Source organism: Shewanella putrefaciens, assembly GCF_016406305.1.
GTDB classification, from domain to species: domain Bacteria; phylum Pseudomonadota; class Gammaproteobacteria; order Enterobacterales; family Shewanellaceae; genus Shewanella; species Shewanella putrefaciens_C.
In genome coordinates this window covers 403,700-447,500 of the sequence record NZ_CP066369.1, presented here as the reverse complement: position 1 = coordinate 447,500, position 43,801 = coordinate 403,700, and the positions used below count along the sequence as shown (strand labels likewise).

Below are 43,801 nucleotides of genomic sequence, written 5' to 3'. Positions count from 1 at the left end.
TAGATGCTTTCAGCGGTTATCGATTCCGAACGTAGCTACCGGGCAATGCCATTGGCATGACAACCCGAACACCAGCGGTTCGTTCACTCCGGTCCTCTCGTACTAGGAGCAACTCCCCTCAATCATCCAACGCCCACGGCAGATAGGGACCGAACTGTCTCACGACGTTCTGAACCCAGCTCGCGTACCACTTTAAATGGCGAACAGCCATACCCTTGGGACCGACTTCAGCCCCAGGATGTGATGAGCCGACATCGAGGTGCCAAACACCGCCGTCGATATGAACTCTTGGGCGGTATCAGCCTGTTATCCCCGGAGTACCTTTTATCCGTTGAGCGATGGCCCTTCCATTCAGAACCACCGGATCACTATGACCTACTTTCGTACCTGCTCGACGTGTCTGTCTCGCAGTTAAGCTGGCTTATGCCATTGCACTAACCGTACGATGTCCGACCGTACTTAGCCAACCTTCGTGCTCCTCCGTTACTCTTTGGGAGGAGACCGCCCCAGTCAAACTACCCACCAGGCACTGTCCCTAACCCCGATTAGGGGTCTAGGTTAGAACATCAAAACTACAAGGGTGGTATTTCAAGGACGACTCCATCAGAACTAGCGTTCCAACTTCAAAGTCTCCCACCTATCCTACACATGTAGGTTCAATGTTCAGTGCCAAGCTATAGTAAAGGTTCACGGGGTCTTTCCGTCTAGCCGCGGGTATACGGCATCTTCACCGCAATTTCAACTTCACTGAGTCTCGGCTGGAGACAGCGTGGCCATCATTACGCCATTCGTGCAGGTCGGAACTTACCCGACAAGGAATTTCGCTACCTTAGGACCGTTATAGTTACGGCCGCCGTTTACCGGGGCTTCGATCATGAGCTTCTCTTGCGATAACCCAATCAATTAACCTTCCGGCACCGGGCAGGCGTCACACCGTATACTTCCTCTTGCGAGTTTGCACAGTGCTGTGTTTTTGATAAACAGTTGCAGCCACCTGGTATCTGCGACTCCCGTCAGCTTAGAGAGCAAGTCTCATCACCAACAAGAGCGTACCTTCTCCCGAAGTTACGGTACCATTTTGCCTAGTTCCTTCAGCCGAGTTCTCTCAAGCGCCTTGGTATTCTCTACCCGACCACCTGTGTCGGTTTGGGGTACGATTCCCGCTAACCTGAAGCTTAGAAGATTTTCCTGGAAGCATGGCATCAACTACTTCAGTCCCGTAGGACCTCGTCATCAGCTCTCGGCCTTAAGATTTCCCGGATTTGCCTAAGAAATCAGCCTACCACCTTAAACGCGGACTACCAACGCCGCGCTAGCCTAGCCTTCTCCGTCTCTCCATCGCAGTTAGCGGAAGTACAGAAATATTAATCTGTTTCCCATCGATTACGCCTTTCGGCCTCACCTTAGGGGTCGACTCACCCTGCCCCGATTAACGTTGGACAGGAACCCTTGGTCTTTCGGCGAGGGGGTTTTTCACCCCCTTTATCGTTACTCATGTCAGCATTCGCACTTCTGATACCTCCAGCGTGGGTTACCCCTTCACCTTCATCGGCTTACAGAACGCTCCTCTACCGCGCAACCCTAATGGGCTGCACCCGTAGCTTCGGTGGTATGTTTAGCCCCGTTACATCTTCCGCGCAGGCCGACTCGACTAGTGAGCTATTACGCTTTCTTTAAATGATGGCTGCTTCTAAGCCAACATCCTAGCTGTCTAAGCCTTCCCACATCGTTTCCCACTTAACATACACTTTGGGACCTTAGCTGACGGTCTGGGTTGTTTCCCTTTTGACGACGGACGTTAGCACCCGCCGTCTGTCTCCCGAGTAGTACTCATTGGTATTCGGAGTTTGCAAAGGGTTGGTAAGTCGGGATGACCCCCTAGCCTTAACAGTGCTCTACCCCCAATGGTATTCGCTCGAGGCGCTACCTAAATAGCTTTCGAGGAGAACCAGATATCTCCCGGTTTGATTGGCCTTTCACCCCCAGCCACAAGTCATCCGCTAATTTTTCAACATTAGTCGGTTCGGTCCTCCAGTTGATGTTACTCAACCTTCAACCTGCCCATGGCTAGATCACCGGGTTTCGGGTCTACACCTTGCAACTCAACGCGCAGTTAACACTCGGTTTCCCTACGGCTCCGCTATTCGCTTAACCTTGCTACAAAATGTAAGTCGCTGACCCATTATACAAAAGGTACGCAGTCACGGTCTCAAGAACCGCTCCCACTGCTTGTACGTATACGGTTTCAGGTTCTATTTCACTCCCCTCACAGGGGTTCTTTTCGCCTTTCCCTCACGGTACTGGTTCACTATCGGTCAGTCAGGAGTATTTAGCCTTGGAGGATGGTCCCCCCATATTCAAACAGGATGTCACGTGTCCCGCCTTACTCGTTTTCATCAATGGTTAGTTTTCGTGTACGGGGCTATCACCCTGTGCCGCTGCGCTTCCCAACGCATTCCACTAACACCCCACTGACTTAAGGGCTAATCCCCGTTCGCTCGCCGCTACTAGGGGAATCTCGGTTGATTTCTTTTCCTAAGGGTACTTAGATGTTTCAGTTCCCCTCGTTCGCCTCATGTAGCTATGTATTCACCACATGATGACCGCTTATGCGGCCGGGTTCCCCCATTCGGACATCGTTAGCTCAAATGCTTGTTACTAGCTCGCCAACGCTTTTCGCAAGTTACTACGTCCTTCATCGCCTCTGACTGCCAAGGCATCCACCGTATACGCTTAGTCGCTTAACCATACAACCCAAATGAGTTTCACATCACTTGAGTCGTTGCGACCAGCTGGTTTTACTTGTCTCACTTCTGACCAAAGAAGTGGACGCGCCTTAGACTTGAATATTCAAGACACTTAATAAAGTGTTTGAGAACTCAATGTTCAATGCTTTCGCATTAAACTTTTTTCGTATCAACACAACGAACTCTCGAATAAAGAGATGCATTGTGTTTAATACTATCAGCTTTCCAAATTGTTAAAGAGCGGGCTTAAAAAAGCCAAAGATAATTTTTCAGTTTATCTTTGGCATCTCTATCCATAATGCATGTTACTTGTAACTTAAAACAAGCTGTAAATGGTGGAGCTATGCGGGATCGAACCGCAGACCTCCTGCGTGCAAGGCAGGCGCTCTCCCAGCTGAGCTATAGCCCCATTTACATGCAGTGCGAGTAAGTAAGATGTTCCAAACCTCTAAAAGGATTGGTTTGCCAAATCGAGTTATCCGCGACAAATTAACGCGACGTTTAGTTCACTAAACGAGTATTAATTCAACAAAGGAGAACGAAGATTTGGTGGGTCAGAGTGGACTTGAACCACCGACCTCACCCTTATCAGGGGTGCGCTCTAACCAGCTGAGCTACAGACCCATCTTTGATAAACCTATTTAACTAGGTCCATCTTTTACTCTTTCTTCTATCAAGCAAATCTGTGTGAACACTCAAAAGGTACACGGATGTACCGAATGTCGAAAATGCAGGAGCATTTTTCGACCAAGCATCGAGTTAGTCGTATAGGTAAGGAGGTGATCCAGCCCCAGGTTCCCCTAGGGCTACCTTGTTACGACTTCACCCCAGTCATGAACCACAAAGTGGTGAGCGCCCCCCCGAAGGTTAAGCTACCCACTTCTTTTGCAGCCCACTCCCATGGTGTGACGGGCGGTGTGTACAAGGCCCGGGAACGTATTCACCGTGGCATTCTGATCCACGATTACTAGCGATTCCGACTTCATGGAGTCGAGTTGCAGACTCCAATCCGGACTACGACGAGCTTTGTGAGATTAGCTCCACCTCGCGGCTTTGCAACCCTCTGTACTCGCCATTGTAGCACGTGTGTAGCCCTACTCGTAAGGGCCATGATGACTTGACGTCGTCCCCACCTTCCTCCGGTTTATCACCGGCAGTCTCCCTAGAGTTCCCACCATTACGTGCTGGCAAATAAGGATAGGGGTTGCGCTCGTTGCGGGACTTAACCCAACATTTCACAACACGAGCTGACGACAGCCATGCAGCACCTGTCTCACGGTTCCCGAAGGCACAACCGCATCTCTGCAGTCTTCCGTGGATGTCAAGAGTAGGTAAGGTTCTTCGCGTTGCATCGAATTAAACCACATGCTCCACCGCTTGTGCGGGCCCCCGTCAATTCATTTGAGTTTTAACCTTGCGGCCGTACTCCCCAGGCGGTCTACTTAATGCGTTAGCTTGAGAGCCCAGTGTTCAAGACACCAAACTCCGAGTAGACATCGTTTACGGCGTGGACTACCAGGGTATCTAATCCTGTTTGCTCCCCACGCTTTCGTGCATGAGCGTCAGTCTTTGTCCAGGGGGCCGCCTTCGCCACCGGTATTCCTCCAGATCTCTACGCATTTCACCGCTACACCTGGAATTCTACCCCCCTCTACAAGACTCTAGTTCGCCAGTTCGAAATGCTATTCCTAGGTTGAGCCCAGGGCTTTCACATCTCGCTTAACAAACCGCCTGCGCACGCTTTACGCCCAGTAATTCCGATTAACGCTCGGACCCTCCGTATTACCGCGGCTGCTGGCACGGAGTTAGCCGGTCCTTCTTCTGTAGGTAACGTCACAGCTACAGTTTATTAAACTGCAACCTTTCCTCCCTACTGAAAGTGCTTTACAACCCGAAGGCCTTCTTCACACACGCGGCATGGCTGCATCAGGGTTTCCCCCATTGTGCAATATTCCCCACTGCTGCCTCCCGTAGGAGTCTGGGCCGTGTCTCAGTCCCAGTGTGGCTGATCATCCTCTCAGAACAGCTAGGGATCGTCGCCTTGGTGAGCCATTACCTCACCAACTAGCTAATCCCACCTAGGTTCATCCAATCGCGGAAGGCCCGAAGGTCCCCTCCTTTCCCCCGTAGGGCGTATGCGGTATTAGCAGTCGTTTCCAACTGTTATCCCCCTCGACTGGGCAGATCCCTAGGCATTACTCACCCGTCCGCCGCTCGCCACCTCAGGAGTAAACTCCCTTGTGCTGCCGCTCGACTTGCATGTGTTAGGCCTGCCGCCAGCGTTCAATCTGAGCCATGATCAAACTCTTCAATTAAAGTTTTGTTGTTTCCGAAGAAACGGCTCAATGAATTCTGTCATTTGTTTCCACCATCTCTTCATAAAGAGAAGAAAGTGAAATCAAAATTATGTACATATTGCTATGAACACTCTTCATCATTGATTTAATTCTTTGACTGCCAACCCTAAGGCTAAGCAGTTTCGATTAACTCAACACCTGTGAGTGTCCACACAGATTTGCTTGATATATTGTTAAAGAGCGTTGACCATTCGCTTACACACTCAGTGTTTTCAGCGGGTCAGGGCTGCGTATTCTACGCATTCCCATTAGTGCGTCAAGTAGTTTTTTCAACTTTCTTAACTCTCATCGTTTAGCTCGCTAACCGATGAACTGCTTGGCTTTCTTGGCTTAACTTGCGTTTCGCTGTCTGCCCTGTCAGTGGATGCGCATTATAGGGAGCTGCGGATTTTGTGCAAGGGCTTTTTTGAGAAATTTTGATCTTTTTTCAATGGTTTCAGTTAGTCACACAATACCCACTATTTATCCTCAGACTTATCCACATAAAGGTGCGTAACGCTTAAATTTCAAACTATTTATTGCGTAATCCGCTTCAAGGCCAATTTAAGATCCCGGAGGATAGAGCCACTTTAAACTTAGATGGGCGTGATGCTAGAGAAAAACGAAAAAGGATAGACATGAAAAAGGCGACTTAGTTAAGTCGCCTTTTGCTTTAGTGTATTTACGGTCATCAATGACAGTGAATTAACTCAATTTACCATGACACTGTTTATATTTACGGCCTGAGCCACAAGGGCAAGGGTCATTACGACCAACCTTCTCGCCATCACGGACCATTGGAGTATGACCAGCTACTACTTCAGGCTCGGCATCACCACCGACGAGTGACTCAGCTGCAGCATGTTGGTAATCCCGTTGGATCTTGGCATCTTCTTCACGGCGACGGGCTTCCATCTCTTCGACATCGGATTGAGCCTGCACTTGTACTTTTGACAGCACACTGATGACATCGTGCTTTAAGGTTGTGAGCAATTGTTGGAATAGCTCAAACGACTCGCGCTTATATTCTTGCTTTGGATTCTTCTGTGCGTAACCACGTAGGTGGATACCTTGACGCAGATGGTCCATCGCCGCTAAGTGTTCTTTCCACAGGCCATCGAGGGTTTGTAGCATCACGGCTTTCTCGAACTGACGTAATACTTGCGCGCCAACCATTTCTTCTTTTGCCTTATAGGCATCTGACCAAGAGGTGATAATACGCTCACGTAGACTCTCTTCGTGCAGATCGTCTTCTTTATCTAGCCATTCTTGGATAGGTAATTTGAGCATAAATTCTTGGTATAGACGTTGCTCTAGACCAGGAACATCCCATAACTCTTCGACTGATTGTGGTGGAATATACTGGTCGATTACCGCACCTATCACATCGTCTTGGATGTTTTGAATCGTATCTTCAATACTTTGTGCATCCATCAGCTCGTTACGTTGGGCATATACAACCTGGCGTTGGTCGTTGGCCACATCGTCAAACTCGAGTAATTGCTTACGGATATCGAAGTTACGCGCTTCAACTTTACGCTGGGCATTTTCGATAGCACGGGACACCCATGGATGTTCGATCGCTTCGCCTTCTTCCATCCCCAATTTTTTCATCATGCCAGAGACACGATCCGAGGCGAAGATGCGCATCAAGCTATCTTCCATCGATAGGTAGAAACGTGAAGATCCCGCATCACCTTGGCGACCTGCACGACCACGTAACTGGTTATCGATACGACGAGATTCATGGCGCTCGGTACCTAAAATATGTAAACCACCGGCGGCAACTACGGCATCATGGCGCACTTGCCAATCGGCTTTGATCTTGGCTTTTTGCTCTGGGGTTGGATTATCGAGGGCATCGATTTCCATATTCCAGTTGCCACCTAACACTATGTCAGTACCACGGCCGGCCATGTTAGTGGCAATCGTCACGGCACCAGTACGACCTGCCTGTGCCACAATTTCCGCTTCTTTTTCGTGGAACTTAGCGTTGAGCACTTGGTGTGGGATCTTTTCCTGCACCATCAAACGAGCTAATAACTCAGATTGCTCAATGGATACTGTACCTACCAACACTGGCTGGCCACGTTCACGACAATCTTTGATGTCTTTGATAATCGCTTGATATTTTTCATTGGCGGTTAAGTAAACCAAGTCCGCCATATCCTTACGCACCATTGGACGGTTTGTCGGCACTACGACAGTGTCTAATCCGTAGATGTGTTGGAATTCGAACGCTTCAGTATCTGCAGTACCTGTCATACCCGCCAGCTTCTCGTATTGACGGAAGTAGTTCTGGAAGGTGATAGAAGCCAATGTTTGGTTTTCGTTTTGAATGTGTACGCCTTCTTTGGCTTCAACGGCTTGATGTAAGCCTTCTGACCAACGACGACCCGGCATAGTACGGCCAGTATGCTCATCGACTATGATCACTTCGCCATCTTGGACTATATAGTCAACATCGCGCTCGAATAACGTATGAGCACGCAGGGCCGCATTGACATGGTGCAATAACGAAATATTGGCAGCCGAATAGAGTGAATCGCCTTCGGCTAACATGCCACGCTCGATCAGCAGATTTTCGACTTTTTCTTGGCCGCGCTCGGTAAAATGCACTTGTTTGGCTTTTTCATCGATGCTGTAGTCACCTTCACCCACATACTCTTCGGAGTCTTCTTTATCTTGGCGAATCAGATTTGGGATCAGTGTGTTGATTTTGATGTATAGCTCAGAGCTATCTTCAGCGGCGCCAGAGATAATCAACGGCGTACGCGCTTCGTCGATTAAGATTGAGTCGACTTCGTCGATCAGGGCGTAATGCAATGGACGTTGAACACGCTCTTGTGGCGAAAACGCCATATTATCGCGCAGATAGTCAAAGCCGAATTCGTTGTTGGTACCATAGGTGATATCGGCATTATAGGCGGCTTTCTTTTCATGCTGGCCAAGACCAGCCACGTTGATGCCGACGGTCAAACCGAGGAATTCAAATAGTGGACGGTTATTCTCGGCATCACGGCGTGCCAAATAATCGTTTACGGTAATGACGTGCACACCTTTGCCCGTCAATGCGTTTAAGTATGCGGGCAAAGTTGCAGTTAATGTTTTACCTTCACCGGTACGCATCTCGGCAATACGGTTACTATCGAGCACCATGCCACCGAGCAACTGCACATCGAAGTGACGCATTTCGAACACACGCTTCGATGCTTCACGAACGGTGGCAAATGCCTCGGCCATGATCGCTTCGAGGGTTTCACCTGCGGCTAAACGCTCACGAAACTCGGCGGTTTTGGCCTTTAACTCGTCATCGGTTAATTTTTCATAATCGGCTTCAAGCGCATTAATCTGATTAACGACTTTTTGTAAACCTTTAAGGGTACGGTCGTTACGACTACCAAATACTTTTGTCAGTAATTTACCAAACATCTGAATCACTTATTCTCTGTAGGCCAAGTCCATGATGGAACCTAGAAGCCAATGTTTCAATTAACTTGCTTTGCGGTAGACAAACTTCTGTGGATCTATCTGCTGTCCGCCACGCAACACTTCATAATGTACATGGGCCCCAGTTGAGCGCCCAGTACTTCCCATACTGGCGATGGTATCGCCTTTTGCGACCACATCACCTACAGTCACTGACAAAGCTTTATTATGGCCATAGCGAGTACGTAACCCATTACCATGGTCAATTTCGACCAACTCACCATAACCGAACATATTTCCAGCCCAAGTCACCACGCCTGCGGCAGTCGCGACAACTTTCGCCCCTTCTCGGCCGGTAAAATCTATGCCTTTATGCATGGTTCTGCGACCGTTGAAAGGGTCATTACGTAATCCGTAGGGCGATGAAAGCCAACCTTTATCGAGTGGCAGCCCAGATACATAACGCTCTTCATCTATATGGAGGTTAGATGACACTGTTTCAAGTAGTGACAGTTGAACATTATTGTTATCAATTCGTGAGGCGAGCTTATCCATATCATCGATAAGCTGTCCGAGCTCGATGTTAGTGCCTAGTTCACTCAAGCCACCGACACCCACCTCGGATGAAAAATCGAAATCATCTTCGAGTTTATTTCGTTCGGCAACTTGTTGACCTAAGGCTTCGAGGCGAGTGACTTTTGCCTGCATACGGGCAACGTGAGTCACTAGCATGGCCAGTTGCGACTCAGTAGCACTCTTGAGTTCTAAGACTTGTTTTTTCTGTTGTTCGCGTTGGATACGGTCATTATCGACACTGGCTTGCTGATCTTCAAATCGAGCAGTGTTGTATTGATAAATACCGGCACCTGTAGCCAACAATAACATGGGCAGGAGCAACCAGCGTTTACTGGGTTGCCAGCGCGTGACGCCATTCCGACCTTGAATAAATACTGTTACACTCATAGCCTAATTCAGCCATCTTATTATCATATGAAAAAGCCCCCTCAAGATCTCAGCCAATTACTACACCAGTCAGGCAAATTACCCGACATTGCTGAGAAAGCGGAACTACTTTTGTATCTGGATCAGCATGTGAAGCAGATTGTCGCAGGTACTATTGCGGAACAGCTGAAAGTCGCTAACTTCCGCCAGGGTGTTCTTGTAGTTGAAACCACTTCGGCAGCCTGGGCCGCACGAATTAATTTCCAAAAGTCGAAGCTACTCGCGCAACTTCAAGCAGAAACGCTCCCAATCCTTACCGCAATTGAAGTCAAAGTCAACCCGAGATTAGCAATGTATGATGCAAAGCCTAAACAAGCTCACAAAGAAATGAGCCCTGTTGCGGCGGAACATATTGCCGCGCTGGCAGAAAATGTGAGTGGTACACTGGGCGAAAAACTAAAACGGCTGGCCTCATTGGCCAGCCGTAATAAATAAACTCACACTTTTTTAAGCAAATACGGCGCCACCTGGCACAGTAAAGCTGACGGGTACATCTGCTTCTTTTTCAAAGCTGACCAACTCCCACGCATCCTGTTGCGCCAGCAGTGCTCGCACTAATTGGTTATTCAGTGCATGACCCGTTTTATAGGCTGTGAACTCGCCTAAAATGGCATGTCCGGCTACGTAGAGATCACCAAATGCGTCTAAAATCTTGTGCTTAACAAACTCGTCCTCATAACGCAGGCCGTCGGGGTTGAGGACGCGGTATTCATCAAGCACAACCGCATTTTCCATGCTGCCACCTAATGCAAGGTTGTTCGCACGCAGATACTCAATATCACGCATAAAACCAAAAGTACGGGCACGGCTGATATCTTTCACAAAAGCAGATGTTGAGAAGTCCATCACCACATGCTGTTGGCTACGGGCGATCTCTGGGTGAGCAAAGTCAATTTTAAAATTAACTCTAAAACCTTTAAAAGGTTTTAACTCGGCCCACTTATCGCCATCTTCAACACGCACAGGGCGCTTAATCTTTAAGTACTTCTTAGGTGCAGCCTGCTCTTTAATACCGGCAGACTGTAATAAGAAGACGAATGGGCTCGCACTGCCATCCATAATAGGGATTTCAGGTGCGTCCACTTCGATTACGGCGTTGTCTATGCCTAAACCTGCGAGTGCAGCAAACAAATGCTCAATAGTCGAAATTCGAATACCTTCGTCATTGACAAGAGCCGTGCACATAGTGGTTTCACGAACTTGTTCCGCCTTCGCAGGAATTGCGACAGCAGGACTCATATCGGTACGCACAAGTACGATCCCTGTATTAACTGGTGCGGGCATAATGCTCAAGGTGACCTTATTGCCGGAGTGTAATCCGACGCCGGTAGTTTTCACCATTTTTTGAACAGTTCTTTGAAATATCATTCAGTTACCCGTTTAAATTCGAATTGCAAAGCCTAATATTTGTACACCCAGCGGCGGCAAAACAGCCACAGAGATATGACATGGTAACATAACTTAACCATGTCATACAAATGCAGCTATCCTGTGGTATCGCTCGACAACGAGTGTCACCACAGAATACACGCTGGACTCAAATGCCCTTATTAATCAGCTTGCTTACGCAAAAACGCTGGAATATCAAGGTAATCCAATTCATGCTTCGTTGAAGGTGCAGGTGCCGGAGCGGGTTGAGCCGCCGTTGGCAATACATTGCCCTTTGGTGCAGCATAGCTCACGTGGGCAACTTCTTCGACATAGGCTTCAACTTTTGGTTCCACAACGACAGGCTCTGGGCGAGGCGCAGGCTTAGAAACCAATTGGATATCAGGACGCTTTTCAGCACCGATACCGGTTGCAACCACAGTAACACGCAGCTCATCGCTCATTTCTGGGTCGATAACCGCACCCACGACCACAGTCGCGTTGTCAGAGGCGTAAGCCTTAACATGGTTACCCACGGTTTCGAATTCTTCGATACTCATATCCATACCTGCGGTAATGTTAACTAACACACCACGGGCACCGGCTAAGTCGATATCTTCTAATAATGGGCTGGCAACGGCAGCTTCCGCCGCTTCTTCTGCACGGTCTTCACCGCGAGCGACGCCTGTCCCCATCATGGCATTACCCATTTCAGACATCACAGTCTTCACGTCGGCGAAGTCGACGTTAATCAGACCTGGACGAGTGATAAGCTCGGCAATACCTTGTACCGCACCGAGTAACACGTTATTCGCTGCAGCAAATGCATCGAGTAATGAAGTGCCACGGCCCAATACTTTTAATAATTTTTCGTTCGGGATCGTGATTAACGAATCCACGTGCTTAGCGAGCTCGGCGATACCTTGCTCGGCATAAGCCATACGCTTTTTGCCTTCGAATGGGAAAGGCTTAGTCACAACCGCAACGGTTAAGATGCCTTCTTCACGGGCGATTTGCGCCACAACTGGCGCAGCACCTGTACCTGTACCACCGCCCATACCGGCGGCGATAAAGATCATATCCGAGCCTTTGATTGCGGCGCGAATGTTCTCGCGATCTTCTTCGGCGGCTGCACGACCCACATCCGGGTTCGCACCTGCACCTAGGCCTTTAGTAACATCACGGCCTAATTGAATTGTTGAGCCGGCACTGGATTTACGTAGTGCCTGCGCGTCTGTGTTGGTAACGACAAACTCAACACCTTCAATGTTGTGTTTGACCATATGTTCGACAGCATTACCGCCGCCGCCGCCAACGCCGATGACTTTAATCACCGCGTCATCTGAGTGAGTGTCCATGATCTCAAACATTGTCTGATCTCCGTGTTGCCTGCGTTATGAAAATTAAAATTCGCCCTTAAACCAGCTTTGGACCCGATTCCAAGCACTGGTTACCCCTTGACGCTCAGGACGCTCGAATTGACGTTCGATCACCCGTCTTGCGCCGTAGTGAAGCAGCCCAACTCCAGTGGAGTAAATAGACTGATCCACGTATTCATATAACCCTTTGATCGGTAGCGGTGACGCTACTCGAACTGGCATGCCGAAGGTTGCTTCCGCAATATCGACGACGCCTTGAATCGACGCTGTGCCACCCGTGAGCACAATACCTGCGGCGATTTGATCTTCTAAACCACTGTCTTTCAACTCTTTGAGCACAAGCTCAAACAGCTCTTGGTATCTTGGTTCAACCACTTCGGCGAGCGTGTGACGTGACATGCTCCGCGATGGACGACCACCTACCGAGGGCACTTCAATACTGTCTTCGCGGCTCACCATAGAACTGCGAGCACAGGCGAACTGCACTTTAATTTGTTCAGCATGTGACGATGGCGTGCGGAAAATCTTCGCAATGTCGTTCGTCACTTGGTTACCCGCAACCGGTACAACCGCACAATGACGCAAGGCGCCATTGGTATATACCGCGATATCCGTAGTGCCACCGCCGATATCGACGATACACACACCTAAATCTTTCTCATCGAAGGTCAACACAGCATCGGCTGAAGCAATCCCCGAGAACACTAAGTCGTCAACCTTAAGGCCACAACGCTCAACGCTCTTAGTAATATTCTTCGCCATATCATTAGCGCAGGTCACTATGTGCACCTTGGCCTCCATACGCATACCGGACATACCGATTGGGCTGCGAATACCGTCTTGAACGTCGATTGCATATTCCTGCGGCAGCACGTGTAAAATGCGACGTTCCGTCGGGATCTTCACCGAGCGAGCCGTATGGATCACGTTATCAACATCTTCCTGTGTCACTTCTTCATCGTTGATCGATACCATGCCGTTTTCATTTTGGCAGGCGATGTGTTTACCCGAAATACTCAAGTAAACCGATGACACTTGGCAATCCGCCATTAATTCCGCTTGATCGAGCGCACGTTGCACACTGCGAACTATCGAATCTAAATCGTTCACGCCACCTTTATCCATGCCCCTTGAGGGATGGTTACCAAGGCCAACTATGCTAATTTCGCCATCGGGCAGAACTTCGCCTATGATCACTGCGACCTTAGAGGTTCCTATGTCCAATCCGACGATAAGGTTTCTATCTTGGTTTTTGATCATTAATTATCGGCTCTCTTGTTTGTGCATCGCCCCAGCCTACGGCCAACCCTGTGTCGTAGCGCAAATCCACTCTGGCAATCGGTTTATCTTGTTTAGCCAATAGCGGGTAAACGGTAATAAACCTTTGTATTCTTGCCATTTTATCTTCTCGACCTAGGTCTAAAACAATACCGTTACCTAGGGTCGCGTGCCACGCATGGCGCGGCGTTAAATTTAAGTAGGCTAAGGTAAAGCCATTAATCTTCAGCAACGAATTAACCTGCGCGTAGGCGGTTAATACCTCAGTGCCCATATCGTCCGGTCCAGATAACTGCGGCAGATATTCAAGCTCAGGACGAGATGGCGCCTCAAACACTTCGCCATGCACATTTAACCATGAGCTACCGTTCCAATGGGCAACGGGTTGCTGTTCTTGTAAATAGACCCTGAGTTTCGCAGGCCACTCACGTCTGACCGATGCGCGATACACCCAAGGTAAGGCTTCTAGCGCCTGTTGCACTAAGGTAATGTCTGCGCTAAAAAAACTCCGCTGCATTAAATCCTGTAGTGCAATTTGTATATCTCTATCTGTGGTGTAAGTCCGTTCACCTTTGATGGCAACCGCCTCAATCGGCAAGGTGCTGGCATCATTTAAAAACTTATGTAACTGGTAGCCACCAAAGACGAAGCTACCAATGACTAGCCATAAAAAACCAATCCCACTCCACAGGTACCAATTAACCCGGGACATCCTCGCCCGCCAGTGTCGCCTCTTATCACTCCAAGACACGTTTGTTTCCACCTTTCAACGACACTACTAAAAACCACAGAAAATCGGCCATTATATAGAGCTAAATCTTTTGGTCAAAATTTCCTTTAACCCGAGATCCCGCGCGATGCATCAAGGTTTTGCTGCGTTAGCCACAACCGTTGCAAAGCCTAATTCTGATACTGCTAACTGGCGCGACAGGGCGCCTATATTACCCGCACCTTGAGTCAACAATAAATCCCCTTCCTGCAACACATCGGGTAGCACTTCGGCTAGCTGATCTGGGCTGGCAATGAAGATAGGATCAAGCTGGCCACGCAGGCGAATTGAGCGACACAGTGCCCGACCATCGGCCCCAGTAATGGGCGCCTCGCCTGCACTGTAGACATCGAGCAACAGCAGGCAATCCACCTGGGATAACACCTCAATAAAGTCTTCGTACAAATCTCGGGTACGTGTATATCTATGGGGCTGATAGGCCATCACTAAACGCTTTTCAGGCCAGCCTGCACGCGCCGCTTTTATGGTCGCCGCCACTTCACTCGGATGGTGACCATAATCATCGACTAACATGACCTCGCCCTTAGGCGTAGCAAACTTGCCTAAATGCTGGAAACGACGGCCAATACCTTGGAATTCAGCCAAGGCTTGAATGATGGCACTGTCATCGATTTCATCTTCGGTTGCCACGGCAATGGCGGCCAGCGCATTAAGCACATTGTGCTGACCTGGCAGGTTGAGCAGCAGATCTAAATCGTCTTTACCTTTACGTCTTACGGTGAAACGGCATTGATGCCCTTGCTGGCTGAAATTCAGCGCCTGCACATCGGCATCATAACTAAAGCCATAGGTCACTAAATGGCGACCAATACGTGGCATAATTTCCCGCACGACAGGGTCGTCGATACAGACTACGGCCACGCCATAGAAGGGTAAGTTATGCAGAAAATCGACGAAGGTGGATTTGAGTTTCTCAAAGTCGCCACCGTAGGTATCCATATGATCTGCTTCGATATTGGTCACGACACTGACCATAGGCTGCAAATGCAGGAAACTCGCATCGCTCTCGTCCGCCTCGGCGATCAAATAACGACTGGTGCCTAATCTGGCATTCGTACCTGCGCTATTCAGCAAACCGCCGATCACAAAGGTGGGATCACGCCCCGCCTGGCCATAAACACTGGCGATAAGGCTAGTGGTTGTCGTTTTACCATGGGTGCCCGCAATCGCCACACCATGACGATAACGCATTAACTCGGCTAACATTTCAGCGCGGCGAACGATAGGGATCCGCAGCTCCTTTGCCGCAATAATCTCTGGATTTTCAGGGTTGATCGCGGTTGACACTACGACCACATCCACCTGCTGCACATTGTCTGCCCCGTGGCCGATGTAGATCTTAGCGCCGAGTAAACACAGTCTGTCGGTCACCGCATTTTGCGCTATGTCCGAACCACTGACGTGATAACCTTCGTTTACTAATACCTCAGCGATCCCGCCCATGCCCGCGCCGCCAATGCCGACGAAATGAATACGCTTAATTCGGCGCATTTCTGGGATCATACTTCTGAGTTGTATGTATCTTTCTGTCTTAGTCATACTTATCCTTTCTCGGCGAGGGTGATACACACTTGGGCGACCTGCTCGGTTGCATCCAACACGGCAACGTCCCTCGCTCTTTGGCCCATATGGGCTAATTCTGCTCTATCATTGGCAAGTAACTGTAATTTACCCACCAGTTTGTTCACGTCCAAGATGGCCTGCGGCAATAGGAAAGCGGCGCCAGCCTCAACCAAAACCTGGGCATTACGGGTTTGGTGATCATCTACCGCATGGGGATAAGGCACCAAAATGCTTGGCAGCCCTACCGCCGCTAACTCAGATACCGTCAGCGCGCCGGCACGGCACAATACCACATCCGCCCAGCGATAGGCGGCCTCCATATCGTCAATAAATTCGGCGACATTCACTCCGCCATCTTGCCCCTGCTGCTGGTAAGCCGCTTTTACACTGGCAAGATTATCTTTACCCACTTGATGCCACACAGTAATCGATTGCTGTTTACTCAGCGCCGCAACCACCTCTGGCATTAAATCGTTAAAAACTTTCGCACCCAGACTACCACCCACGACGAGCACTTTTAGGGCATCATCGGCAACTTGCTTAGGCTCGGCGCCTAGGGCAATCAGCTCACGGCGAATGGGATTGCCCACGACTTTTGCCTTCACCTTGGTAAAAGTGTTTTGAAAAGCACATAGCACTTGGCTCGCAATCCGCGATAACAACTTATTGGTCATTCCGGGAATGGCGTTTTGCTCATGCAGCACTAAGGGCACGCCCGCCAATTTTGCCGCCACACCGCCTGGGCCACTGGCGAAGCCGCCCATGCCCAGTACCACATCTGGCTTAAACTCGGCGATGACGGCCTTAGCTTGCAAAATGGAACGCACCACTTTAAAGGGCGCCGCCAATTTACGCACTAAGCCATTACCACGAACGCCTTTGATATCGATAAAATCAATATCAAAGCCATACTGGGGCACGAGTCGCGCCTCCATACGATCGGCCGTGCCTAACCAACGCACCTGCCAACCCTGTTGTGCTAAATATTTAGCCACGGCCAATGCCGGGAATACATGCCCTCCCGTGCCACCTGCCATAACTAAAATACGTTTACCCGCTGGGGTCATCACTTTAATCTCCCTTGTACGGCCTGAACTAAACTCATGCGCCGTTCGTAATCGATGCGTAGCAGTGTCATTGCCGCTACCGTCATGACCCATAAACTACTGCCACCGTAGCTCACAAAGGGCAGTGTTAGCCCTTTAGTGGGTAACATGCCGATACTGGCGCCCACATTCACTACGGTTTGGAAACAAATAGAAATACCAATGGCATAGGCTAAGTAACCTTCGAAGGCTTTATCCATCACTAGGCAAAGATTGCCTAATCGAATCGCCCTCAATGCCACAAACAACAACACGGATAACACGGCAATAATGCCGATAAAACCTAACTCTTCCCCAATCACGGCGAAGATAAAGTCGGTATGGGCTTCGGGTAAGTATTCCAATTTTTGAATACTGTTACCTAGCCCTTGACCAAACCAATCTCCGCGACCATAGGCCATCAAAGATTGAGTTAACTGATAGCCACTACCGAAGGGATCTTGCCAAGGATCCATAAATGAAGTAACCCGGCGCATACGGTAAGGTTCTAATAACACTAAGGCAACGAAGGCTAGGACTCCGGCAAAGATCAGGGCGAAGAAGTCGAGCAAACGCGCCCCCGCCAAAAACAGCAGCCCAACCGTACCGACGAACAACACCACCACAGTCCCTAAGTCTGGTTGCATCAAAATCAAGATGGCGTAGATTGCAAATACCGCGATCGGTTTATAGAAGCCCTTCGCATTTTCACGCACTTCCTGGTGACGACGCACCAAATAACCCGCCATATACACAGAGAAGGCAAACTTTGCCACTTCCGCGACTTGGATACGGATCGGGCCAATGGATAACCAACGCGTCGCCCCGTTGACTGTGGTCCCGACCACTAATACCGCCACTAGCATCAGCCCCACGACAAGCAACATAATGGGACTCATACGCTGCCAAGTTTGCATTTCAATCCGCAACACGAACGCCGCAATGATGAGGCAACCGAGTAAATAGCCCACATGGCGCGTCATAAAGTAAAACGGATTACCCGTTAACGTCTGGGCCTCAGGCATAGACGCCGACATCACCATCACAAAACCAAAGCCAATCAAAGACAACACGGCCGTGAGCAAAGCCCGGTCGTACAACTGCACGCCCGGGACTTCGGTATCACGTTGCCAGTTGGGGAGTGCATTCAACACCCGCCCAAACAGGCTAAGTTGTCTTGCATCACTCGCCATCGAGTTGCTCCACTTGGCTTCTAAAATCATCACCACGGGCCATAAAGTTACTGTACATATCTAGGCTGGCACAGGCGGGCGACAGCAAAACGATATCACCGGATGTGGCTAATTCTGCCGCCTTGGTCACTGCTGCAGCCATAGAGTCGACTTTAATCGCCCCTGCTTTAAGCGCGGCAATCTTATTACCATCACGGCCTAAGGTAATCAGGTGAGTCACTGCTGCTAACGGCTCTACGAGTGGGCCAAAATCAGCCCCTTTACCATCGCCGCCGGCAATTAAAATAATATCGCCTAAGTGATCGCTTAAGCCTTCGAGCGCCGCTACTGTGGCGCCCACATTGGTGGCCTTTGAGTCGTTAACATAGGTGACGCCCGCTTTAACGCCCACGACTTCGCAGCGGTGCGAAAGCCCGGTAAAGGTACGAGCAACTTTGGCCATCACTTGCTTATCCACGCCAACCACATCAACTAAGGCCATGGCGGCAAGTAAATTGGCGTGGTTATGGCTACCAATCAGCGATACTTCTGCGATCGGCATAATTTCACTGTGCCCATGGTAAATCTTGCTATCGCTGATGCCCCATTCATCACCTTCGGGTGGCGCTAAACCAAAACTATTTTGGTTCATCGGTTCCGTTGGCATAGTTAAGGCATCGTCACGATTAAAGAGGATGGCGCGACTCTGATGATACAAACGCAATTTAGCGTTGCGATAGGCATCCATATCGCTGTATCTGTCCATATGATCTTCGGTCACATTTAAACAAGTTGAGACCACACAGTTCAAACTGTGGGTGGTTTCAAGCTGGAAGCTCGACAGCTCAAGCACATAAATCTCGGCATTGTTGCTTAGCAGGTCAAGAGCCGGGATACCAATATTCCCACCCACGGCGACCGCCATACCCGCTTCGCGCAGCACTTCACCGACTAAGGTGGTAACGGTCGACTTACCGTTTGAACCTGTGATGCCAATGACGCAGGGTTTGCGATCGGCAATTTCACGGGCAAATAGCTCGACATCACCAATCACCTCAATGCCCATATCCAATGCGGCGCGCACCTCTGGCGTATCGATAGCAATCCCCGGGCTGATAATGATTTGTGTCGCCTGCACTAAATAGCGGCAATCAAATCCGCCCGCAATCAACTGCACCTCAGGGAAAGAAGCCGCTAAGGTATCGGCTCCCGGTGGTTGCCTGCGGCTATCCATGACCAGTGGCGTAATGCCTTTTCCACACAAATAGCGCACCACAGAGAGCCCTGTAGCCCCCAAACCTAACACTATGTGTGAATACTGATTTTGCATGACCTATTACCTTAACTTCAACGTGGCTAAGCCGAGTAAGACCAGAAATATTGAGATGATCCAGAAGCGGACAATCACACGGGGTTCTGGCCAGCCTTTTAACTCGTAGTGGTGATGGATGGGCGCCATACGGAAAATCCGCTGACCACGCAACTTGTAGGATCCCACCTGTAGGATCACAGACACAGTTTCCATCACAAACACACCACCCATGATCACTAACAGGATTTCTTGGCGAACTAATACCGCAATCGCACCAAGGGCTGCGCCTAATGAGAGTGAACCCACATCGCCCATAAAGACTTGCGCTGGGTAAGTGTTAAACCATAAAAAGCCTAAACCTGCGCCCACTATCGCGGTACAGACGATAACGAGTTCACCCGACCCCGGCAAATGCGGGATATGCAGATAATTGGCAAACTGAGCGTGACCCGATAAATACGCAATCAAGGCAAACGCCGCCGCGACCATCACAGTCGGCATAATCGCCAAACCATCGAGGCCATCGGTTAAGTTCACCGCATTACTCGAACCCACAATAGTGAAGTACGCCAATACAATAAATACGGCGCCAAGTTGCGGCATCACGTCTTTAAAGAAAGGCACCACTAGCTGGGTTTCACCCGGGTTGGCTGCGGTGGCATATAAAAAGAAGGCAATTAACAATGCGGCTAAGGATTGCAGAATATATTTCCAACGCGCAATCAAGCCCTTAGTGTCTTTACGCACCACTTTGCGGTAATCGTCGATAAAGCCAATCAGGCCGAAGCTACCGAGCACAAACAGCATCACCCACACATAGCGGCTACCTAGGTCGCCCCACAACAATACGCTGATAAAGATGGCGGCTAAGATCAGCAGACCACCCATGGTTGGCGTACCGCGTTTACTAAAATGTGATTCTGGGCCATCGTTACGCACTACTTGGCCAATTTGCATTAACTGCAAACGTTCTATAAGTTTTGGTCCCCACCAGAGGCTAAAAATTAATGCGGTTAATAGGCCTAAAATGGCTCTAAATGTCACATAAGAAAATACGTTAAACCCTGTATGAAACTGGGTTAAATACTCGGCCAGATACACCAGCATCTACACTAACTCCCCACGCCCGAAGGCTACTGTTAGGCCATCCACGACCCGCTCCATGGCGGCGCTACGTGAACCTTTAACTAAAACCGTCACCTGTCCCGGCAACTGGTTGATGTGTTTTATCAGTTTTTCTACTAACGTCGCCACGCTGTCATGGTGCTCCGCCCCGAAAGCTTGGCTCGTGTGCTGACTCAAATTCCCCGTACAAAACAGCGCATCAATCCCCTGCTGTTTGGCCAGCTGTCCGAGCTCAGCGTGCAAAAGGGGCGCATTGTCGCCTAATTCGCCCAAATCTCCCAGTACCAAACAACGATTTTCAGAAATTTCCTTTAACCAAGCGATTGCCGCCCCGACAGACACAGGATTCGCGTTATAGCTATCGTCGATTAGACGAATTCGTCCTAATTGAGTTGGCTGCATCCGCCCTTTCACGGGAGTCAATTGGCTTAACCCATTCGCTATCTCGGCAAGGCTTAATCCCAGCGCAATACACACACTTGCAGCGGCTAAGGCATTGCTCACTTGATGGCGGCCAGCCAGCGGTAAAATCACAGGGCAAGACTCACCTAAGTAATTGAGCATAAAACGATAACAACCCTCTTTATCCGCTTTATGCCCGCTTGCAATCACATCGATATGCCGTTTTGCCGCACCTTCTTGCTGGGAAAAGCTCAGTTGCTTATAGTGCTTAGCCTTCACCCTCATCACATCCGCAAAGGCATCGTCGGCGTTGATAATGGCGGTGCCACCCTGTTGCAAATGATTAAAAATTTCCGACTTGGCCTGTGCAACCCCCGCCTGGGAACCAAACCCTTCTAAATGGGCGCTGCCAACGTTATTCACCAGCGCTACATTTGGACGCACCAAGCCTGAGGTGTAATCGATCTCACCTTTATGGTTAGCACCCAGCTCAAACACCCCATATTCATCCGCAGGCGTTAAGCGCAGCAGGGTTAAGGGCACGCCAATCTCGTTATTAAAATTGCCCGCGGTGTAAAGCACTTGATGTTTAGCCGACAGAATAGTGGCAATCATTTCCTTCACACTGGTCTTGCCGTTAGAACCCGTTAATGCCACGCAAATGGGATTCACTTGGTCACGGACATAAGCGCCAATCGCGCCCATGGCCCTTTGACAATCGGCGACGATAAGCTGCGGAATATCGAAGGGAAGCTCACGCTCGACCATTAATGCCGCTGCGCCGTTCTCAATGGCCGTCACGGCAAAATCATGGCCGTCGAAACGCTCACCTTTTAAGGCGACAAACAGGGTTGCAGCGCCGATTTTACGGCTATCGCTGCTTAAATCTTGGATGGTGACATCGTCACCGACTCGACGCTCGCCTAAGTGTTGGCATAGGGCCTCGAGGGAAAGAGGGATCATCTGGTTTGCTCCGATAACTGGCGTGCCAGGGCGCGTTCATCGTAGTCATAACGCACGCCTGCCGCCTCTTGGTAAGTTTCATGGCCTTTACCCGCGAGCAAAATCACATCCCCTGGTTTAGCCAATGCCACAACCTCTTTAATGGCTGTGACACGGTCAACCTGAGTCAATGCGAGCTCTGGATTAATAAGCCCTTGGATAATATCGGCAATAATTTGCTTAGGATCTTCACTGCGGGCATTGTCGCTGGTCACCATAATGCGGTCGGCAAATTGCTCCGCCGCTTGTCCCATGAGTGGACGTTTGCCCTTATCACGGTCACCACCACAGCCAAATACACACCATAACTCACTAGTGCAGTGGCGGCGTAGGGCGTTTAATGCCTGTTCGATTGCATCGGGCGTATGGGCATAATCGACCACTAAGGTGATGTTATCCACCGTAGTAAAACGCTCCATGCGGCCAGCCACAGGCACTAAATAAGGCACCTGCTCAGCCAATGCCCGCATATCTATCCCCTGTAAATACAAGGCAGATAATGCCGCGAGTAAATTCGATAGGTTAAACGCGCCTAATAAAGGAGAACGGATTTCGACTTCGCCCTCGGGCCAAACTAATGTGGCCAGCACGCCTTGATCATTAAATTGCACCGCTTTGGTATAAAAGGTGGCTTCCGGATGGCTTTCAATACTAAAGCCCCAGATCTTAGCGGCGGCATTTTGCAGTTCAGATAACCAAACGGCGCCAACGGCATCATCTAAGTTCAGCAACCCGTGACGCAAGGTATCGAAGCGAAACAGCATTTGTTTAGCCGCGGCATAGCTTTCCATATCGCCGTGATAATCGAGATGGTCACGGGTTAGATTGGTAAACACGGCGACATCGAAGGGCACGGCATCGACTCGGCCTTGGACTAAACCATGGCTCGAGACCTCCATCGCGCACACGCTCACACCTTGCGCTTCAAATTCATGCAATTGGCGCATCAGGGTAATGGCATCGGCCGTGGTATTGCCGCTATCGACCAACTCACCCCAAAGGCCGTTGCCTAAAGTGCCCATTACCGCCGCTTTGCGCGCTAATAAGGTGGTTAGCTGGGCGATTAACTGACTGGTCGAGGTCTTACCGTTCGTTCCTGTGATACCGATAACGCCCATGGATTGGCCTTGGCTCACGGGGTAACGCACGGCGGCCAACGCCGAAACCTGCTGGCTAAGCCGATAAAAATAAATCTGTACGCCTTGCTCAGCATGCTCGCTTGTTAGCACTTTGCCATGCTCACTTGGGTTGTCCGTATGGACTAACACCGCGGTGGCACCTTGGGCTAAGGCCTTATCGATAAACTGTCTGCCATCCACCTTGTGCCCTGGCAGCGCTAAAAACACATCGCCGCGACATATTGCGCGGCTATCTAAGGTCAAATGATTGAAGGACTGATTGCCCGAATACTCAAACCAAGGCGCTAACAGATCCCGTAACAACATCATTCTGTTCTCCCTGCGGCGATACCCGCCAACTGCACCTGTTCTTTATCGGAAATGGGTTCAACATTTAGCATTTGCAGTGCACCGGACATCACTTTAGCGAACGCCGGCCCTGCCACTGAACCACCATAATAGAGATCGCCCTTAGGCTCGTTCACTACCACCACTATCGCTAATCTAGGATTATTCGCAGGAGCAACACCCGCAAATAAAGCAACATAATCATCACCATAACCACCAGCAATTGCCTTACGGCTAGTGCCAGACTTACCCGCAACCGGATAACCATCGATATGGGCCAATGTGCCCGTGCCGCCTTTTTCGGTAACACTGACCATCATCTGCAGCACATCATTGGCCACATTTTGTGAAATGACCCGTTCACCCTCGGGCGGCTTCTTGAGCTTTAAAATAGAAACAGGATATAAAGTGCCGCCATTGCCTAAGGTGGCGTACATGCGTGCAAGCTGCAATGTGGTGGCCGTTAAACCGTAACCGAAGGACAAGGTGGCGCGTTCAAAGTCGGACCAACGGTGCCTGTCTTGGATCAAACCCGCACTTTCACCCACAAGGTTAATCCCAGAAAAGTTACCTAAGCCCATAGATTGATAGGTACCCAGCAACTGTTGTACTGGAATAGATAGGGCTAATTTACTGATACCCACGTTACTGGATTTAGCCAGAATACGCGCCAAGCTCATATCACCATAGTTATTAGGGTCGCGTACCTGACGCCCACCTAAGCGCATCCAACCTGGGGACGTCGGGATAATATCGGTCGACTTAACGGTACCCGCCTCAAGCGCCGCCGCCACGACAAAAGGTTTAATGGTTGAACCCGGCTCGAAGGTATCCGTCATCGCGCGGTTACGCATTCTGAAGGTTTGCAGATTATCCCGAGAATTAGGGTTATAGGATGGCGTGTTGACCATTGCCAGCACTTCACCTGTGTGGATATCGAGTACCACAATCGAGCCAGATGTCGCTTGGTTCATTTCCGTGGTGCGTTTCAGCTCACGGTAGGCAAGTTGTTGAATGCGATGATCGATACTCAACACCAGATCATTTGGACTCTCGCCTTCTTGAATGATATCGAGGCGCTCCACCACATGGCCATCACGGGATTTACGCACTTTTTGCTTCGATGGCGTGCCCGTGAGCCAACTGTTGTACGCGTTTTCCACCCCTTCAATCCCAACATCATCGATGTTAGTGATACCAATCAACTGGGCGGTGATTTCGCCACCTGGGTAATAACGGCGCGATTCAGACTTTAAAAACACCCCGGGTAATTTCAACTGGGTAATATAATCGGCCACCGCGGGGGTCACTTGGCGCTTAAGGTAGGTAAAACGTTTAGTGGGATTACTGCGCACCCTGTCGAGCACATCTTCGATAGGCTCATGCAGTACATCGGCGAGGGCTTGCCAACGGCGCATATCGGCAAAACCATTATTATCATTTACTTGCTTAGGATCGGCCCAGACCGCACGCACCGGCACACTGACGGCCAACATGTCGCCATTACGGTCAGTGATCAAACCTCGTTGCACTTCACGACTGGTGGTGCGCAGGGTGCGCATATCACTTTCGTGGCGTAGCTTATCGGGCTCGATGATTTGAATATAGGCCGCGCGTCCCACTAGACTGCAAAATAGCGCAAGCACAAACCCCACCACAACGTATAGACGCCAGTGGATAAGTTGTGGCTTTTGCTTTTTGCTCGCCTGTTTGGTTTTTGCTTGCCTAATCATATTTTCCCTATACTCACGGCACCTTTACCACAACTTCTTCGCTGGGCAAGGGGCGACTCATGTTGAGCTCCTTCGATGCAATACGCGTAATGCGGCTATGTTCCGTTTGCGATTGCTCTTCCAATAATAAATTGCGCCACTCAATATCTAATCTGTCCCGCTCCTGTAGCAGTTGGTCCCACTGGGTCGTGAGCTTACGGCTAACATGGCTGGTATAAACCACAGCAACGGCATGACCTAACACGAGCAAAGCCAATAACAAGATCCATTTGTGACGCCATAAATCGTGCAAAACGATCCTTGGCAGATTTAAAGAGGGCTTACTCACTGCGTTTGCCCCTTAGTAATCTAATCGCTCGGCAATGCGTAGCACCGAACTGCGGGCCCTGGCATTGCGTTCAATTTCCTCATCGGACGGCATAATTGCCTTGCCAATGGCGCGCAGCTTGCGCGACTTGTTAATTTGATCTTCAGTGATCGGCAGACCGTGGGGCACGCTTTCGCCTTGACTGTGGCGACGGATAAAACGCTTAACGATGCGGTCTTCCAAGGAGTGGAAGCTGATAATCGATAAACGCCCCTGTGGGGCAAGTACGGTTAACGCTCCCTCAAGAGCTTGATCTATTTGGTCTAATTCACTATTGATATAGATACGGATTGCCTGGAACACACGGGTTGCCGGGTGCTTATTGCGTTCTTTATTCTTAGTGATACGGGCAATTAAATCGGCCAAATCTTTAGTGCGTAAAAATGGCGTTTTGTCACGGTCAGCAGCAATACAGCGGGCAATATGGCGGGCGTTTTTCTCTTCACCATAGGTTTTAAATACCCAGGCCATATCTTCAATTTCAGCGCGGGCAATCCACTGGGCTGCGGTTTCACCTTGGCTGTTATCCATCCGCATATCGAGTGGACCATCGCGCAGGAAACTAAACCCACGCTCGGCATCGTCAAGTTGAGGTGAAGACACACCTAAATCGAGTAGCACGCCATCAATTTTACCGACAAGGCCCAATTCCTCGACATAATCGGCTAACTGACCAAAACCACCGTGGACGATTTGAAAGCGGGGATCGTCGCTAAATTGTTTTGCGGCTTCAATCGCTTGGGGATCTCTGTCGATGGCAATCAAGCGGCCATTGGCACCGAGTCGTTGCAACACTTGTCTTGAATGACCACCGCGGCCGAACGTGCCATCGATATAGATGCCATCGTCTTTGATGTTCAAACCGCCAACCGTTTCTTCTAGCAGAACGGATAAATGGGCAAATTCCTGACTCATTACTCTCTTCTTATTTAGTTATGCGACGCGTTAGAGTGAAAAATCCGCCAGACGCTCGTTGTTAGCAAGCTCCTCGCTTCGAATCGTTTCCTGACACTCATCAATTTGCTGCAGCCAAGCTTGCTCATCCCACAGCTCAAATTTGTTTAACTGTCCCACCAACATGATGCGCTTATCTAAGCTGGCGTATTGCCGCAGCGGCGGTGGCAGTAATATGCGCCCATTGCCGTCGAGTTCTACCTCATGGGCATAACCGAGCAACAGTCGTTTTAAGGATCTCTGGGTTTGGTCGGTATCTGAAAGCTTTAGCAACTTAGCTTCGATCAATTCCCATTCATGGATTGGATACAAGAGTAAACAGGCGGATTGAATATCGACGGTAATCACGATGCGGCCCTGGTGCTCTAGCTGCAAAGGTTCGCGGTATCGCACTGGAATAGCGATCCGTCCCTTTGTATCTAGGTTGATGGCACTGGCTCCACGAAACACGCTAATTCATCCTATCCTTTGATTTTTGATCCACAAATATCCACTATTTCCCACAACTGCTAAGTTTAGGGACAGTGGACAAGCATTGTCAAGGGATGGGATCCTTTTATAAAGCCAGTCGGCAAGCGGGTTAGCAGCATGTTGCCCCTATAACCTAGTGACAAAGTTTTGACAAAAAAATCGGTATAAAATCGGCTAAACGATGGAAAGGAGGAAGATAAGTAGAGGGCAAATAAGCAGCAATCGTTAGCTTTCAGGCAGTTGCAATACAAATTATGCAGTTGAATTTCTGTAATTGCAGGCTTTGGCCTTGGGATAAATCACGATAGACGCATGCATTGCGATAAAATATGGCTTCAATTTCAATTGTCGTCAGCGCCACAAAATCACCTGATTCAGCATAAATCGCTAAATATTTATTTTTGGCCAAAAGCTTCGACTAAGAAATTTATTTAATGATTGCGAGAAAGATCAAAGATCGCTCTCTGTTAACCTAAGGCTAGACCCAAAAACACTGTTGCTAACGAAGGATCCACTCTTATGCCGATCGCAACCTGAATGCGCCGATATGGCAGACATCCAGTTTTTGCTCATCGCAGCAAATCGCCAAAGGATTTTAAACGGTGTATAGTCTAAATATTAATCAACTCCTGCCGATAGAATGCCAAGTGGCTTAAAAAAGGAGGCGTTATGAGTGGATTGGACAGTATTTATGCCATGTTGGCACAGCCAGCAAAAGCGGTATTTCACCCTAAACGGGTCGTCGATCAGGTAAGCAGTACCACTGCGAATGCACCTGATAGCCATGAATCACCCCAATCGCAACTCCCCCCAACCATAGAGGGTCGTGATGCCACAGTCAGGGACAGACGCAAAGAATCCGATGCCAAGCGCAATAAAAAGCGCCGCGCGTCCGATAAGCCAGAGAAATTAAAAGAGGGTCTAGTGCTTGAGGTGACTGACGATACGGCGGAAATCAACAAGCAATCGAGTCAACATATTATTGATGTTGAAGTCTAAACCCGTACTGATATAAAACGAAAAGGCGCTAATTCAATGGAATTTGCGCCTTTTTCTTAGCGGCAATCGAGTCACATTTCAAACGAACCCAATCTCAAAGCTCAACCCATCTTAATACCAATCGTATTAAAATGTGATTGATATACTCCAATCGCTTAAGCGCGGGTTCTAGCGACCGCATCCTGCCAACCTGCGTATAAGCTCGCCCGAGTCTGGGCGTCAATATTGGGGATAAAATGCTTATCGATACAGGCCTTATGCTCAAGCTCTATCACACTCTCCCAAAAACCCACCGCCAGCCCAGCTAAGAATGCCGCGCCCAAAGCCGTTGTCTCACAAACGCTTGGCCTTAGCACTTCAACATCGGTAATATCCGCTTGAAACTGCATTAAAAAGTCATTGGCGACCGCGCCACCATCCACCTTCAAACGCTTAAGGCTGACGCCACTGTCTTTGATCATGGCATCGAGTAAATCTTTACTCTGATAAGCGATGGATTCTAACGCCGCCCGAATAATATGATTACGATTGGCGCCACGGGTTAACCCAAATAGCGCGCCACGGGCATTGGGGTCCCAATAGGGCGCACCGAGTCCCACAAAAGCGGGTACCAGATATACGCCATTGGTATCGGCAACCTTAGAGGCAAAATACTCGGTATCGCTGGCATCACGAATAAGCCCGAGTTCATCCCGCAGCCATTGAATGGTCGCGCCGCCCATAAAGACTGAACCTTCGAGGGCATAGTTCACTTCACCCTTAGGCCCCACAGCAACTGTGGTCAGTAACCCATGGTTTGAGTGCACCGCTTTAGTCCCGGTATTCATCAACAAAAAACAGCCTGTGCCATAGGTATTCTTCGCCATGCCGGGCTCGACACATAGCTGGCCAAAAAGTGCCGCCTGTTGATCCCCCGCCATCCCCGCGACTTGGATTTCACTGCCTTCACCGGCAATCCGTGTAGTGCCATACACACTGCAGGAAGGTTTAACTTCGGGCAACAAAGATAAAGGAATGTCTAAGGCCTTTAGCAACTTATCATCCCAAGTGAGGCTATGGATATTGAACAGCAGCGTGCGAGCAGCATTGGTGGGATCGGTGACATGCACTTTACCCTCGGTTAACTTCCACACCAGCCAAGTATCGATAGTGCCGAATAACAACTCACCGCGCTCGGCTTGCGCACGGGCGTTGGGCACATTGTCGAGGATCCATTTAATCTTAGTGCCTGAAAAATAAGGGTCGAGCAATAAACCGGTATTCTCACGCACATATTCTTCTAACCCTTGAGCTTTGAGTTGCTCACAAATCTCAGCGCTGCGACGGCACTGCCACACTATCGCGTTATAAATAGGTTTACCTGTGGCCTTCTCCCATATAACAGTGGTTTCCCGTTGATTGGTAATGCCAATGGCCGCCACTTCATCGCTGTGGATCCCCGCACGCGCCAGCGCTTCAACTAACACTGAACTTTGGCTTGCCCAAATCTCCATAGGATCATGCTCGACCCAACCCGGATTAGGGTACAACTGGGTAAATTCCCGCTGGGACACGCTAACAATATTGGCATCGTGATCGAACACTATCGCCCTTGAACTGGTCGTGCCTTGATCTAAGGCCACCACGTATTTTTTCTGCACGCTACTATCCTATCTAAACTCTCAGCCACTTTTTTATGCTGGCGAGAATTAACATGATCCACTACTTATGCAATGAATATATTCGCAATTTTCCGCGGTGACCAGCAAGCAAGCCGTAAAACAAGATAACGCCACCATGCTATAGCCATAAAAAAGCCCTGAAGATTCAGGGCTTTTTTAACATACTGAACTTACATCTTATAGCTCATTTGGATACCCGCAAGCCATACATCGCCGCTTGCTTCGCCGTTAAAGTTAACAGTCGCTAGGTTCAATAGGTTTTGCTGTTCGTTGATTGGCGCATCGCCAGTCGCTTTAATATAAGTCACAGCAAAATCAAGGTTCAGATTTTTAGTAGCCTGATAACCCGCACCGACAGAGAACCACAGACGGTCAGAGTCTGGAATTGTGGTTGTGCGCCACTCGTCATTTGCCGCCGTTTTATCTAAAGCGACACCGGCACGCACTAACCAAGCATTATTCACTTGATAGGTCGTTCCCAACGCGAAACGCCAGTTATCTTCGAAGTGTTCTTCTTTAACTAAATCAGACTCTAAGTCACCCTTAGGTTTAACCTCGCCGGGGAAATAGGCCACCAGTTGATCGAATACACTCCAATCGGTCCAATTCACGCTCGCGTGCATGGCCCAGTTGTCGGTCAGTTGATGATGGGAAGCAATTTCTGCAAAGGCTGGTAATTCAAGCGGTAAATACCCTTCGATAGACACATCTTTGCCGCCGGTATAAATCACACCTGAAGCGTGCCCATCTAGCTCTAATTTAACGCCACTGTGGTAGGCAAAACCTAAACGGTGAGCGGGGTTAATCTGCCAGCTTGCACCTAACTGCCAACCATAACCTACATCATCCCCCTCCATGCTCTTAAGCTCAGTGCCTCCTGGAGGTAACATACCAGCAACCTGAGGAGGCAAAGCCAGTTTAATGCCATCGACCCAACCGGGTAATGAGGCCCCGATTTCACCTTCACCATAAACGATCCGTACACCAGCACCGACGCTAACAGCATCATTGATGCGGTAAGCAATATTGGGATTAAACTCAACGGTCGTTACCGAAGTCTTATTACCAAAAATAGCCGCGGCGTGGGTCGCGGGTAATTCAGTGGCGAGGCCATAGTTAGAGTTTACCGCTAGACCCCAAGTCCATTGATCATTTAGCTGATTTGAATAATAAAAGTTAGGTACCAGCGCATCATCGGCCACATCCAGCGCATCGCCACCTTTCATAACGACAGGATCTGGGCCAAGCAACGGTGAGCTTAGGCTCACATCACCAGTCACATCGACATTTGGCATCACATAAATACCACCCGCAGAGAGCTGACGACCTTCAAGGTAAGTTAGCATGGCTGGATTTCGACCTTGAGCCGAAGCGTTATCCGCCATAGCGGCTTCACCCGCAAAGGCGCGGCCTAACCCTGTGGCAGAATATTCGGCTAATTGAAAACCTGCGGCATGGAGTTGAGTCGTTGAACTTAACAAGGCTGCAGTGACAGCCAAAGTCAGAAGACGTTTTTGCATTATCATTCTCTAATCATCTTATTGTTATCTGTACTACTTAAATGAGTACTGCGGCATTCAGGCAAAATAGAGCAAACACTCCAGATTGAATGCGCAGCAGTTTACTTATGCAGAAGATGTTTGCAACCAAAGGAGATAAAACAGATGAAAAAACTAAATAAATTCCAATATTGGATATTTTTAGTGATAAAGATCAATATTCAAACATCAAAACACAGTCATCACTAGACTTAAAACTCGCTATTGGAGAAAACCAAAAAAGCAATAAAACCAATAAATATATTAATATCAATGAATTAAATAAATAAAAACCATAAACAACTGTAACTCATTTTTCTTAGCCACATTTAGCATAAATCACTAACATCTGAATGATTTTATATTTAGATAGAACAATCAGTTTAAATAAACATTAAATACAATACGTTAACTAATAGGCATTTAATAGAAAGGAACAAAAACGCCTAGATTTTCATCTAGGCGCATTATCAACATCCATCAGATGGTACAAATGTGCGCTGAAAACCTAACGGCGCCAGCCTTCTATTTGGGTTTCATATTGTTCAATCTGCGCCCCGTGGGACATGGTCAGCCCGATGGCATCTAACCCATTGAGTAACTTATGTCTTGCCGACTCTGCTAGCGTAAAACTAAACTCAGCACCCGACGGTGAAATCACTTTACAGCTTGTGAGATCAACCGTGATTTGCGCGCCTTCTTCTGCCGCCACTTCATCCATCAACTGACGCACCTGCGCGTGGGTTAACGCCACAGGCAATAGGCCGTTATTGATTGAGTTGCCGTAAAAAATGTCGGCAAAACTCGGGGCTATAATGGCACGCAAACCAAAGTCCGCCAGCGCCCAAGGCGCATGTTCACGGCTCGAGCCACAACCAAAGTTTTCCTGCGATAAAAGAATCGACGCGCCTTTATAACGGGGTTGATTCAATGAAAACTCAGGATTGGGCACATCGCCCGCCTCATCTAAATAGCGCCAGTCGTGGAATAAGTGCACGCCAAAACCATCGCGGGTCACCTTAGACAAAAACTGCTTCGGGATGATCTGATCCGTATCGATATTGGTGCTGTCTATCATCACCGCAAGCCCGGTATGGGTCGTAAAAGGTTGCATTAACTTCTCCTCTGTTTACGGTAATTAGTAAGGTTTACGAATATCGACAAAATGCCCAGCCACCGCAGCGGCGGCGGCCATTGCAGGGCTCACTAAATGGGTGCGACTACCACGGCCTTGGCGACCTTCGAAATTACGATTACTGGTCGACGCACAGCGATCGCCCGCTTCTAATCTGTCATCGTTCATCGCTAAACACATAGAGCAACCCGGTAAACGCCACTCGAATCCGGCTTCGATAAAGATTTTATCTAAACCTTCGGCTTCGGCTTGGGCTTTCACTTGACCAGAACCAGGTACAACAATCGCGGTGACGCCACTCGCGACTTTACGGCCTCTGGCATGCACGGCGGCGCTGCGTAAATCTTCAATCCGTGAGTTAGTACAAGAACCGATAAATACCTTGTTGATACTGATGTCTGTCATCGGCGTACCCGCACTCAGGCCAATGTATTCTAGGGCCTTTTCCATGCTGGCTCGGGTCGTTGGATTCGCTTCATCAAGAGGATTTGGCACTTTGCCATCGATTGCTACGACTTGGCCTGGGTTAGTACCCCAAGTCAATTGCGGCGCAATATCGGCAGCATCTAACTCAACGACAGCATCAAACACGGCGCCGTCATCGGTTTTAATGGCTTGCCAGTAAGCGACAGCCTCTGCCCAATCTTCGCCCTTGGGCGCAAACTCGCGGCCTGCTAAATAGTCGAAAGTGGTTTGATCCGGCGCTACCATGCCCGCCTTCGCGCCCATCTCAATCGCCATGTTGCACACTGTCATGCGACCTTCCATCGACAGGGCTTCAATCGCCTCACCACAGAACTCCACCACATAACCCGTGCCACCATCCATGCCGATTTTGCCAATGATCGCCAGTACTATATCTTTGGCGGTGACACCATCACTCACATGACCACGCACTTCAATCTTCATGGTTTTAGCTTTTAGCTGACGCAAAGTTTGCGTCGCTAAAACGTGCTCAACTTCGGACGTACCAATGCCAAACGCCAGCGCCCCAAAGGCACCATGGGTCGCGGTATGGGAATCACCACAGACAATCACAGTGCCCGGCAAGGTAATGCCAAGTTCGGGCCCCATCACATGCACAATCCCTTGATTAGGATGGTGAATGTCGTATAAACGCACGCCAAAGTCTTTACAGTTTTGCGCTAGGGTTTCAACCTGAGTGCGTGCCATCGGGCTTAGGGCATCTAAACTGGCGCTACGAGTTGAAGTATTATGATCCATAGTGGCAAAGGTTTTTTCCGGTGCACGCAGTTTGCGGCCCGCCACTTTTAAGCCACTGAATGCTTGCGGAGAAGTCACTTCATGGACTAAATGTCTGTCGACATAAATGATCGGCGCTTCGCCCTCGGGAGAGGCAACAATATGTGCATCCCATACTTTTTGGTACAGCGTCTTTGCCGCCGCATTTTTTGGTACAGTCGTCATTACACACCTTCCTTTATAGCATTGGCGATAAAGTCACCCATCTCGGCGGTTGATTTAGCTTGGCTACGCTTGTCTGCGCTCAATAGCTCACCAGTTAAATAACCAGAATTTAACGCTTTGCTCACGGCGCGCTCAATCGCACTCGCCGCTGCTTCTTGCTTTAAGCTGTGGCGCAACATTAATGCCGCCGACAGAATTTGAGCGATAGGGTTGGCAATCCCTTTACCCGCGATATCCGGCGCACTGCCACCCGCTGGTTCGAATAAACCAAAACCACTGCTGTTCATGCTCGCCGAGGACAACAAGCCCATAGAGCCCGTTAACATCGCGATTTCGTCGGATAAAATATCACCGAACAGGTTAGAACATAGCATCACATCGAACTCATCGGGACGACGCAGCAGCTGCATGGTCGCATTGTCGATATAGATGTGTTCCAACTCGACATCGGGGAAATCCACCGCCACTTCTTCGACCACTTGGCGCCATAACACAGAACAGGCGAGCACGTTGGCTTTATCCACTGAGGTCACTTTTTTACGGCGACCACGGGCGGCTTCGAAGGCGATGCGGGCAATACGGCTAATTTCGCGGCGGCTATAACGCATGGTATCGAAGGCTTCTTCATTTTCGCCTTCGCCTTGACGGCCCTTTGGCTTACCAAAATAAATGCCACCAGTTAACTCGCGTACACATAAAACATCAAAGCCACGGGCAGAAATATCGCTACGCAGCGGCGACATATGCTCTAAGCCATCATGCAATTTAGCTGGGCGCAGATTGCAAAACAGTTCGAAGTGACCACGCAGAGGCAATAGTGCACCGCGCTCAGGTTGCTCATTTGGCGGCAGTTTTTCCCACTTAGGGCCGCCGACTGAGCCAAATAGAATCGCATCGGCCGCTTCACAGCCCTTTAGCGTGGCATCGGGTAGTGGGCAACCGTGGTTATCAATGGCAATACCGCCAACATCGTATTCAGTGTATTCGATATTTAAATCGAATCGCGCTTCCACTTCACGCAGCACTTTACGCGCCTCTGCCATCACTTCAGGACCGATCCCATCCCCTGCTAATACTGCTATTTGATAACTCATACGCCAGCCAACTCCTTTAAATGTAAATGCTTTATGCTCGACCTTGCTATTCTTTGGATGCTTTTAGCGACTAGACGCCGCCTAGCTCTCGATTTTTTTGCATGCTTTGTTTGTAATCGGCGACCTTGTCTGCGCGGCACGTTAAGTTCATCACATGCACTAAAGCGCGCGCCGAGGCTTCGACCACATCGGTCGCTAAACCTACGCCGTGAAAGTTCTGCTCGTGGTAAACCGCGGTAATGTCCACTTGGCCTAAGGCATTTTGACCTACGCCCTTAGCACCTAACTTATAGCTGATGATATCGATTCGACGATCGGTTGCGCGAGCAATCGCGTTATAGGCAGCATCAACAGGACCATTACCCGTTGCGGCTTCGGTTTTAATTTCGCCGCCCACTTCGATACGCACAGTCGCCGTAGCAACGCCTTCAGTTGAGTCGGACTGCACCACTAATTGCTGCAATTGATAGTGATTGTCTTCTTCGGCCTGTGCTTCCATAAAGGCTAAGGCTTCTAAATCATAATCAAATACTTGGCCTTTTTTATCGGCCAATTTTAGAAACTCTTCATACAGAGTATCCATATTGTAATCGTGCTCGCTATAGCCCATTTCCTCCATGCGATGCTTGATCACATGGCGACCCGAGCGCGAGGTCATATTCAAGTTGTTGCGATTCAAACCTATGCTTTCTGGCGTCATGATTTCATAGGTATTTTGTGCTTTTAACATGCCATCCTGATGGATGCCCGACGAATGGGTAAAGGCATTGGCACCGACAATCGCCTTGTTCGCCTGCACTGGCATATTGCATAACTGGCTGACTAAATTAGAAGTACGATGAATTTCCTTGGCATTAATGCCTGTTTCTAGCCCTAACATTCCCTTACGCGTCGCTAAGATCATAGCGATCTCTTCCAGTGAACAGTTACCCGCACGCTCACCTATGCCATTGATGGTACATTCAATTTGACGCGCACCGTGCTGTACAGCGGTAATCGAGTTAGCCACAGATAAACCTAAGTCATCGTGGCAATGCACTGAGATCACCGCTTGGTCGATATTCGGCACCCGATTAAACAAAGTCTGAATGATATTACCAAACTCGCTTGGTACTGTGTAACCGACCGTATCGGGAATATTAATGGTGCGTGCGCCCGCACAAATGGCGGCCTCTACCATGCGACATAGATTATCGATGGGCGTACGCCCCGCATCCTCACAGGAAAACTCCACGTCATCAGTAAAACGGCGGGCATACTTCACTGCGCCCACGGCCATTTCTAACACTTGATCGAAAGAACGCTTCAACTTGCTCTCAACGTGAATAGTCGAGGTCGAGATAAAGGTATGGATACGGAATTGGTCAGCAACGGACAAAGCCTGCGCCGCTGCATCGATGTCCTTTTCCAATGCACGGGATAAGGCACAAACGCGGCTATTTTTGATGGTGCGTGCTATGGTCTGCACTGACTCAAAATCACCGGGTGAAGAAACTGGAAAACCCACTTCCATCACATCCACACCGAGACGTTCCAGCGCCATAGCGATCTGTAGCTTTTCTTTGACCGACAAACTTGCGGCTAACGCCTGCTCACCATCGCGCAAGGTGGTATCAAATATTATGACTCTGTTAGACATCTCGCTTCTCCATGGAACGTCACCGTTCGTTAGTTAATTTTTGCCGTATTCAGATACAAAAAACCCCGCAACATTTGTGCGGGGTTTGTGAATGCTTTGCCTCTTTATCGAGCGTGCAACACTAAGACCTCCGCGTATAAACCGCGAGGAGAGAGAGGAGGAGGTCGAGTTTGCGGCTAATAATATTCATTTAATCTGTATATTTATTCTGTTTGAATTATTGAGGACGGTTAATATTTAACTTGCCAAGCCGAGAGTGTCAACCCTAATTTTTTCATGTTCCACTGATTTTTTCGTCCCAAAGCAAATATTGGCGCGTTTTATTCGTAAAAAAGTGATCGCCCCCCCATAATTAACCCGCTGTTAGTGCAGAAAAATCGATACAATGAGTAGGCTTATGCCCTGAAGAAAAAAACAGTTTTTTATGCAAAAAATGATTTGGAAAAGTTATAATCGCCGCCCTCAGTTATGGATATTTGATTAAACGCATTTTATGGAGCAAAAAATGGATTTTCGCATCTTTGCGCTGAGCCTGCTGTTATGGCTGTTTCCCTATGGGGCCAGTGCTAGCGAACAATTAGATGAGTTGACGGCACTTATCTATCAGTATCCAGCGAAAGCCTTCTCTCAGATTTCCACATTAGAAAAGCAACAAACTCCTGAAAACTCAACAGATATTGTTAGGTTACGCGTTAGCATTCTAAAATGCCAAAACCTACTGCAATTAGGTGAGAATGAAGCTGCCATTAATCTCGCTCAATTAGGGGAGGCAAAAGCGAAACAACTCAAACTAGATCAAGCGCGCCCCTATTTTTTGATTTGCCAAGCAGACGCCAACCTCAACTACAATAATATTCAAAATGCCCTACCTTTGCTCGACTCGGCGATCACCCTAGCCCGCCGTTATCAACAACCCCAAGCACTCGTTGATGCCCTGCGCCTACGTGGGCAACTCGATACTGATACCGATAATTTCTCGTCTGCTATCGAAGATTTACGGCTCGCCATCGATATTTATCCTGATCTTCATACTCAAACCCAAAATTGGGTGTGGCCACCGCAGGCCTATATTTATGCGGCCATGGGCAATTTACTCTATGCTACCCATGATTTCCCCCAAGCCATGTATTATACAAATCTAGGAATACAGAGCTCTGATGCCAAAGGGAAAGTGTTACACATCATTTTACGTAATGCGGCCAGAATAGCTTTTGATAATCAAGAGTTCGCTTACAGTGATCAACTAGAACAACAGTCTAAAGCCCTTTTGCCTGAACTCGGCTCGCCACTGGAACTCGCCTACAGCTATGCCATTTTGGCCTCGATTTCGCTCGATAAAGGCCGTATCGACACTGCAGAAGAATACCTTTCTATCGCCATTAACACCTTCAAAAAACAAAACCAGCTATTGGCAATGATGCGTTCGACTCGGCTGTTAGCTCAAATACGCTTTGCCCAAAATCAAGACGAAGCAGCCTTAATCCTAATGAAATCTGCTATTGAGCAGGGAGAAAGTTTAAAACAGTACTCAGATCTAAAATGGTTCTATGGCATTTTGGATGATTATTACACTAAGAAAGGGGATTTTCAGCAGGCCCATGCATACCTACTTAAACGCTTTCAAGCCGCTGAACTTGCAAATCAGGTAATGAACCATAATCGCATTTTGCAGTTCAAAGCCCGCCTCAATCAGCAAGATATCCAACAAGTAACAACGGACAGCATCATCAATAATCCTTCTCTTATTCAAGAACTGGATCTGGATTGGGCGTATAGCACGCTCTTTTTGGTGATCATGGCAGTATTAGGCGGTGCTATTTGGTATTTCATCGATAAGCAGAATAATCGCGCCCCAAGTTCAACGGTAGACGAGCAGCCACTCTCACCATTAGAACAACTCAAAATGGCGCTCCACAGCGCAAAACAGGGAAATTACCCACTGACGTTATTACTCTTTAACGCTAGCCAGATACGTCAGGTTGATATGTCGCCGCTCCAAGATGAATTGCTACACAAGCTGCGCGAGCAGGACAAACTCATTCGTTATTCTATGGATGAAATTGTCATCCTCCTCCCCCACACGTCGGCTATGGGCGCCCAGCGAGTGGTCAATCAATTAACGGCAGCCATTCAACCCTGGCAGGGATCAAGCAGAGTCAATATTGGCATAGCTGCATTACAACAGTTTGATACCTTAGAGTCGTTAATAAAACGCGCGAGTATCAATCAACTAGGGAAATTGAAAGTAGGGGAATCCCCTCAAAATCACTATTCTCCCGCTAAGTAAGCGGCAATTTCATCGAGAAATGCGTCACCGAAACGACTCAATTTACGCTCGCCAACGCCGTTGACTGCAAGCATTTCCCCTGCGCTGGTTGGCATCATGGCCGCCATTTCCGCAAGCGTCGCATCGTTAAACACGAGATAGGGCGGCACATCCTGCTGCTCAGCTATGGTTCTTCGCAATAGCTTCAATCGTGCAAATAATTTTCGGTCGTAATTGAGTGGCGCCTTAGATTGCCCGGCTTTACGCTTGGTTGTTGTCAGCGAAATACGAGGCTCGGCTAACATTAAGGCGACCTCGCCCTTGAGAATGGGTCGCGCTGAAGGGTTTAAGGTAATAGATGAACCGCGAGTCACATCTTGGCTCGCTAGCCCTAAATGGATCAATTGACGGATCACACTCAACCAATATTCATGGCTTTTGTCTTTGCCAATCCCCCAAGTCGTGAGTTTATCGTGGCCCCTGTCGACTATGGGTGCGCCTTTCGAACCTCGCAATACTTCAATTAAGTGATTGATACCGAATCGTTGCCCTAGTCGATAAATACACGACAGCACCTTTTGCGCATCTTCGGTACCGTTATAGCGCTTAGGCGGATCGAGACAAATATCGCAGTTACCACAGGGCTGTAATGCACTTTCATCAAAGTAATGTAGCAACACTTGGCGGCGACAGGTTTGTGCCTCGGCAAAGGCGGCCATGGTATTGAGTTTATGGAATTCTACTTGCTGCTGTGGCCCAGGTTCGGACTGTTCAATCAAATGTCGCACCCGGCCAATATCGGCGGGGTCAAACAACATAAAGGCTTCGGCATCGAGCCCATCTCGGCCCGCTCGACCTGTTTCTTGGTAATAGGCTTCGATACTCTTAGGGATATCGTAATGCACCACAAACCGTACGTTTGACTTGTTGATCCCCATGCCGAAAGCGACAGTAGCAACGACTATATCAATTTGATCTTTAAGAAAACTATCCTGCACGGCGCCACGGTCTTCCTGCGTCATTCCCGCATGGTAAGCCTTGGCATTAAAACCTTGCAGACATAAACGATCGGCCACCTCATCGACACGGCGACGGCTACTGCAATAAATAATCCCACTGCTACCGTTTTGTTGTTGTAGAAAATGTCGTAACTGATTAGCAGCATTGAGTTTTTCGGCTACTGTATAGCGAATATTTGGCCGGTCGAAACTCGACAATAGTCGGTAAGGATCGATACCTAAACGCTCACAAATACTCTGCCGAGTCGCCTGATCTGCTGTTGCTGTCAGCGCCATCATGGGCACATAGGGGAAAAGTTGTTTTAGCTGGCCGAGCGCGGCATATTCAGGGCGAAAATCATGGCCCCACTGGCTAATACAATGCGCCTCATCGATGGCAAACATCGCCAATGGCATGGACTGCATACGCTCAATAAAATCCGCCGTTAATAGGCGTTCTGGCGATACATAGAGCAGCTTTAACTCGCCATGGCGTAGCTGCCGTAATACTTCGGCACTCTGCTCGCGCGGCAAAGAGGAATTCAGATAAGCCGCAGCGACACCGGTTTGCAATAAGCTATCGACTTGATCTTTCATCAAAGAAATCAATGGCGAAACTACGATAGTAATGCCATCCATCAGCAGCGCAGGCAATTGGTAGCACAGGCTCTTACCGCCGCCCGTGGGCATGATCACTAAGCAATCTTGCCCACTACATACACGCTCAATGACCTCTCGCTGCCCATCTCGAAAGTCACGGTAACCAAATACCTGTGCGAGGCGCTGGGAAAGGGGATCATCATGTATGTTGAGTAAAGGCGTTTCCATGGATCTACTATCTAAAAAGTGAGGGGCTTATTCTAAAGGACTGAACCGCTCCTGTCTTGCACCAATATCGGATCCTCCGCTGGTGTGGCTTCCTCTAAGCAGTAGAGTTGCATTTATCGTTCGCTTCACTGTAGATTAATTGCTCTAGCCGCACTTACCAATAGATTAAGTGTCGATAATAAATCCAATTAAGCCGAATTTCGCCACAAGGATGAACATAATGACGACCCAGATCCAAGCAGAGGTATTAAAACGTGTCGCAGAAGTATTTGATAAGCATGTACCTTTTCATAATCTGCTCGGGCTCGATATTAAGCGCTACGATATCGATGGCGTAGAGGTGGTCATCAATATGAAGCCTGAGCTTATCGGCAATATTCACCAACAAATTCTCCACGGTGGTGTCACTGCGACGGTACTGGATGTGGTCGGTGGACTCACAGCTTTTGCAGGCTTAGTCGCCAGCCGTGATGATTGGACCATCGAAGAATTACAGCAACGCCTGCAAACACTAGGGACGATTGATATGCGGGTCGATTATCTACGTCCTGGGCGCGGCCTCACTTTTACGGGCACGGGTAGCGTCATCCGTGCGGGTAATCGAGTCTCAGTATGTCGCATGGAATTGCATAATGAGCAAGGCACGCATATCGCTTTTGGGACAGGGACTTATATGGTAGGTTAGCGGGCTCACTCGCGATGCTCATCTAGGGAAAAAATCCAAGCAGACTGATGTAAATATCTTTATTAATCATTTTGTTACAATCTAAAATCATCAGTTCAATCCCTTAATAGAGATATTCTGTAACGAAAGAACCCAGCGAATTCCTTGAGTCATTAGACAGACACACCTACAATCGCGGTCTCGTTGTCCTTCGAAGATATCTCATGCCAGATTTTGAATACCGCAAAGGGATCCTACTCGCCGTCAGTGCATACTGTATGTGGGGTTTTGCGCCTTTATATTTCAAGTTACTCCACCATGTTTCCGCCACCGAAATATTGCTCCACCGCGTCATTTGGTCATTTGTGTTTATGTTGATCATCATGCAATTTATCGGCGGATTTTCTCGACTACGCTTGTTATTCAAACAACCTAAACAGCTGATAGTACTCGCCATTACCTCTATCTTAATCGCAGGGAATTGGTTGCTATTTATTTGGGCGGTGAATAACGATCATATGCTCGATGCCAGCTTAGGCTACTTTATCAACCCACTGTTGAATGTATTGCTCGGCATGCTGTTTTTAGGGGAAAGGTTACGTAAATTGCAATGGTTTGCGGTCGCACTTGCCAGCGCAGGCGTGTTGATCCAGCTAATCTCATTTGGCTCAATTCCCATTGTCTCACTGGCACTCGCCGGCACCTTTGGCTTCTATGCACTGCTGCGAAAGAAGGTCAATGTGGACGCCAAGGCTGGCTTATTAGTTGAAACAGCAGTGCTATTACCGGTTGCGTTAATTTATCTTATTGCAACGCTGGATACCGCAACCGCCAACATGCTAACAAATGATTGGCACTTAAACTTACTGCTTATCGCTGCGGGGATTGTGACCACGATTCCGCTGCTGTGTTTTGCGGGGGCGGCGGTTCGCATTCCACTATCTATGCTCGGTTTTTTCCAATATATCGGTCCGAGCATTATGTTTATCCTCGCAGTGAGCCTGTTTAATGAGCCCTTCGATGCCGAAAAAGGCGTAACCTTCGGCTTTATCTGGAGCGCGCTGCTCGTCTTTACCTTAGATATGGCCTATAAACGCAAAACGGCGTAAACATTATCACGCCGATAAAACAGTTACAGAAGTGATGGCATAATCACTTCTGTAATTGTGTTAAAAATTCAATCCCTTGCGGCACTGTCAGTAATAAACTGTAGCCTTTAGTCGTTGGTACTAACACTAATTGTGACTGATCTGTTATTGCCAAAAATGCTCTACCTTTTCCCTGCAAATTAAACCAGCCCAATTGAAACCCAGGCATGCCTATGCCGTTCGTTTTAAACCTCGGCGTTAAATGCCCCTCTTGCCGCAAATCGACTATACGCGCCTCGGCGGACAATAAATCCGCACGGGATAACTGCACTTTATAGAAAGGAACATCCAATGTGAGCTCTGTATCGGTTAACACTAACTGAGCGTGACTCGATTGATAGAAAACCCAAGAAAATCCTCCTAACATTGTCAGCAATAATCCCAGACTGGCAAACTTGGTTACTATCGGCATCTGCTTTAGCCATAGCATGAACAGCAGACCGCTCAAGCCTAAGAGTAAGATAATAAAGCTTAAAATAGAGGTTTGAGCTAAAGGTGCCAGCTCGAAAATTTGAGGGGTCATTGGCAGCATCTCCTATGCAGTGAAGCCTTAACCTGCCAATAAAGACATATTTAATCAACAAAATGCCAGCACTCGGCTGGCATTAATAATAAAGTTGCACTTTAAGCTTATAGATCGAGGGCGAGAATTTTGGAGCGGCGCTGATAGTTATACAGCTGCTTTTTCTTCTGCGGCAGCGCTTCCACATCTTCAATCACAAAACCATGCTCTAAAAACCAGTGAATGCTGCGGGTCGTCAGCGCGAACAAGCGAGAATAACCCCGGCTGCGCGCCTGGCCAATAATATTCTTCAGCAGCAGGCTCCCCCTGTCGGCATCACGATAATCGGGATGCACCACAAGACAAGCAAACTCACCGGCATTATCTTCTTCAAAAGGATAAAGCGCGGCACAGCCAATCACTAAGCCATCGCGCTCAATCAACATAAACTGCTCGATTTCAATCTCGAGCTGCTCACGGCTACGGCGCACCAGAATGCCTTGCTCCTCCAACGGACGGATAAGGTTCAATACCCCCCCGATATCGGCGATCGAAGCGCGGCGTAATCGCTCGGCACTTTCAGTGACAATCTGAGTACCAATACCTTCACGGGAGAACAGTTCCTGCAGCAGCGCACCATCTTCGAGATAGCTGACTAAATGACAGCGTGGCACACCATTGCGGCAGGCGTCGATGCTCGCCTTCAAGAAAGCCATAGTGCCCACACAGGCAGAGCCTTGCTCAGCAAGCTTATTGAGGATGTTCTGCGCATCATTGGGCATTAACTCGGCGATCACATCACCATTACGGTCGAGGATGCCGTTCTGCGAACTAAAGCCAATCATCTTATCGGCTTTGAGCTTAATCGCCACTTGAGTGGCAATCTCTTCCGCCGTTAAGTTAAAGCTTTCACCGGTAAC

At 48.8% G+C, this 43,801-nt stretch carries 31 protein-coding genes, 2 tRNA genes and 2 rRNA genes (2 of these 35 cut by a window edge); 5 read left to right on the top strand and 30 right to left on the bottom strand.

All coding sequences use genetic code 11. From position 1 onward, the window contains the following. The 6 genes from JFT56_RS01985 to JFT56_RS01960 all read right to left on the bottom strand — a co-directional run. Nucleotides 1-2,747: ribosomal RNA gene (locus tag JFT56_RS01985) — 23S ribosomal RNA — on the bottom strand (it extends 147 nt beyond the left edge of the window). Nucleotides 2,748-3,080: 333 nt separating this feature from the next. Continuing rightward, nucleotides 3,081-3,156, bottom strand: a tRNA-Ala gene (locus tag JFT56_RS01980). A gap of 138 nt (nucleotides 3,157-3,294) precedes the next feature. Continuing rightward, nucleotides 3,295-3,371 (bottom strand) — tRNA-Ile (locus JFT56_RS01975). 148 nt (nucleotides 3,372-3,519) lie between these two features. Next, a 16S ribosomal RNA gene (locus JFT56_RS01970) occupies nucleotides 3,520-5,062 on the bottom strand. The 16S and 23S rRNA genes sit together here with 2 tRNA genes alongside, the layout of an rRNA operon. 726 nt (nucleotides 5,063-5,788) lie before the next feature. Further along, nucleotides 5,789-8,515, bottom strand: a complete 2,727-nt coding sequence (gene secA, locus JFT56_RS01965) for a preprotein translocase subunit SecA (protein WP_198783474.1) — start codon at nucleotides 8,513-8,515, stop codon at nucleotides 5,789-5,791. Between the two features lie 60 nt (nucleotides 8,516-8,575). Then, the gene (locus tag JFT56_RS01960) at nucleotides 8,576-9,475 is read right to left on the bottom strand and encodes a M23 family metallopeptidase (RefSeq protein WP_198782064.1); all 900 of its coding nucleotides are present in this window, start codon (nucleotides 9,473-9,475) and stop codon (nucleotides 8,576-8,578) included. A 27-nt stretch (nucleotides 9,476-9,502) separates the two neighbouring features. Here JFT56_RS01960 and JFT56_RS01955 point away from each other — a divergent pair, with 27 nt between their 5' ends. Beyond that, nucleotides 9,503-9,949, top strand: coding sequence for a DUF721 domain-containing protein (locus tag JFT56_RS01955; RefSeq protein ID WP_198782063.1), 447 nt, complete (start codon nucleotides 9,503-9,505; stop codon nucleotides 9,947-9,949). Nucleotides 9,950-9,961: 12 nt separating this feature from the next. Here the strand turns inward: JFT56_RS01955 and lpxC are convergent, their stop codons facing one another. The 15 genes from lpxC to mraZ form a co-directional block, all read right to left on the bottom strand. After that, complete coding sequence (lpxC, locus tag JFT56_RS01950; protein WP_198782062.1) at nucleotides 9,962-10,882, bottom strand: UDP-3-O-acyl-N-acetylglucosamine deacetylase; 921 nt, start codon at nucleotides 10,880-10,882, stop codon at nucleotides 9,962-9,964. A 182-nt stretch (nucleotides 10,883-11,064) separates the two neighbouring features. Beyond that, entirely contained in the window at nucleotides 11,065-12,252 is a 1,188-nt protein-coding gene (gene ftsZ / locus JFT56_RS01945) for a cell division protein FtsZ (RefSeq protein ID WP_198782061.1), read from the bottom strand. Between the two features lie 33 nt (nucleotides 12,253-12,285). Continuing rightward, complete coding sequence (gene ftsA / locus JFT56_RS01940; protein WP_006079897.1) at nucleotides 12,286-13,521, bottom strand: cell division protein FtsA; 1,236 nt, start codon at nucleotides 13,519-13,521, stop codon at nucleotides 12,286-12,288. Next, nucleotides 13,502-14,251, bottom strand: a complete 750-nt coding sequence (locus JFT56_RS01935) for a cell division protein FtsQ/DivIB (RefSeq protein ID WP_198782060.1) — start codon at nucleotides 14,249-14,251, stop codon at nucleotides 13,502-13,504. Before JFT56_RS01935 ends, ftsA begins: the two co-directional genes overlap by 20 nt. Nucleotides 14,252-14,401: 150 nt before the next feature. After that, nucleotides 14,402-15,868: a UDP-N-acetylmuramate--L-alanine ligase gene (murC, locus tag JFT56_RS01930; protein ID WP_198782059.1), complete on the bottom strand. Its 1,467-nt coding sequence runs from the start codon at nucleotides 15,866-15,868 to the stop codon at nucleotides 14,402-14,404. A 2-nt stretch (nucleotides 15,869-15,870) separates the two neighbouring features. Next, the gene (gene murG / locus JFT56_RS01925; protein WP_198783473.1) at nucleotides 15,871-16,959 is read right to left on the bottom strand and encodes an undecaprenyldiphospho-muramoylpentapeptide beta-N-acetylglucosaminyltransferase; all 1,089 of its coding nucleotides are present in this window, start codon (nucleotides 16,957-16,959) and stop codon (nucleotides 15,871-15,873) included. Beyond that, nucleotides 16,959-18,170 carry a cell division protein FtsW gene (gene ftsW / locus JFT56_RS01920; protein ID WP_198782058.1) on the bottom strand — a complete coding sequence of 404 codons (1,212 nt, stop codon included), beginning with the start codon at nucleotides 18,168-18,170 and terminating at the stop codon, nucleotides 16,959-16,961. Before ftsW ends, murG begins: the two co-directional genes overlap by 1 nt. Further along, nucleotides 18,160-19,479, bottom strand: a complete 1,320-nt coding sequence (murD, locus tag JFT56_RS01915) for a UDP-N-acetylmuramoyl-L-alanine--D-glutamate ligase (RefSeq protein WP_198782057.1) — start codon at nucleotides 19,477-19,479, stop codon at nucleotides 18,160-18,162. Before murD ends, ftsW begins: the two co-directional genes overlap by 11 nt. A gap of 6 nt (nucleotides 19,480-19,485) precedes the next feature. Beyond that, nucleotides 19,486-20,568, bottom strand: a complete 1,083-nt coding sequence (mraY, locus tag JFT56_RS01910; RefSeq protein ID WP_198782056.1) for a phospho-N-acetylmuramoyl-pentapeptide-transferase — start codon at nucleotides 20,566-20,568, stop codon at nucleotides 19,486-19,488. Beyond that, nucleotides 20,569-21,951: a UDP-N-acetylmuramoyl-tripeptide--D-alanyl-D-alanine ligase gene (locus JFT56_RS01905; protein WP_198782055.1), complete on the bottom strand. Its 1,383-nt coding sequence runs from the start codon at nucleotides 21,949-21,951 to the stop codon at nucleotides 20,569-20,571. After that, a complete protein-coding gene (murE, locus tag JFT56_RS01900; RefSeq protein ID WP_198782054.1) occupies nucleotides 21,948-23,438 on the bottom strand; it encodes a UDP-N-acetylmuramoyl-L-alanyl-D-glutamate--2,6-diaminopimelate ligase in 1,491 nt (496 codons plus the stop codon). The genes JFT56_RS01905 and murE overlap by 4 nt, the downstream gene beginning before the upstream one ends. Further along, the gene (locus JFT56_RS01895; RefSeq protein ID WP_198782053.1) at nucleotides 23,435-25,189 is read right to left on the bottom strand and encodes a penicillin-binding transpeptidase domain-containing protein; all 1,755 of its coding nucleotides are present in this window, start codon (nucleotides 25,187-25,189) and stop codon (nucleotides 23,435-23,437) included. Before JFT56_RS01895 ends, murE begins: the two co-directional genes overlap by 4 nt. A gap of 13 nt (nucleotides 25,190-25,202) precedes the next feature. Continuing rightward, nucleotides 25,203-25,517: a cell division protein FtsL gene (gene ftsL / locus JFT56_RS01890; RefSeq protein WP_198782052.1), complete on the bottom strand. Its 315-nt coding sequence runs from the start codon at nucleotides 25,515-25,517 to the stop codon at nucleotides 25,203-25,205. A 12-nt stretch (nucleotides 25,518-25,529) separates the two neighbouring features. After that, complete coding sequence (gene rsmH, locus JFT56_RS01885; RefSeq protein WP_198782051.1) at nucleotides 25,530-26,471, bottom strand: 16S rRNA (cytosine(1402)-N(4))-methyltransferase RsmH; 942 nt, start codon at nucleotides 26,469-26,471, stop codon at nucleotides 25,530-25,532. Nucleotides 26,472-26,501: 30 nt separating this feature from the next. After that, nucleotides 26,502-26,960 (bottom strand): division/cell wall cluster transcriptional repressor MraZ, encoded by a 459-nt coding sequence (gene mraZ / locus JFT56_RS01880; RefSeq protein ID WP_198782050.1) that lies wholly within the window; start codon nucleotides 26,958-26,960, stop codon nucleotides 26,502-26,504. Between the two features lie 690 nt (nucleotides 26,961-27,650). Between mraZ and JFT56_RS01875 the strand changes: the two genes are divergently transcribed. Further along, nucleotides 27,651-27,980 carry a hypothetical protein gene (locus tag JFT56_RS01875; protein WP_198782049.1) on the top strand — a complete coding sequence of 110 codons (330 nt, stop codon included), beginning with the start codon at nucleotides 27,651-27,653 and terminating at the stop codon, nucleotides 27,978-27,980. Between the two features lie 155 nt (nucleotides 27,981-28,135). Here JFT56_RS01875 and glpK read toward each other — a convergent pair whose 3' ends face one another. The 6 genes from glpK to leuA form a co-directional block, all read right to left on the bottom strand. Further along, nucleotides 28,136-29,620: a glycerol kinase GlpK gene (glpK, locus tag JFT56_RS01870; protein ID WP_198782048.1), complete on the bottom strand. Its 1,485-nt coding sequence runs from the start codon at nucleotides 29,618-29,620 to the stop codon at nucleotides 28,136-28,138. A 191-nt stretch (nucleotides 29,621-29,811) separates the two neighbouring features. Further along, nucleotides 29,812-31,161 (bottom strand): outer membrane protein transport protein, encoded by a 1,350-nt coding sequence (locus tag JFT56_RS01865; RefSeq protein ID WP_198782047.1) that lies wholly within the window; start codon nucleotides 31,159-31,161, stop codon nucleotides 29,812-29,814. 526 nt (nucleotides 31,162-31,687) lie between these two features. Further along, nucleotides 31,688-32,293: a 3-isopropylmalate dehydratase small subunit gene (leuD, locus tag JFT56_RS01860; RefSeq protein WP_198782046.1), complete on the bottom strand. Its 606-nt coding sequence runs from the start codon at nucleotides 32,291-32,293 to the stop codon at nucleotides 31,688-31,690. Nucleotides 32,294-32,317: 24 nt separating this feature from the next. Beyond that, nucleotides 32,318-33,742, bottom strand: a complete 1,425-nt coding sequence (leuC, locus tag JFT56_RS01855) for a 3-isopropylmalate dehydratase large subunit (protein ID WP_198782045.1) — start codon at nucleotides 33,740-33,742, stop codon at nucleotides 32,318-32,320. Continuing rightward, nucleotides 33,742-34,836 carry a 3-isopropylmalate dehydrogenase gene (leuB, locus tag JFT56_RS01850; RefSeq protein WP_198782044.1) on the bottom strand — a complete coding sequence of 365 codons (1,095 nt, stop codon included), beginning with the start codon at nucleotides 34,834-34,836 and terminating at the stop codon, nucleotides 33,742-33,744. The genes leuC and leuB overlap by 1 nt, the downstream gene beginning before the upstream one ends. Nucleotides 34,837-34,906: 70 nt before the next feature. Further along, entirely contained in the window at nucleotides 34,907-36,475 is a 1,569-nt protein-coding gene (leuA, locus tag JFT56_RS01845) for a 2-isopropylmalate synthase (protein WP_198782043.1), read from the bottom strand. A 505-nt stretch (nucleotides 36,476-36,980) separates the two neighbouring features. Here leuA and JFT56_RS01840 point away from each other — a divergent pair. Next, nucleotides 36,981-38,762, top strand: a complete 1,782-nt coding sequence (locus JFT56_RS01840) for a diguanylate cyclase domain-containing protein (protein WP_198782042.1) — start codon at nucleotides 36,981-36,983, stop codon at nucleotides 38,760-38,762. Here JFT56_RS01840 and recQ read toward each other — a convergent pair. Further along, entirely contained in the window at nucleotides 38,744-40,567 is a 1,824-nt protein-coding gene (gene recQ, locus JFT56_RS01835; protein ID WP_198782041.1) for a DNA helicase RecQ, read from the bottom strand. The two genes, JFT56_RS01840 and recQ, sit on opposite strands and share 19 nt — an antisense overlap. 220 nt (nucleotides 40,568-40,787) lie before the next feature. Here recQ and JFT56_RS01830 point away from each other — a divergent pair, with 220 nt between their 5' ends. Then, nucleotides 40,788-41,252 carry a thioesterase family protein gene (locus tag JFT56_RS01830; protein WP_198782040.1) on the top strand — a complete coding sequence of 155 codons (465 nt, stop codon included), beginning with the start codon at nucleotides 40,788-40,790 and terminating at the stop codon, nucleotides 41,250-41,252. A 203-nt stretch (nucleotides 41,253-41,455) separates the two neighbouring features. Further along, a complete protein-coding gene (gene rarD, locus JFT56_RS01825; protein ID WP_198782039.1) occupies nucleotides 41,456-42,340 on the top strand; it encodes an EamA family transporter RarD in 885 nt (294 codons plus the stop codon). A 43-nt stretch (nucleotides 42,341-42,383) separates the two neighbouring features. Here the strand turns inward: rarD and JFT56_RS01820 are convergent, their stop codons facing one another. Next, the gene (locus tag JFT56_RS01820; RefSeq protein WP_198782038.1) at nucleotides 42,384-42,902 is read right to left on the bottom strand and encodes a PH domain-containing protein; all 519 of its coding nucleotides are present in this window, start codon (nucleotides 42,900-42,902) and stop codon (nucleotides 42,384-42,386) included. A gap of 107 nt (nucleotides 42,903-43,009) precedes the next feature. Continuing rightward, on the bottom strand, nucleotides 43,010-43,801 hold the 3' portion of the coding sequence (argA, locus tag JFT56_RS01815) for an amino-acid N-acetyltransferase (RefSeq protein ID WP_198782037.1). It continues 528 nt past the right edge of the window; 792 of the gene's 1,320 nt are visible here — the last part of the coding sequence; its start codon lies off the right edge, out of view; its stop codon occupies nucleotides 43,010-43,012.

Coding starts and splice junctions, on each gene's coding strand:
- secA (WP_198783474.1), bottom strand. CDS start 8,515: ATGTTTGGTAAATTACTGACAAAAGTATTTGGTAGTCGTAACGACCGT.
- JFT56_RS01960 (WP_198782064.1), bottom strand. CDS start 9,475: ATGAGTGTAACAGTATTTATTCAAGGTCGGAATGGCGTCACGCGCTGG.
- JFT56_RS01955 (WP_198782063.1), top strand. CDS start 9,503: ATGAAAAAGCCCCCTCAAGATCTCAGCCAATTACTACACCAGTCAGGC.
- lpxC (WP_198782062.1), bottom strand. CDS start 10,882: ATGATATTTCAAAGAACTGTTCAAAAAATGGTGAAAACTACCGGCGTC.
- ftsZ (WP_198782061.1), bottom strand. CDS start 12,252: ATGTTTGAGATCATGGACACTCACTCAGATGACGCGGTGATTAAAGTC.
- ftsA (WP_006079897.1), bottom strand. CDS start 13,521: ATGATCAAAAACCAAGATAGAAACCTTATCGTCGGATTGGACATAGGA.
- JFT56_RS01935 (WP_198782060.1), bottom strand. CDS start 14,251: ATGTCCCGGGTTAATTGGTACCTGTGGAGTGGGATTGGTTTTTTATGG.
- murC (WP_198782059.1), bottom strand. CDS start 15,868: ATGACTAAGACAGAAAGATACATACAACTCAGAAGTATGATCCCAGAA.
- murG (WP_198783473.1), bottom strand. CDS start 16,959: ATGACCCCAGCGGGTAAACGTATTTTAGTTATGGCAGGTGGCACGGGA.
- ftsW (WP_198782058.1), bottom strand. CDS start 18,170: ATGGCGAGTGATGCAAGACAACTTAGCCTGTTTGGGCGGGTGTTGAAT.
- murD (WP_198782057.1), bottom strand. CDS start 19,479: ATGCAAAATCAGTATTCACACATAGTGTTAGGTTTGGGGGCTACAGGG.
- mraY (WP_198782056.1), bottom strand. CDS start 20,568: ATGCTGGTGTATCTGGCCGAGTATTTAACCCAGTTTCATACAGGGTTT.
- JFT56_RS01905 (WP_198782055.1), bottom strand. CDS start 21,951: ATGATCCCTCTTTCCCTCGAGGCCCTATGCCAACACTTAGGCGAGCGT.
- murE (WP_198782054.1), bottom strand. CDS start 23,438: ATGATGTTGTTACGGGATCTGTTAGCGCCTTGGTTTGAGTATTCGGGC.
- JFT56_RS01895 (WP_198782053.1), bottom strand. CDS start 25,189: ATGATTAGGCAAGCAAAAACCAAACAGGCGAGCAAAAAGCAAAAGCCA.
- rsmH (WP_198782051.1), bottom strand. CDS start 26,471: ATGAGTCAGGAATTTGCCCATTTATCCGTTCTGCTAGAAGAAACGGTT.
- JFT56_RS01875 (WP_198782049.1), top strand. CDS start 27,651: ATGAGTGGATTGGACAGTATTTATGCCATGTTGGCACAGCCAGCAAAA.
- JFT56_RS01865 (WP_198782047.1), bottom strand. CDS start 31,161: ATGCAAAAACGTCTTCTGACTTTGGCTGTCACTGCAGCCTTGTTAAGT.
- leuD (WP_198782046.1), bottom strand. CDS start 32,293: ATGCAACCTTTTACGACCCATACCGGGCTTGCGGTGATGATAGACAGC.
- leuC (WP_198782045.1), bottom strand. CDS start 33,742: ATGACGACTGTACCAAAAAATGCGGCGGCAAAGACGCTGTACCAAAAA.
- leuB (WP_198782044.1), bottom strand. CDS start 34,836: ATGAGTTATCAAATAGCAGTATTAGCAGGGGATGGGATCGGTCCTGAA.
- leuA (WP_198782043.1), bottom strand. CDS start 36,475: ATGTCTAACAGAGTCATAATATTTGATACCACCTTGCGCGATGGTGAG.
- JFT56_RS01840 (WP_198782042.1), top strand. CDS start 36,981: ATGGATTTTCGCATCTTTGCGCTGAGCCTGCTGTTATGGCTGTTTCCC.
- recQ (WP_198782041.1), bottom strand. CDS start 40,567: ATGGAAACGCCTTTACTCAACATACATGATGATCCCCTTTCCCAGCGC.
- JFT56_RS01830 (WP_198782040.1), top strand. CDS start 40,788: ATGACGACCCAGATCCAAGCAGAGGTATTAAAACGTGTCGCAGAAGTA.
- rarD (WP_198782039.1), top strand. CDS start 41,456: ATGCCAGATTTTGAATACCGCAAAGGGATCCTACTCGCCGTCAGTGCA.
- JFT56_RS01820 (WP_198782038.1), bottom strand. CDS start 42,902: ATGACCCCTCAAATTTTCGAGCTGGCACCTTTAGCTCAAACCTCTATT.